The organism is Peribacillus sp. NPDC096447 (assembly GCF_044762725.1).
Lineage (GTDB): Bacteria > Bacillota > Bacilli > Bacillales > DSM-1321 > Peribacillus.
In genome coordinates this window covers 1-57,671 of the sequence record NZ_JBIWEV010000008.1, presented here as the reverse complement: position 1 = coordinate 57,671, position 57,671 = coordinate 1, and the positions used below count along the sequence as shown (strand labels likewise).

Below are 57,671 nucleotides of genomic sequence, written 5' to 3'. Positions count from 1 at the left end.
GATCATCCCACTTTTCGCAGTCAGTGTTCAGTCGACGGATTTCTTGGTCAAAATTATATTTCATCGAGTATCTCTCCTTCTCATGTTTGCTTGTGTACCTTGCCTCTTTTATATATGCAATTGTCATGCCAACCCATTTCTCTTATAAAATCTCCTTATTTTTATAGAATTCCTTGGTTGAATCCCCTAATACCGCGGTCATTTTTTAAAAACCCTCTCATCATAAGTATTTACACATTTGCAATCATGGTAAAATTTTCGCATGGATGATAAAATTCAAAGATTTCATTTAGCACCTCTAGTGGGTGGCAACTTCTTCTGTTTACTCCATTCTTCATAACCGCCTGCAAGGCTTTGTACTTCTTTAAAACCATGAACTTGTAGTAGGCTTGCAGCGATGGCGGATCTTCCGCCAGTTTTGCAATAAACCAAAATTGGTTTACCATGCGGAATTTTGTGTACCTGTTCCTGCAAATGACCAAGCATCACATGCTTCGCCTGCGGAATATGGCCTTTCTCCCATTCGCCCGTGCTTCGGACATCAAGCACATATATGCTTTCTGTTTGAATTGCGTCATCTATCATGTCCATTGTCACTTCTTCATATTTCATAACACGTGAACCAGATTCGCCAGCCTGCTCAATGATATATGGTTCCATTGTTGCAATGACGCGATCCAATCCAATGGACTGGAGATCATTTATCATATCTGCCACATCAGCATTGCATGCTAGAAGATATATATGCTGGTCATAATCCAACAACCATCCCGCCCAAGTTACAAATGATTTGTTATAAGGGATATTAATTACCCCTCGTATATGCTTGGTGGCAAATTCACTGGCTGGACGCGTATCAATGACAATTCCCTGTTCCGTCCATTCCTGCACAATATCTATTGAAACCTCCATATGATGTGGTGTTGCCATCCTTCGAATTTGCTGCGCTCTCTCTTTATTCAACCGCTTCATCATTGAAAAATAAGGGGGGGCCTCCGGCTGTCCAGCCAACAGCGCTTCTATAAAGCGATCCTCATTATCATATTGCAATGCCCAATTTGTCCGTTTTTCATATCCGATGGTTGACGACGGGATTGCACCTAGCGCTTTTCCACAGGCACTGCCCGCTCCATGCCCTGGCCATACTTGCAGATAGTCTGGAAAGTTTTTAAACTGTTGCAATGACCGAAACATCATGCGTGCCATTTTTTCTGAGGAACCATGTACCCCTACGGCTTTTTCTAATAAGTCGGGACGCCCCACATCACCCACAAATACAAAATCTCCGGTAAATATGCCGAGCGGATCCTTGGTAGATGCACCCCCATCTGTTACGAGCAGCGATATATGTTCAGGTGTGTGTCCTGGTGTATGTACCACCTCAAAATTCATATTTCCAATAGAAAATACATCTCCATTTCTTAGAAAGCAGTGTTCATACCCGGTTGCGTACTCATATTTCCAGTCCGCCCCTCCTTCATCAGACAAATACAATGTGGCCCCAAGCCTTGAAGCTAGCTCCTGTGAACCAGATAAAAAATCCGCGTGGATGTGCGTTTCCGTTACACCCACGATCCGCACACCATGTGCTCTAGCCGTTTTAATATAAGGTTCTATATTACGTGACGGATCAACAATGATCGCTTCGCCAGTAGCCTGACATCCCACAAGGTATGAAGCTTGAGCCAGTTTCTCATCATAAAAATACTTGAGTAGCATAAATCATCCTCCTTTTAAGGGTCTTACTTACTTTTGTTTTGTTATGCCTATCAGAAATGTTATTACATCATACCTTTAAGCATCCCGTTCCAATACATAACGGGAAGCAAGTTTTTCTTCAATACATACATACTGAACCTCTCACGGGATTGATCGATAGGAAAAGTTTCTTGCGGCTTTAAATCATAATTGAATTCAGCCAGTATAAGCCGCCCGTATCCAGTAACAAGTGGACATGATGTATAGCCGTCATATTTATGAACCATTTGTTTGGCACGCATCCGATGAAGTAAATTTTGCACAAGCACGGGCGCTTGTTTGCGAATTGCAGCCCCTGTTTTTGACGTAGGCAAGTTTGTGCAATCCCCTATGCCAAATATATTGTCAAAGTGTTCATGCTGCAGCGTATATTTATCTACATTCAGCCAACCATTACTAGCTGCGAGCGAACTATTCTTGATAATATCCGGGGCGCTCATCGGTGGTACCACATGAATCATGTCATATTGCATATCCACACGCTCTTTTGTGTTCAGATTTTCAAATGTCGCTCGTTTCTTGTCACCATCAATTTCAATGAGATGATGCATAAAACATGTCTCGATTTCTTTTCGTTCAATTATTTTATTTAGTGCCTGTTCATATTTTTTCACATTGAATATGGATGGGCTACCTGAAACAAAAATAACCGAAGATTGCGGGCGAACTCCTGATTTTCTGAAATAATCTTCTGCCAAATACATAATCTTTTGAGGAGCTCCACCGCATTTTACCGGCGTGTTCGGATTGGTAAAAATGGAAGTCCCTCCCTTAAAGTTTCTGATCGCCTCCCAAGTGCTATCAACATAATCATAAGAGTAATTACTACATACCCCATTCTTTCCAATACTCTCTTTTAACCCCTTGATTTCATGCCAGTTAATTTGAATCCCGGCAGCGACAACTAGATATTCGTAGTGCAGTTTCTTTCCGGATGCTGTTACAACAGCATTTTCATCCGGCTGAAATGTGGTAACCGCATCCTGTACCCACACGGCTCCGCTCGGAATAACGGATGCTTCCTCCCTTTGTGTCACAGTTTTGTCAGCTTCGCCAGCTCCCACAAGTGTCCATAATGGCTGATAATAATGTTTCGTCGCAGGGTCAATGATGGCAATGTTTCCGCTCAGAGTGCGAGATTCACGCAGAAGACGGGCTGCAACCGTAATTCCGGCACTGCCCCCTCCTACAATCAAAATTTTGTAATGTGTCTCATTCTTCATATTTGCCATTCTAATCTCCTCATCTCAATTTTATAAAGTAGCTCACCTATCTAACACACCAGCATTAATGATTTGCATGTAAATGGAGACCAACATAACAACACCGGAAAATACATAATGGAGCGTACGCTTCTGTTTGCTTAAGAGCACTGCCAGCCAAGTTCCGACTGTTCCGCCGACAACTCCCCCTCCAACAAATGCGAGCATAATCCCCTAAAGCAAAAAAGTTATATTAAAAGTTATATATTCTTCTCTTCTAGCCCTAAACGCTGTAAAGTTCCTATGCAAAAAATAAGTTGATAAAACCGATGATTTTGAATATATTGCCAATAAATATTGAGTAACTACTAAATATTTATTGGCTTCAGATTGATGCGGGTCTCTGATTAACGTTACAAAGCAGAGCAGCTCTAATTGAGTTTCAGTATTGGATTTGTATGGAGGCGGCACCGAATCTTTTTGGATAGGCGCCCTCCCAATTAAATACTAGTAAATGATTATCTTTTTAATTTTCCACTTTCTTCTACGATTTGATTGAGAAACTGTTCAACCTCTTCCTGGCTTTTTCCGATTTTACTAACAAAGCGATTAAGTTCCTTCCCTTCTTGAAAAGCAATAAAGCTTGGGATTCCATACACATCTAGCTTCTCTAATAGTTCCGGAAAATGGTCTCGATTTACTGCGATCATATCTATTTTTTCTTTATACGCTTCTTCTACAATTGGCATGAATAAATTGGTATTCTGACAGTCTGGGCACCATTCAACATAAAATTTGGCAACAACTGGTTTTGTTGATAAAATTGCCTCGTCAAACTCTTGCTTAGTTTTGATCTCTTTCATAATTACAATCCTCCCTATATTTTGTTCTCAATGTTATACTGATTGTCTCTCCATTACTTGATCCTCTTGCATCAAGATATCTTTCGCAATCCAGAGCAGCCATACAACCACTTCCTGCAGCAGTAATTGCTTGGCCGTATTTATGATCTTGAACATCCCCGCAGGTAAAATACACCAGGAATATTTGTTTGTACCAGGATTCACGATGATATATTCCGTATCGTCCGTAAATTGATCCAGATCCGCCGGGCAAACCAAGTACGAATCCGACAATAGTTCCTGAAACAATGGAGAGGAGCACTTGAATAGTCGTCATTCTCTCTCCTGAGACTCTTACCAACCAAGCTGAATAGTTGGCTATTCAGCTCTCCCTCCTTTCTTGATTTACTCTTATTTATATAAGCAAAAATCATGCCAACTAATTTCCCCTGTAAAACCGCTTGTTTTACACCCCCCACACTTTATAAATTCTCAATTTTGCCACCATTCCTCTTAAAAAGACTTTCTCATCAAGCTTGAAGCCTTCTTAGGAATAGGAACTATTTTTGCACCTGTAATAAAATCAACTTGTATAAAATGGTTCTTTAACATATCGGTTAACAAGAATTTTTATTTTCGCTTCGGTTAACAGAAATAGGATACATAAACAATGTTAATGTGTTACTTCTGATGAAAGAAAAAAATCGCCTTCAATTTATTTAGGCGATTTAACGTTACTGGTATTATAGAATTTAAAACTGGATGTATATACTGCCGTCCTTCAGTTCAGTCCTAAGCCAGGCTCAAAAGAGAGCTTGAAAGGGTCTTACATGAACAGAATTTGCGGCTAACTCTGACGGAAGATTTATTACCGACCTTTACTTCATTTTTTGTTATTTTTCAGCGCAGTTCTTACGCTTCCATACACTACATTTTGTCTTCAAAAAGCATTATTGGGCACCTGCTTTTTGCGTATCACTTGTTAAACCAAATCGCTTACGGAGCTGACGATATGACTAGCCCTCATCCAACTTCAAACAATTGACTTCTCGCATTAATTCTTTGCCCCTTTTTTTGCCATAGAAAAATCCCCTACCAAATAAACTGTTAAGAACATTTTATCATGCTCTCTTTTTTCTCAGTCTACCTGTAGGGGATAATAATTTCCTTTTTTTCTTATTTTAAGTCTTCAATCGAATCAATATCGACGTAATCCGGTACGACCAGACCATTCTTTGTTCCTTTTAAGTTTGGTCCAAGGTTAACCATATCATCTTTATACTTATTATAGTATTCAAGATGTGTCCCCGGTAGCCATGCAGCCACCATTGCGTCTGCACTTCCGTTTGCAACGCCGGCAAACATTGGTCCGACTTCAACTTGACTTAATGTCACGTCATAACCATTTTGCTCCAGAACCTTGCCAATCACATTCGTGCTGGCAATTTCAGTGTCCCATGCAACATAAACCAGTTTGATTTTTTCACCATTTCCTGATTCAGCACCTTTGGTCCATTCGGATACTTTGTCCTGGTTTTCCTTTATCCATTTTTCCGAAGCTTCTGCAGGAGACATCCCTTCAGAAATTTCGACCATTACCTCTTCCATATCTTTTGTTTCCCAGTTGAATTGATCTAGAATTTTATATGCACCTGGTACATCCTGTTCAAGTCCTTTTCTGGCAAGCGAATTGATATTTTCAGCCCCGCCGAAGGACTCATTAGGATCTTCGAGATATTTCAAGTCATATTTCGAGAACATCCAATGCGGCGACCATCCAGTAACAATGATCGGTTCTTTTTTATCAATCGCTTTTTTCAATTCAGCAACCATTGCCGCCGAAGACCCTTCAACCAACTTCCAATCATCCAGCTTATAATCATCTATAGCCGTATTAGTCAACTTCATCAATCCTGCTCCAGGTTCAATTCCGATGATTTCATAATTTGCTTTGGCAGCAAAACTATTTTTATCCCCGTTCACAGCCGTATCTTTTGTAAATGCACTGAATAGTGCAGTACCCACAACTAGTAAGGCAAGTATTGTAAAAATGATTTTCCTGCTAACGATATGTTCGTAAGCTGGTTTACGAAGGTTTTGCGTAATACGATCGAGAATGATTGCAATGATTACGATGGATAATCCTGCTTCAAATCCTTGTCCCACATTAATTTGGCTGACAGCCCTGTAGACATCCGCCCCAAGTCCGGGTGCTCCAACCAATGAGGCTGTAACAACCATGGATAGTGCCAGCATGATGCTTTGGTTGACTCCTGCCATAATCGTTGGAGTAGCCAATGGTATTTGTACCTTGAATAACTTTTGGCTGCTGGTTGAACCAAAGGCATCCGATGCTTCGATCAGATCATTAGGCACTTCTTGAATCCCAAGATTGGTCATACGGATTGTCGGTGCGATTGCGAAAATGAATGACGCAATGATCCCCGGCACTACCCCTATTCCAAAGAATAAGATCGAAGGAATCAAATAAACGAATGCAGGCATTGTTTGCATGAAGTCCAAGATCGGGGTAACGATCTTACGCACCGTGTTATTTTGGGCACACCATATTCCGATCGGTATCCCGATCACTATCGTTAAGACTCCTGACAATATAACGATTGCCAGTGTTTGGATGCTTGATTCCCAATAACCAAGATTATCGATCAATAGTAAGCTGATGAATGTAAATATCCCCAAGGGCCACCTGCTTGTATAGGTAACCAGAAGGGTTAGGACTATAATTAACACGATGGAAGGTCCAGCACTCATTACATCGACCAGGATATCCAGTAGTCCCTCGATCACATTCGTAATAAGTGTAAATAATCCAGCAAATACAATGGTAATCCAATCCACTAAAGAATCAACCCATGCTCCTAGTGGGATTTTCGGCATATTCATTGAATTATTCACTCTCCATTTCATTCAAGGAATCTTTATTTCCGGCCAAAGCACCGATAACGGCACCGCGAAGAAGAATTCCTTTAATTCTGTTCTGATCATCGATGACTGAGATTGGCAAGCTTGAAGTCGCCATCACATCCATGAGGTTTCCAAGTAATTCATCCTCTTTTACAGTTGGGATATCGGTTGTCATCACTTCAGAGATCGATTGGTTATTGCTCATTGCCTGACGTGCCTGTTCAGCAGTCACGGCCCCCAATAACTTCTGCTTCCTATCCACAACGAAAATGCTGGAATACCCTTGTTTGCGCATGATTTCCAAGGCAACCCTCGGGCCTCTGTCCACCGCGATCTTCTCTGGGCGTATCATCACATGAGACGCTGTCAATACTTTTGATAGATCAACATCTTCCACAAACTTCTCTACGAATTCATTGGCTGGATTCATCATGATTTGTTCAGGGGTACCCAATTGAATTACACTTCCATCTTTCATAAGGGCAATTCTATCCCCGATTCTTAATGCTTCATCAAGATCATGGGTAATGAAAATGATCGTTTTTTTGTACTGATCTTGGATTTGAATCAGTTCATCCTGCATATCCTTACGAATTAATGGATCGAGGGCACTGAAGGCTTCATCCATCAGTAGAATATCCGTATCACTGGCGAGTGCCCGGGCTAACCCAACCCTTTGCTGCATACCGCCGCTAAGCTGTGATGGCATCTGATTTTCGTAGCCTTTCAATCCAACGGCCTCAAGAGCCTTCATCGCATTTTCATGACGTTTTGCCGGATCCACTTTTTGAATTTCGAGCCCGAATTCAGCGTTTTCCAATATCGTTTTATGCGGAAATAAAGCAAAGTTCTGAAAGACCATGCTTATTTTCTTTTGTCTGACTTCCCTTAACCGGGCCGCGTTCATCTTCACGATATCTTCATCATCAATTAAGATTTCACCCAAAGTGGGATCGATCAAACGATTGAACATGCGGATCAAAGTGGATTTCCCGCTTCCTGATAGGCCCATGATGACAAAAATCTCGCCGGGATAAATCTCGAAATTAACATTATTCACTCCGACCGTTTGTCCCGTTTCTTTCAAGATTTCTTTTTTCGTTTTGCCTTGCTTCAATAAGTCTGTTGCTGCTTTTGGAGATTTGCCAAAAATTTTCGAGACATTTCTGACTTCTACATACGGCTTCATCAAGTCACCTCATTCTAATAGTTGCCCATATGATATTCAGTTTTGCTGAATTCCCCCGTTTTATGCGAGTGATGATTATTAATGCACAAGTACCTTGAAATAACCGAAAATCTACCCCAATACTTTTTCTTCAAAAAAAGCGAAAGTGACACTTATTCAGTGGCACAGGGCATAACGTGCATAGAAAAATAATCTATATTTATTATTCCCAAGAAGTAATTCTTTACTTGGATTATATTATGTGTGATTAATTGAGCATTTCAGATAGGGAAAAAGAGGTGCAATCACAACTGAGGAAACAAGCAGGCACAACATATACCAACTGTAATATAAACGATTTCCACTTAGAGTTTTGTCCAGATGGACTTACGACTACCCTCTAAAGTACTTCATTTCCTTAACCAGGTGGAATGATACTTGCAGTGCAGTATAACACCAAAACGCATAGAAATATGATTATGGGATTCCCAATGTGTCTAATTTGAGCTTGCAGGGAAAAGAGGTGCAATACAACTGAGGAAACTAACAGGCACAGCATATACCAACTGAAATATAATGGTTTTTTTATTTTAGAGTTTTGTTCAGTCCCAGCACACGGAATGAACCTGTATCTCTAAAGTACTTAATTACCTTAACAAAGAATGAATATAAGTTCAAATGATGTGGAACGGAATTCTTGCCTAAAAAGCCCATTTACGCCACCGATTCTAAAGGTTCCGAAAGACTCTAAAAACCTTGATGTACCAACACTTTGGCTCCCTATAATCATAAACGCCCATCATCCGCCACAAATTTTTTCAGTTTTTTTTAATTTCAAAATGATCCATAAAACGGAAAAAGCGATTTTCAGTCAAAAATAACGGGCAATCTATACTTTTTTTATAGGTTATGTTTTATGCAGACATCCATGGAAATGTGTCACATATACAGAAAAAAACCTTGAAACAACTATTTCATTTCAAGGTCTATCGATACATATTAATTGGCATTCCTATGTTCATCAAAATCAATTTTGCAATCCTTTAGCGGAACTACTTTGGTTTTCTTAATGAACTTATATCCAAGCCACATTACCAGAAAGAATGGGATGCCAAGATAGGCAGCGAACACACTGGCCCAGTTAATTTCATCGCCGATAAAGGCCTGATAGTTTTGCGCAGCTAAAACGAAAAAACAAAGAGCGAAGGAAAATATCGGTCCGAAAGGAAACCATTTTGACTTATAGGGAAGATCGTCCAGTGAATACCCTTGAGCAATATAAGCTTTTCTAAACCGGTAATGGCTCGCCGCTATACCCAGCCAAAATATAAATCCAGTGACTCCAACCGCATTCATTAGCCAAATATAAATAACTCCATCACCGAAAACGGAAGCAAAAAAGGCCAGCATCCCTACAAGTGACGTGATTACCAGTCCCCAAATGGGAACGCCGCGCTTGTTAAGCTTCGCAAAAATACGCGGTGCCAGCCCTTCTTTTGCCATTGAGTACAACATTCGGCTCGTCACGTAAAGACTCGAATTTCCAGCGGATAATACGGCTGTCAAAATGATGGCATTCATCACGGAAGCAGCGAATGCCAGTCCCACTTTTTCAAACACCATCGTAAATGGGCTAACCATGATCGTGTGTCCTTGCAGACTGCCATTCGTATAAGGAACGATCAGTCCAATAACAAGTATGGCCAGGATGTAAAAGAGGAAGATTCTCCAAAAAATGCTGCGAACTGCACGAGGTACATTTTTTGCCGGGTCTTCACTTTCACCGGCTGCAACACCGACTATTTCTGTACCTTGAAAAGAAAATCCAGCAGCAATGAAAATACCCAATGTAGCCAAAAAGCCACCGGCAAACGGAGCGTCACCAACTGTGAAGTTTTTAAAACCAATCGCCTCACCGTTCATAATCCCGAATATCATCAATATTCCGACAACGATAAAAATGATGATGGTTGCCACTTTAATGAGGGAAAACCAATATTCCCCTTCGCCATACCCTTTAACGGATACGTAATTCAATAAGAATATCAAAACTAAAAACAAAGAACTCCATAAAAAAGACGAGCTGTCAGGAAACCAAAACTTCATTACCATCGTTGCGGCAGATAGTTCCGCGGCAAGTGTCATCGCCCAAGTGAACCAATAGTTCCAACCAAGCGCAAACCCTAATGCCGGGTCGATGAAACGCGTAGCATAGGTACTGAAAGCTCCGCTGACTGGCATAAATGATGCCAGTTCCCCGAGGCTTGTCATGATAAAATAAACCATTATACCTATTACTGCGTAAGCGACCAAAGCACCGCCAGGTCCTGCAGAGTGAATGGCCGGCCCGCTCCCGAGAAACAGCCCTGTACCAATTGCACCGCCTAGGGATATCATCGTAAGGTGGCGCGCTTTCAGCTTCCTTTGTAAAGTATTTGACGGCTGGTTTTTTTCATTTATGACAGGTGGTTGCAATTGCCGATTTTCCAAATTAGATTCCCCTCCAAAAATGCATTTTTAATCTAGCATGAATAGGTAAAGCCGATCATTCCATCAATAGTCATTTCCTGCATTTATTACTATATCAAGGTCATTTTCTCTAATGCTGAGACCTTTTTGGATTTCTGGGATCTATGTAGCATTTACATAACGATGTTAGGCTTAAAACCCAGGTCAAAGGGCTATAAGCCTAACGTTCATTCGGATATTCCGCACTTCATATTATGTTGTAGGTAAACTTCTATGAATAAATGAATTCCAATCGATTTGATGTAACCAGCTTGCCGTTGCTTCAATATCTTTAGAAAAGATACGATCTTGTGTAATGCTTGGAATGAGCTTTCTTGCTTCCGTATAAAACTCTTTTGTAAACGGAGCCATCTTTTCTGTTCCGCGGTATTCCACCGCCTGTAAGGCACAAATAAGCTCAATCGCCAAAACCCGGCGTACGTTCTGAATGATTTGATGTGCGTGTCGGGACCCAATCGTTCCCATGCTTACATGATCTTCCTGGTTTGCAGAAGATGGAATGGAATCAACACTTGCAGGATGTGCGAGTGTTTTATTCTCAGAAACTAGTGAAGCAGCACAATATTGCATGATCATCGCTCCCGACTGCAAGCCAGGTGACGGACTTAAGAATGGCGGTAAATCATTCAGCTGAGGATTGACGAGTCGCTCAATTCGGCGCTCTGAAATGTTCGCAAGCTCGGCTACAGCAATTTTCATGAAGTCCATCGCAAATGCAATCGGCTGGCCATGGAAGTTCCCCCCTGAAATAACCTTTTCCCCATCGTCAAAAATAAGCGGATTATCCGTCGCAGCATTCATTTCGATTTCCAGTTTTTCTTTTACATAATCAAGTGTTTGCCATGATGCCCCATGCACTTGCGGAATGCAGCGGAGCGAATAAGCATCCTGTACCCGCAGTTCTCCTTGCTTGGTGATGAGCTGGCTGCCGCTGATCATGCGACGAATCCGTTCCGCGACCTCTGTTTGCTGGCGGTAGCCTCGTGCTAGATGAACATCGGCATCAAAGGCATCTTCTATGCCGCGTAAACCTTCTAACGTCAGTGAAGCGATCGCTTCAGTTTGATGGGCCAGCTGTTCGGCTTCAATGTAATTGACGAGGCCCATCCCAGTCATGGCCTGTGTTCCGTTAATTAATGCAAGACCTTCTTTTGCTTTAAGTGTCAGAGGAAGAATCCCTTCTTTCGATAAAGCTACGATGGCCTCCATTCGCTCTCCTTTATAAAACACTTCCCCTTCTCCCATTAATACTAGCGCCAAATGGGAAAGCGGCGCCAAGTCCCCGCTTGCTCCAAGAGAACCTTGCTGAGGGATGACCGGATGGATATGGGCATTCAAAAGATCGATCAAACGTTCAATGACGACAGGACGCACGCCGGAAAACCCTTTTAATAGCGCATTGGCACGGAGAAGGACCATAGCTCTCGAAACGACCTCAGGAAACGGCTCCCCGACTCCGCAAGCATGGGAATGAATCAAATTCCACTGTAGCTGCTCTGCGTCCTCTGCATCAATCAATACATCGCTGAATTTTCCAAAACCTGTTGTGATGCCATAGATGACTTTCTTTTGTTTCACAATATTTTCAACCGCTTCCCGGCTCTTTTCAACTTTCTTGACACTCTCGGCAGAAGCCGTGACAAATGCCTCCCCATACAACACTTTTTTCGCTTCTTCAATCGTTAAAGTTTGACCCGTTAACATAATCATTTCCTGCACCCCTATTCTTTTTTTAAACACACAAAAGGAGGCCATATTGACAGACTTATCCAGTCTTTCAATACAGCCCCCTATTTCACTAAAATAACTATAGGCTTTTAATTATTTAAATGTGGTTAATTCCCAAGCCAACGGCTTCATGTTCAAATCCCCGAACCGGTGCTCCAATCGTTCCATACACGGCGACAGCAATCCATTCACCTTCGTCCCCGCTTTTAAACGGCCTGCCCCGAACGATTGCAAACCGAAGGCCCGCAGTCCTCAAAAGGCCGCCAAGCTCGACTTGGCCGCGTGTCACTCCTTGGAGTGCTTCGATGATCGCATGATACAACGCATGCATTTCACGATACATATCGGGATTAACTAATCCAAGTCTTTTCGCTGATGTCTCAATGGCCGCAACTATTTTCTGCAGCTCCATTGAACCGACTTTACCTTTTCCATAAAGCCAATCCATCCGCTTTAGATCATTTGTCAATATGACTTCTTCCTCTTCGTCCGCAAACGCGTACATGATTGCATGGCGCCCGATTCTTCTGTCGAATTCCTTTGTCATGCAGGTACCTCTTTTACAATTTTCTAAATACACTAATAACTAAGTATCATTGTAAGCGGATACAAGCTGTTCGGTCAATATATTTTTTAAAATAGTTCTTTTAGGGGATTAATCATCACTCCCGAAAGCCGCTTTCTGTCCGTACAGTTCTCCATCAATATTCTTTGAAAACTGCAAAAAAGCCCATCTCATAAACGTCCTGAAAATGGGCGAAACTTTTTACACTTCTTCATATTGATTAAATGTTTTTCACGAGTAAATAGATAAAATACGGCGCTCCTAAAATCGAAACGATAATCCCCACTGGCAATTCCATTGGGGTCATGATGACCCTACCTAAAGTATCGGCAGATAACAGCAATAAGGAACCTAGGATTGCAGTAAGTGGCAGTAGTTTTGCATGTCTTGCCCCCACTAATCTCCTGGCTATATTCGATGCATTCAGGCCTAAAAACGTAATGCCTCCGCTCCACCAAAACGCATACACCTGCCAATGCGACTGAAATCAGCAATAAAAGCCTGCGTACCTTTTCTATCTGTACACCATCTCCAATGGCAATCGAGTCACCCAAGCGCAAAACATCCAATACTTTAGATTTATAAATCCGCTAAAGGTATCAATACGACCAACCAAGGTAATAACGCCCATACAAAAGTCCAATTCGTCCCCCAGATCGTCCCGGATAACCAGATTAATGCCTTCATGAAATTGTTCGGTTCCATTTTCATCTGAAAGATGACCAGGCCAGCACCGAATGCTGCATTAATTCCTATGCCTACCAATAAAAGGCCTCCCGACATTAATGGGAGGCCTTAAACTTTATGGGAAAATATACATTCACTCATTCGTTTCCAATGCTTCATAAATAGCAGTTACAACACTTCCATAGCTTCCTGTTTTGAAAAGGTCGCCAAAGAACTGATTGGAATTGGCTACAGGGTTAACGAGCGGAGAGTGTTTTTTATTTGTAAGCAAAACAATCCCTAAATCCATTTCCGGATCAATGATCGTGACCGTACCAGTCCATCCAGTATGACCGTAGGCACTGTCGCTTGCATGAGGACTGAACATCCACTCCATGCTTGCATCGCCATTTCGTCTCCACCCAAGCCCATATGTAGGATTCATCTCGGAAGGTGCGACGAATTCATCGATGGTTTCTTGATCAAACAAAGTATGTTTACCGTATCCCCCGCCATTAAGCATCACCTGCAGAAGGACAGCCATATCTTCCGTATTGGAGAAAAGACCGGCATGCCCTGAAACGCCTCCCATCGAATAAAAGGCTTTTTCATCATGTACTTCCCCTTGAAGTGTGTATGTGCGAATGTTAGGGAAGTCTATCACGCCATCCCGGGTGTTGCCAAGCAATTCAGTTGCGGCAAAATCCTTTGGCTTAAAGCCCTTTTGAAGAGGGTTGAACTTTGTATTTTTCAAACCAAGCGGCTTGTACAATTCATTTTCAACATAGGCATCAAGCTGCTGACCCGTTATTTCTTCAACAATGGCACCAAGCAGCATATAATCGACATCACTGTATACATTCTGTGTTCCAGGTTCATATGTGAGCGGTGTTTTGGAAATGAACTCGATGGTCTTGTCCCGCTCCTGGGAATAAAGTTCTTTCGAAACCTTTGGATTATGGTATTGCGGATCGGGTCTAAAACCTGCTGTATGATGAAGAACATCTATGATCCTCAGGTTATCCTTTCCTTTGATCACATCCTCCTCCGTGTCTTTGAATTCAGGAATGTATTGCCGGACTCTTGCCTGGATATTCAGCTTGCCTTCGCTGACTAATTTCTGAATGGCAAAATTGGTTGCATACATCTTCGTGTTTGAAGCAAGGTCAAACAACGTGTCGCTTTCCATTTTTCGAAACTTCTTTAGAGGTGTATGTTCATCATATTTCTGTTTGTACCCGTAGCTTTCATTTTTAACGATTTTTCCATCCTTTATGACAATCAGGGCTGCACCAGGAAAACCGGCTGCCACTTCCATTTCAATAAGCTGATCCACCTTTTCCAGCTTTTCAGACGAAAAGCCCGCTTCTTCCGGTTTTTTTGCTTTCTTTAATATTGGATACTGGCTGGCAGTCTCCTTACTCACAGCGGCTTCATGATTTGAATTTTCATTAGCAAAAGACACGGATGGTGCTAATAAGGAAAGTACCAGAATTGAACTCAGTGTGCAGCTTGTCCATATATTCATCATTTTCCACCCCTTTGAAATCACTTTAGAAAATAAAGAACAACTTTACCGAAAGATAATAATCTCATTCATTCCGTTCTTTTTTCACAAGGCATCACAATCCGATAAAGCGCTAATCGTGTATGTTCCGGTTGCGATTGGGCTATCTTATTCTCAAGTTGATAAATGCGGATATTTCCCAAAAGCGGATAATATTTACAAATAATTCTCAATTTTCAGTATATGTTATTTCGAGCATCATTTCAATTTGATATTGATATTTTTAAAATTATATTTCAAATCGTGAGCATAAGTCATCCTCAGTTCAAAGAAGAAAAACCAATGTTTATTAAAGCTCACTATAATCAATGAATCATTCGGATAAGTCGATGATATCAAAATCACTTTCCCGCTTAGCTAATGCAAAGTATAAATGATGGCAAATACGGCTAATGGCTTTTTAACTTCATTGCATAAGAAACATAGAAGATATAAATACTATTTGAGAAATAAAGGAATTTTGGCTGCTAACTGAGACAAGTATAGGGTGATGAAAATGTGGAAAACGATTGTTTCCTACCTTCCAGAATGGCAGGTTTTTATACAAGCTTTCATTGTGTTTGTTATTCCGTATTTAATCTCCAAATTGTTTAATCGGCTTCGCAACTCAAAGGATGAGTGATGAAAATGAAAGAGTGGATATCAAAGATCGGTAAAAAAGGAAAAGGTACCGATAAAGACAAACAACAAGCAAATACCTCCCAAGATACAACGTATCAGTTTACAGATAATTTTAATTTAAATCTAGAAATGGTTAGGCAAGAAATTGGCCATAATTGGGATGTTCATTTTCGGGAATTTAATCTAGGGCGTACCGGTATACGGTCAGTTATCATTTTTGTGGATGGACTATCGGATAAAGATCTTATTGATAAACATATTATGCCATCATTGATGGTTGATTTTTCAGCAGAATATAAACAGGACCTTCCCTACCTCAAAGGAAGCATTTCAAAAGAATTTATAAAAAATGAAGTGTTATCCATTAGTGAAATTGAAGCTGTTCGTTCCATTAAAGAGTTAGCATCTAAAGTGCTCACAGGTTCTACCGCCCTTTTAATTGATGGATCATTGGATTCGCTGATCCTTGGAACTACAAAACTTAAAACAAGGACGATTGAAGAGCCGGTATCAGAGGCATTAGTCAGAGGTCCACGGGTCGGTTTCACTGAATCATTGAGTGACAATACCTCTTTTTTAAGAGGTAGCGGTGAAAATGAGAATTTATCGTTAGTAAAATTCCAAGTAGGAAAGCGTTCGAAAAAAGACTTGGTAGTCGCATACATAAAAGATATTGTTGATCCCGAATTAGTTCAAGAGGTGGAAAATCGAATTAAGAGAATTGATATTGATAGTGTGCCGGAATCGGGTTATGTAGAGCAACTTATCGAAGATAATTACCTAAGTCCTTTTCCACAGGTACAGAATACAGAGCGCCCTGATCGCGTGATCGCTGCGTTGATGGAAGGCCGAGTGGCCATCTTATTAGACGGGACGCCATTCGCTTTGATCGTTCCAGTTACATTAAGCATGATGTTGCAGTCACCGGAAGATTATTATGAAAGGTGGATTCCTGGCACATTCATACGTATGCTTCGTTACCTCGCAGCTATTCTGGCTCTCTTTACACCGTCTTTGTATATAGCTTTCATCTCATTTCATTCAGGGTTGATTCCGACCAAACTGGCCATCTCCATTATAGGAACCAGGTCCGGGGTTCCGTTTCCGGCACTTATCGAAGCATTATTCATGGAAATAGCCATCGAAATTTTGCGGGAAGCAGGACTGAGATTGCCTAAGCCAATCGGTCCCGCAATGGGTATCGTCGGCGGTTTAATCATTGGGGAAGCTGCTGTACAGGCAGGGATTGTTAGCCCTGTTTTGGTGATTGTAGTAGCCTTAACCGCCATTTCATCATTTTCCATTCCGCACTATAGTATTGGGATTACATTACGGATTCTGCGTTTTCCAGCTATGATTTGTGCTGCCACATTTGGATTATACGGGGTCATTCTCTTTTTTCTTTTAATGGCCAGCCATTTAGTTAAATTAAAAAGCTTTGGTGTACCCTATTTGAGTCCAGCCGTTCCTTATCGCTTAAGTGAATGGAAAGACCTGATGGTCCGCATGCCGCTTATGATGATGAAACGCCGTCCAAAGATGATGCATACAAAAAACCCCATGCGTAAAGGATAACCTATCGGTGAAAGGGTGGTTAAAGAATGATTCTTAGTCCGAAAGACAAAATTACAACTCCTCAAGCAGCTGTCATTGTCATCAACTTCATACTTGGTACAGGATTACTCACCCTACCCAGATCATCTGCGGAAAAGGTACAAACACCAGATGTATGGTTAAGCGTTATTTTAGGCGGAGTTATCGCGATAATCGCGGGGGTGATCATGGTCAAATTAAGCCAACGGTTTCCCGAAAAAACCTTTTATCAATACATCAATGATATTGTTGGAAAATGGGTGGGTGGGTTACTCAGTTTAGTTATAATCTGTTATTTCCTTACGACATCCGGATTTCAGCTCCGTTCTATGGCCGAGGTTATAAGGTATTTACTTCTTGAAGGTACGCCTAACTGGGCAATTATGATGATTTTCATGTGGGTGGGCCTCTATCTGATCATCGGCGGCATTAACCCGATTGCCCGTCTTTTTGAAATTATATTACCTTTGACAGTTATCCTTTTTTTGGTTGTTGCTTTCATGAGCTTTAAAATATTCGAGATCGATAATCTGCGTCCGGTATTAGGAGAAGGAGTTATCCCTGTACTTAAAGGAGTAAAAACAACGGCTCTCGCTTTTACAGGGTCTGAAATCATGTTAGTGCTTATTCCGTTTATGAACTCGCCAAAAAAAGCAGTAAAAGCCGTTCTTGTTGGAGTTTCCATTCCATTGATTTTTTACGTGATAACGGTCGTTATGGTTATCGGGGCATTATCTATTGATGGAGTGGTCACGAGAACATGGCCGACACTTGATCTTATCCGAAGTTTTGAAATCGCCGGGTTGATCTTTGAACGGTTTGAATCTTTATTGCTCGTAGTTTGGATCATGCAAATATTTGCCACGTTTTCAATCACCTACTATGCAGCTGCTTTAGGGCTGGCACAACTTTCGAAAAAGAGCATTCACCCATTCATGTTTGGCTTGCTTCCAATTCTCTACATCATTGCCATGCTTCCAAAAAATATCAATGACCTATTTAAGCAAGGAGATTTCGTCGGCAATATTGCATTGTTTTTATTTGGTTTACTCCCGCTTCTTCTGCTTATTATCTCAAGAGTAAAGGGAGGAAAATATGAAACAAACACATAAAAATATACGGCCTCTCTTCGTTTCCCTCTCCGTTCTTTTGTTCTTATCCCTTACAGGATGCTGGAGCAGTCATGAAATTGAAGAGCAAAGTTTAGGTATAGCTATGGCATTCGATAAAGGCAAGAAGTCCTTCATTGAGAAAGAGTTATATGAACAAGGGGAGGGATATTTGAGAAAAGACCTGATTACTTCAACCTATCAACTTATCACTCCACAAGTAGCAAGTTCAACAACGAAACAAGCCGGGCCACAACAAAAATCTTATCTGAATATTACTGAAACGGGAGATTCTATCCTTCAGATGACTCGTGAATTATCATTGAGAAGCGAACAACCTTTAACTGCTCACCATATGAAAGTGATTGTTATCAGTGATAAGCTTGCAAAATCACAGGGTTTGGAAAAATTACTTGATCTTAATTTTCGGGATAATGACTTTAGACCAAGCTGTATTGTGCTCATCAGTAATGGAAGAGCAAGCAATACACTGGAAACAAAGAAAGCAGGAGAAATTCCAGCGTTTCGTCTGGTTGGCATTGTAGAAAATGCCTTTCGAACAACGAGAATTTTACCTCCTATGTCACTTATTAAAATAGAGAGCAAGCTCAATTCAGAATCAAGTTTTCTTTTGCAAAATGTACTATCAGTGAAAGGGGAAGTCAAATTTGCCGGAGCTGCCGTAATCAAAGGAAAGACACACAAAATGACTGGTACTTTGAATGAAGAGGAACTGGAGGGCGTAACTTGGATAACAGGCAAGGGAAAAGGCGGTGTGGTAAAAAGCTTTGATAAAGAAACCGGCCAACTGATCGTGTATGAGATAGATTCCATGAAAAGCACTATCATACCACGAGTTAAAGGAGACAGCATCTCTTTTGATGTAAACATAGAATCAGTGGGAAGACTGTCTGAAAACTGGGTAGTTCCAGGAGATACTTTTAAAAATGAATTTCTCAAAAAAGCAGAAAAATCTTCTGAAAAAGAAGTGAAACGCCTGGTGGGGAATGTTTTAGAAAAAATGCAAAAAGAATACAAAGTGGACGTCGCTGGTTTTGGAAATCGCTTGAGAATTGAGCACCCCAAAGTATGGAATAAGGTCAAAAAGGATTGGGACCAAACATTTAGTGAAACTCCGATCAACTACGATGTAAAAATAACTATTAATGATTATGGAACATCAGGAGGATCAAAGAAGTGAATCCTCAGGATAAACACCTAGAGCCCCCAGGCATTAAAAGCTGAAAATGAAAACTTTTTCTTAAACATATAAAATGCCACGGGAAGCTATTAAACGTCAAATGCGATGAGCATGAAAAGGCCTCCCACAGTAAACTGCGGGAGGCCTTTTGATTTTCCATCGAAAGATCAGCTTAATTCCACTTTAGTAATTTCACTTAAATAATCCCCACTTATAATCGAGCCTTCATCTGCAACAACATATTCGATAACAGTCGGGCTTATGGTCCGAATATAAACAAAAGCTGAATCATCCACATGCTCAATCCGAAGCTTTTTCCTCTGTGCCTGCTTAATATCAAGCTGATTGGTACTAGCTTCCGGCAGGCTTGTGTAATAAATTTCAAAATCTTCTTCTGATGCATCAATGAAAAGATGCCAAATGTTATATTCTTCTTCTTGATCAATCATTGTTTTTAATTTCCCTTTTCTCCCGATGCCAAGAAAATACTTGAACTTTGATTCCCCATTCACCATATCGCGGTCCATAACTTTTATACTTCCGCCTTTTCTGCTTTGTACAAGCCCAAAGGCAACGCCTGTTTTTCCTGTAGGGGCGGTTATTATATCCCGGTTAACCACCACTCTGTTTCTCTCTTCTTGCTTTAAATAAGCGCCTTCTGTCCCCAGTGGTGGGAGAATCTCAAAAAGATCACCAGACACTTCTCCCCAGTTTTGAGTGTTCTGCACTTCCCTTTCAATCCATTTATTAAATAGATTCATGACGACCGGGGATTTACTTGAATTACCCGCAAGCAATATATTCACTTTATTAATTTTGCTGTGTTCTGACCGGGCAAAAGCGCGCCGTAATGACTCAAAGAAATTTTTAATGCCTTTGTCGATTCTTTCCTCAATCTGTTGTTCCATTTCATCTTGATCGATCAAAAGTTCCACATTGAGTTTAGCGTGGCCGGCTTTGTCAAACAAATCTGCCCGGATCATGCCTTTTCCAAACTGTTCTTCATACCGTTCATGTCTTTCCCAAAGCGGCCTTAATTTTTCCACCAATTGTTTCGTATTTAAATAGGCTTCTTGTGATTCATTAATCAGTGTTTCACTTCCGGGAAACTTCACACATTCCGCTGGGAGGGTAAAAGGAATGTTTAGCTCACGCATTGTTCTTTGGTTGTTTTTAAACACTTGGAATGCCAAAAGATCCAGCATGTTCTCACCGCCTAAATACCGGTCCCCGCCCGCTGCAAAATGCTCAATGACATAATCATATCTACTTTCTTTCAAGCCCGCTTCACGCCAAATCCCAAAATCAAAATCTGTCGTTCCTCCACCAAAATCAAACACACCATAGTACGTTTTTTCATCCTCTTCCGGTTCAAACCCGTATTCCTGTAACGCACAAACGGCATAGGCTGCAGGTTCACTCGCCCCAGCGGTGACACGAAACTTTTTCATTAATTCTTCATCCTGCTGAATCGGCATAGGAAGCGTCTTTTTTAACCCACGTTCAAAACACTTTAGAATTTTTTCCCTTACCTCTTTTTCATACGTCACCGGGAAAGAAAGGGTGTAATCGAGGTAAATCCCATTGTTCTGGTTATTGATATACAAACCCAGGTAGTAGGCGTATAACTCGATTGGGTTGATTTCCTGATCGGTTAAATCCAAAAAGGAACGCAGTACAACGGCATATCCCCTCTTGTCTTTTAATCGGAGTTCGTTATTCTTTTCTCCAGCCCACTGCTTTAGATTATTCAATATGGAATAATAATGGTCACTCTTTCCATTCATCAAGTTGTTAAGGGCATTGTGGGAAACCGTCACATCCTGCCACCTTGTATCTGGTCTTCCTTCTTTTTCTTGATAAAGCTCCAGGAAATGTTCTAAATCAATAAATTCAATCACGGTTGGATTTTCATAATGCCAGTCTTGTACTTCCGTGTTATGGTAGCCAACCCCAATACGCATGGGAAGAGTAAAGTCACTTTCTTCTTGATGAACAACCACCGTACTTTTCGTTCCAAAATCAATGCCAACTATGCCGTCCTCCCTTATATCCATTTTAGGGTTTCTGGCCATTATTTCTTCGTTCAGTTTTATCGTTAAAGGTTTTTCATCAGAGGTGACAGGCCATAAATCCCAATGTCCCCGGTTTGGATCTGTTAACATCTTTTCATCATATGTATCAATATCGGCTCTTACTTTTTCAGAGTTTAAAAGCTTCTCATAAAACGTGTTGGAATCAATAGCGATCGATGGCAATTCTTTAAGAAAACTTTCATGATCTAATTCCTTTAATTGATACAATTCCAGCAAATAATCATACTCCTTCTGGCGTTCTGCGCTTAATCCGCTTGGAACTAACCGGTTTTCCAGCCAGAGATGGAGAGCCTTTCGGTCATTGATTTCAAAAGCATTTTCCCCATTTAAACGGAAAACGGGAATGAAAAATCCTTTTCCCAGCAAATTATTTTTTTGATTTACTACATCGTAGCTTTGAATGTCGTACCCATTGGATTTAAACGCTATCGATTTAGAAGAGTTAGTTTGATTGGCAAATATCCTTGAAATGGAAGGATTTTTACTCGCGGAATAATCGTCTAAAGTTAGTATTCTCTTATATACAGGGTGATCGGTTGTATTGAAACTTTTCGCAGCCTCTTCCCGTGTCATGACATCACCTTTAAAACCGGAAACGTCCAGATGCTTTTTGTAGTCAAAATCCTCGTCCATTAATTCATAGTATTTTCTATAAGGAAATACCGCTGCGATGTTATGATCATATATAATATTCCCATTATTCATGTAAACCCATCTGGAACGGAGCATTTTTTTAATGTCTTGAAAGAAGCTCGCTTCATCCTTGAAGAAGGTTTCTTCTGCACTCTGATATAAATGGCTGATTAACGATCTCACTTCTTTATAAGTCATTGAAATGGCAGAGACCGGAACGGTTTGGGAATCAGATGAGAATAGAACCTGCTCTTCGTTCTTATTCATTAAGTATATGGAACTGTCTATGTTATTTTTTTCAGCTAAACTTGTTACGTTCTCAATCGGCTCTTTATCTTCCATCGTTTCTTGTTTTTCAACTTCTTTTAATAATTCTTCAGAAATTGCATCACCAGAATCCAAATAACATATCAGGTCACCAATCTTGACTATAGTGTCCTCCGCTACGTTCAATTCTTTAAGGGTACCTTCTTTTTCTGAAAAGAGGTCAAATTCGATGCCCTCACAGCTGAATTTGGCTAAGCTTTCGCCCACCGTAATATAATCGCCTGGCTGTTTATACCATTGCACAAGAAGGACTTTTTCAATGCCTTCTTCAATCTCTGGGATAATAATCGATGTCATTGTATTTCTCCTTTACTATCATTCTCTTTTTCGCCTGCTAGATTCTCACAACGGATTTTTTAATGGTTTTACCATTAATGCTTATATATCCTGGCAGCAGGACGTCCATGATGTTCCCGGATATTTTGCTATTGAGGGCCCTTATGTACAAGTCCTCCCTGAAGACCTCATTCATTTTCACTTCCTGTATTTTATATAAAGGGGTATCGTATGTTTTACTGTACTCTTGAAAGAAATACAGAAAAAGGGCGAGCAAAGTCTCTCTTTCCTGCTCCCGTCCTTCCATAATCTCGTTTTTGATAAAATCCCACAAAGATGAAATGTTTTCATATTGCACGCCACAGACTATAAATTCCTGCACGGAACCGCCCTTGAAGATTCCTTTCAAGGAACTTTTAGTGGTTTCGGATAATTGTTGAACAGCTTCGTAAAGTTTTTCTGCTTCCCGATAGTCCGCTCTTCTCTTTTGCAATTCATTATAATAGGATTCCATTTTCTCATTCAGATGGTGGACCATTATTTGGTACTCACTAATTTCTGCTTTTTTCGAGGCAAGCTCTTGTTGAAGTTTTGCTATTTCATTTTCTTTTTCTTTCAGCAGCTCCTTATGCTCCCCCAATTGACTATACGAGCCCGCTTCTGCTATTGCTTGTATCTTTTCAATGACTCTTTCGTCCTGTAGGGAAACCATTAATGCCTCAATAAAACCATCATCCCATTCCTTATTCATCTTTACACTCCTTTCAAAAGTGTTAACCAACCATACTCGCTCTGTATATGCATGAAAAGGTTTGCCCTTTTTTTCCATAGAAAAATCCCCTCCCAGATAGACTGTTAGGAGAATACAACCATAACTTATATTCCAAGATATCAGTAGTGAGATTACTTATTTCTTATCAAAAATACGTATATAACGTATTAAAGATGTATGAATAATATGATGCTTACTTTCACTTTTCACTATAAAATACTCACAGTGTTCCATCCTTTTTAAGACTTCTTGTAAGACATCCTCTTTTTTACTACTCAATCCTTTTTTTATTTTCTCCCACTTAACATCAGCGTCAAGAGTATAACAAACATAGAATTCCTTTAACAGGTTAATCTTCCCCTTAAATGCTTAGTTTCTTTAACTGTTTTTATTATTTATATCTAATCCGAATTCATATTTTTCCTCAATCCGATATACTACCTTATGAGTACCACTTAATAAGATTCGGTATGATCATGTTGTTTAAGTGGGTTGAAATGACTAGGGTTAAACCCCCGGATTACTTGATAAGAAAAGGCCTCCCCTCAGTAAACTGTGGGGAGGCCTTCAACTTTTAAGATGTTCACATGTTAGGTGAGCACCGATGATTACATATGCTCCCCATTCATCTTTCAATAAAAACCCGAACAAAAAAGCCCTTCTCGTTTGAGATGGCCTTTCATTATGCTGTTCCAGGACACTCGCTTAACTATTAAATCGCATTTCTTGATGCTAGTGGAATCTTGATGGTTCGCATGCATGTTTGTATGGGAGTTTAAACAAATTATCCATAACAGCATTAACACAATCTTCACAATAATAATTGACGAACTCTCTACCTTGTTCAAAAATTGGTGTCATCGTATCTATGTCAGCCCATTTAAAACAGTAAATACACATTTGCCTCATGATATATCACTCCTTTTTCACGCGGAAATAATGGAAATACCCAAAAGAAGAATATGTGCCACTTGCCGACATTATTCAAGAAACGTTTGTGAACCCTGACTGTAAAATCAAGGTAGAGAATGAATTAAATGCTATAAACCGATATCATTTATATACCACTTAACCTGAGTATTAAACCTCCCCCAAAAATATTATTCGTTGCCCGTCAATCTTTTCCAACAAGACTTTTTCTATTTTGAAGTTCACCCATGGTTCGAAATAACGCAATCAATCATTTTGCCCTGACTAAAAATTCCTTTACCACTACCTGCACTTTTACATAAGAAAAAAGAGCTGCCAAAGCAACTCTTTATTGAAGTAAAGTACCTGTTTCAACTTCATGAACGGTATGACTATTTCTTTTGTCACTTTCCATCACTGCCAGTTTGTATGGAAGACCCCTGCCAAATCACGTCGTTCATAGGTATGCGCACCAAAATAATCACGTTGTGCTTGCAAAAGGTTAGCATTTGAGATGCCTGTTCGATAACTATCGTAATAAGTAAGTGAAGAGCCTAAACATGGAAACGAGGTGCCAGAATTTATTCCCTCACAGACAACCTTTCGCAATCCCACCTGGTAATCTGCAACCTTTTCAGCGAAATATGGTGAAATCAATAAATTGGCCAGATTCGGCTGCTCTTGATAGGCTTCGCTAATGACGTTTAAAAATTCTGCCCGAATGATGCAGCCGCCGCGGAAAATAAGCGCAATATCCTTTAAAGGCAAATCCCAGCCGTTAAGTTCAGAACTCATTTTATATTGAGTGAAACCTTGCGCGTATGCACAAACCTTGCCCATATATAATGCTTGCCTAATATAGTCAATCCACTCATTTTTATCTAATTTTTGCTGAACGTTCTCAGGCCCTGTTAGAATGTTTTCTGCATGAACCCGTTCTTCTTTTAAAGCGGAAATGTAGCGAGCAAACAAAGACTCTGTAATAATCGATGCTGGTATCCCGTTATCAATTGCTTGCATGCTGGTCCATTTTCCTGTGCCTTTTTGTCCTGCTTTATCAAGAATCACATCGATCAAGGGTAAGCCCGTTACTTCATCTTTCTTCCTTAAAATTTCCGCTGTGATTTCGATTAAATAACTTTTCAGTTCGCCTTGATTCCATGTTTCGAAGATGTCAGCAATTTCATTAACTTCTAAATGCAATTTTTCTCTTAAAAACGTATAAGCTTCGGCGATTAATTGCATATCCGCATACTCAATCCCGTTATGTACCATTTTTACAAAATGACCTGCTCCTTTTGGACCGATATAGGTACAGCAAGGATCATCATTTACTTTGGCTGCGATTTTTGTCAGGATTGGAGCTACTTTTTCATAGGCGTCCTTATCTCCGCCTGGCATGATTGAAGGTCCTTTTAACGCCCCGACTTCTCCTCCGGAAATACCAATTCCTACATAACTGAATCCTTTAGATTTCAATTCATCATATCTGCGTTCAGTATCCTCGTAATGGGAGTTACCGCCGTCCATGATAATATCGCCTGATTCAAGATGAGGAAGTAATGAAGTGATCACCGAGTCGATCGGTTTACCCGCAGTCACCATTAGAAAAATCTTTCTTGGAGTTTCCAGTGACTTAACAAATTCTTGGATTTCGTAATACGGATGGATCGACTGACCGTCCAATTCAGCAACAAGCTGATCCGTTAAATCTCTTGTGTAGTTATAGACAGCCACTTGTTCCCCTTTACTAGCCATATTTAACGCGATATTACTGCCCATTACCCCTAAACCAATGACACCAATTGTATTTAACATTTATTTCTGCTCCTTCTATGTAAGAATAATAGGCAGTAAATCCCTGCCATAAGTGGGGGATTTACTGCCGGGGAAAGCCTATACAAATAAGCTTAGTAATAGAATGAATCCTAATCCAGCTACTGAAATGATCGTCTCAAGCAAAGTCCACGTTGCAAATGTTTCTTTCATGCTTAAACCAAAATACTCTTTAAACATCCAGAAACCAGCATCGTTAACGTGTGAAGCGATTAAACTTCCCGCTCCGGTAGCAAGTACGACTAGAGCAAGGTTAACGTCCGTCTGACCTAACATCGGAATAACTAAACCAGCTGTCGTTAAGGCTGCAACGGTAGCAGATCCCAATGAAATACGCAGGATTGCCGCGATGATCCAGGCAAGCAAGATTGGTGATAATGATGTTCCTTTGAATAATTCAGCAACATAGTCACCTACACCGCCGTCAATCAATACTTGTTTGAAGGCTCCGCCGCCCCCAATGATCAAGAGCATCATTCCGATATGCAGAATCGCCGAAGTACAAGATTCCATAATATCTTTCATTGGAATCTTTCTTGCCAATCCCATTGAATAGACCGCAAATAATAAGGAAAGCAACATGGAAGTACCTGCTTCCCCAATGAAACGGATAGCTGCCAGTAAACCATTATCTTCAAATCCCATTGTTTTTTGCATCAAAGTGATAATTGTAGCAATTGACATTAATATAACCGGAAGTAAAGCAGTAAATACACTGATTCCAAATCCAGGTGTATCTTCAAGTTTAAACGATTTTTGTTCTCCTAAAGAGGCAATGCTGCCTGTTTTCGTAAATGATTCAGGTACTAATCTTTTAGCTATCTTCGTAAATACTGGTCCAGCTAAAATAACGGTTGGAACCGCAATGATGAAGCCGTAAAGTAAAACCTGACCAATGTCTGCGCCATATTCACCAGCGATAACGGTCGGTCCTGGGTGCGGCGGCAAGAAACCGTGTGTTACGGATAATGCCGCTACCATTGGAATACCAAGATATAATATCGAAACTTTTAATTCTCTTGAAATCGCAAATACGATTGGAATCAATAATACTAAGCCCACTTCAAAAAATAATGCGACACCGATAATAAATGATGCTGCTACAACTGCCCATTGAATATTCTTTTCACCGAATTTTTTAACAAGGGTCATGGCAATGCGTTGCGCTCCGCCTGAATCTGCGATCAACTTACCCAACATCGCTCCAAGTCCAAAGATTAACGCTAAGTGGCCAAGTGTTCCGCCTAATCCAGCTTCAATGGTTTTGACAATTCCGTCAAGTGGCATCCCAAGTGCTAAAGCCACGCCAAATGATACAATGATCAAGGAAATAAAGGTGTTTAATTTTAAACCCATTATTAAAATTAATAAAGCGACAATTCCTAAAGCGACAATAACTAATGGCATTGTAATCCCCCCATGTCTTTACTTTGCAGCATTTATTAAGTTTCTTTGATAATCCGCAATCTGTGTATATTCGTTTTCCAATACCCTTGATAGGTTAATGAAAATCGGCAGTAGCTGCCTATATTCTTTTACAGAATCAGCTTTCGGTGTGTGCTTGTGGGTATTGCCTATCATTTCAGAAACCACTTCGAAGGAATCAATTTCCCCAGTGGCATATAACCCTAATATACAAGCACCCAGGCACGAACTTTCGTAGCTTTCTGGAACCACGACTTCCGATTCGAAGATATCGGACATCATTTGCCGCCAAACAGCCGACCTTGCGAAGCCTCCCGTAGCTTGAATTCGGGTCACGGGACCGTCCATGCATTCGGTTAAGGCTAAAAATACTGTGTATAAATTGTAAATGACACCCTCCAGAGCCGCTCGAATCATATGTTCTTTCTTATGCGACAGTGTTAATCCGAAAAATGAACCCCGTACGTCCGGATTCCATAATGGTGCACGTTCACCTGCAAGATATGGATGGAATAACAATCCATCAGCGCCTGGTCTTACACGTTCGGCAATCTTGGTCAAGACTTCATAAGCGTCGATTCCGAGTCGTTTAGCCGTTTCTACCTCGGATGAAGCAAATTCATCGCGAATCCAGCGAAGGACCATCCCGCCATTGTTTACCGGCCCGCCAATCACCCAATGCTTTTCCGTTAAGGCATAGCAAAAGATTCTTCCTTTTTCGTCTGTTTTAGGCTCGTCTATAATCGTCCGAATCGCACCGCTTGTCCCAATCGTGACAGCGATTTCACCTTTCCGGATAGCGTTTACACCTAGATTTGAAAGGACACCATCACTTGCCCCAATGACAAAAGAAGTTTCTGGGTCAATCCCGATCTGTTTGGCCAATTCCGGGTCACAGTTGTTAAAGATTTTTGTAGTTGGTACGAGTTCAGATAATTGATCACGGGTTATTCCAGCAATTCTTAGGGCGTCCTCATCCCAATCCAAGTTTTTGAGATTCAACATGCCCATCGATGAAGCAAGGGAATAATCGACAACATATTGATCAAAGAACTTTTTAAAGATATATTCTTTAATCCCGATATACTTTTTAACATTGGTTGCAATCTCCGGGCGATCATTCACGATCCAGGCGATTTTGGATAAAGGTGACATCGGGTGAATCGGTGTTCCGGTTCGTTTGTAAACTTCATGCCCATCTAATTCATCCTTTATTTTATGGGCCCAAGCTTCACTGCGATTATCTGCCCAAGTGATGCAAGCGGTTAGCGGCTGGTCATTTTCATCCATAGCTATAACACTATGCATCGCACTGCTAAATGAAATGAATGATGGTTTTTTATCTGGATGCTGCTTCGTTATATTTGAAAAGGCTTTCAGAACAGCCTGGAAAATCTCCTCAGGGTCTTGTTCCGCCGTTGTCATATCCGGTGTGTAAAGAGGATAGCCAATATTCTCTTGCTGGATGACATCGCCTTTTTCCGTGAATAATACAGCTTTTGTACTTGTTGTACCGATGTCTACACCTAACATATACCTAGTCATTTTCTTTTTCGACTCCTTTTGAAAGCATCTGTTGGGCCATCCATAAGTCTTCAACCTTCTCTTGAACATCATCAAAGTTTACATGTAACGACTTAATCATGAGGTCTCGATCTTTTGTTCTGATCGCATCAATATAAAGTTGATGATTATTTGTGATCCGTGTAAAGTCTTCATACTTTTCTTTAAAACGAGAACGCATGGATAGAAGAATCAAACTTTCCATCACAGGTTTTAAATTATCCCAGATCATCAGGATGTAAGAATGATTGATGGACCGAATGATCGTTTCATGGAATAGGACATCCTGGTAGGAAAACTCATCAGCATCTTGGTATTTTATGGAGATTTTCATCATCTCTAATATTTTACTAAGCTCCATTACTAATTCATTCGTGTTCATCCTCACTAGACGTTCAAATACAAACGTCTCGATAAGTATACGTACATCATAAATTTCTGCATACTTTTTTTCTGTTAAACCAATGACAACCGCACCCATTCTTTCTAATCGGATGATATTTTCAGAGGCCAATATTTTTAACGCTTCACGAATGGGAGAGCGGCTTACACTGAAATCAGCAGCTAATTTATTTTCTGATAGGATGGCACCGCTTTCAATCATCCCCGAAATAATACGCATTCTAAGCTCGGATGTAACACGATCACCAGCTGAAGCTTTTGAAAGCCATTTTACAGGATAAAGAAATTCCTTTGATTCAGCCATATATTCACCTTCTAATAGAGTTCAAGTACACTTGTATACAAGTATTATAATAAAAATAATTAATAATGCAAGTTTTTTGAATTCAACAAGATTCTCGTTAATATAGTCAAAGTTTATTGGGAGTTTAGAAGGTTCAGGAGGAAAAAAATGAATAGAAACATAGAATGGTAATATTTTGTTCACTTTGGGATTAACTGATACTCCGAAATCGCAAAAGCAATTCGCTTCTGTTCTTTAACAACCTGGCCCAATTGTTGAACAAAGTTCAAACAGCACTCTTGAACTATCCTGCCCCGATAGTTCATTAAGGTTATTTTTTCACTTTGCTAAGAATCGCACTTTCAAAAGGCCGCCAATTGGCGGTCCTTTAGATTTTAAACTAACTCTAAGATTTCTTTGAAATTATTCACTACAAAATCAGCTTGTTTTAATTCATCTTCTTGAGCAAAGTCAAAGTTCACACCAACGGCAATAAGTTCATTATCCTTAGCAGCAGATATATCTGAAGAACGGTCTCCGACAACGTAACCATTTCCAATTTGATTTTTATTTTTCACCATTTGCACTAAATCTGATTTATGCCCAGATCTAATTAGTTGGATACTATATGTATTTTGAATAAATCTATCCAAATTATAAGTTTCTACAATTGCTTGTAAATATTCTATCTGTCCATTACTGGCAATAAATAAGGGATACTTTTTACTTAACTCATTTAATGTTCTCTCCACATCAGCATATAATGCACCTTTTTGTGCTTGGATTAGTTCTATAAGCTTTTTATGAAAAATCTCATTGCTCTTTACTCGTATTTCTAGTGAGTGGTTTGGGCAAAGTGTTTTCCATACAACTGGCAGAGGCACACCCATAATTTCCCTATACTGTTCAATCGGTGTTTTAGTATCCCATAAATTTTCTTTTCGTAGTACATCAAATGTTTCTTCTAGGGCAGGCTCTAAAATTAAATTTGTTTGAAATAAGGTTCCATCCATATCAAAAATAATTGCTTTACTCATTCAATTCCCCCTCTCTCTATCTCTCATTATAACATTCTATAATTTTTAAAAAGCACTACCTTAAAGACAGCGCTAATCTTCAGCTAACTCACCCGTTAGCTTAACAGATATGTATAAGTTTTTATCTGTTCACTCACTCGAATACAGGGCGCATTGAGATTTGTTTCTTATTAATAAAAATAAATATTGGTAATTTTAACGTTTAATTTACAACCTATTAAAATTACATTAATATACTCCCCCTATAATTCTCCTTGTAAGGATACGACAACAATTGGAGGTAACAACATTGTTCAAAAAGAAGTTAAAGAAAAAGTTATTACCAGTAGCTGTTCTTTCAACAGTTGCCTTTAGTGGTTTAATTGGTGATTTCTCGCATGTAAGTGCAGAGGATTCTGTGAATAAGAAAGCAACGAATAATGGGGAAATCAAAAACGTCATTGTTTTAATCGGTGATGGCATGGGAGTTTCTTATACTTCTGCACATCGTTATTTAAAAGACGATCCATCAACAAAAGTTGTAGAATCAACAACATTTGATCAATACCTTGTTGGACAACAAACAACTTATCCGGAAGACCCTGAACAAAACGTAACGGACTCTGCTTCTGCAGCAACTGCCATGTCTGCAGGTATTAAAACATATAATAGCGCGATTGCAGTTGACAATGATGGTTCAGAAGCAAAAACGGTTCTTGAAGCTGCTAGAGAAAAAGGAAAAGCAACAGGTCTTGTTGCAACTTCTGAAATTACACATGCAACACCTGCTTCTTTCGGATCACATGATCACAGCCGTAAAAACATGAACTCAATTGCTGATGATTATTTTGATGAAATGGTGAATGGCCAACATAAAATCGACGTTCTTCTTGGTGGCGGTAAGAGCAACTTCGAACGTAAAGACCGCAATCTAACAGAAGAATTCAAAAAAGCTGGATACAGCTATGTGGAAAACCGTGAAGACATGTTAAAAGATACAAACGGCAAAGTTCTTGGTCTATTTGCTGATGGCGGGCTTCCAAAGAAAATTGACCGTACAGAAGAAGTTCCTTCATTAAAAGAAATGACAAACACTGCTCTTTCAAAATTAAACAAAGATAAAGACGGCTTCTTCCTAATGGTAGAAGGAAGCCAGATAGATTGGGCAGGACATGACAATGATATTGTTGGCGCTATGAGTGAAATGGATGACTTTGAACAAGCATATAAAGCAGCAATTGAGTTTGCAAAAAAAGACAAGCATACATTAGTAGTAGCAACAGCGGACCACTCAACTGGCGGATACTCGATTGGTGCGGACGGAATTTACAACTGGTTTAGCGAACCAATCAAAGCCGCAAAGCGGACACCTGATTTCATGGCTGAAGAAATTGCTAACGGCGCAGGTGTTGCAGCAACATTGAAAAAGTATATTGATCAAAATATTCTAGCATTAACAGAAAAAGAAATTCAATCAGTTGAAGACGCAGCTAAAACAAAAAAAGTTCTTGATATCGATAATGCGATTGAGAACATTTTCAATAAGCGTTCTCACACTGGGTGGACAACAGGCGGACATACAGGTGAAGATGTTCCTGTGTATGCATTCGGACCATCAAGTGAAAAATTTGCTGGACAAATCGACAACACTGAAATTGCAAAAAATGTTTTTGATGTCCTAGATTACGATATTAAAATTCAAGATAAGTAAGAAATAAATGGGTAAGCTAAAAATATCCCGTTGCTATAGCAAGCAACGGGAACTTTTTTTAATATAGAATCATACGGAGGAATCATCATGAAAAAGACTCTTTCTATATTATTTTTAATCATGCTGCTTGTTGGCTGTTCATCAAATGCCAGTCCTGAAAACGATGAAAAAAATTCAGGGAACGAAAACCAAAAAGAAAATAACATCAATGAAAAAAATGATGAAACGAAACAGCAAAAGAATCAAAGCAAAATTGACGAGTACCAGCCTAATCCTCAAGTAACAGATGACCATTCATTGCAAAAGGTTGGTCAAACATATGCAGACCCAAAAGGGGAAGCCACTTTAAAAGAGATTAAAAATGTTAATAAAACGTATGAACTTGGATCGATAGAATTAACAGTAAGAGAGATGAAATTGATTCACTTAAGACCTGATTATGGTATGATCGATTATTTTCACGTATTAACACATGATGAGGAGTTCGATTTTGTTAAAGTTTTCGTTGAGATCAAAAACAAATCTTCAGAGAAAGTGAATTTCGCACCAATCGCATTAATTGAAACGAACACAGGCGAAACTTTTGATTGGCAGAAAGATATTTACCTTGAAGAATTAAACGGTGAAATTGAAGGAAACGGTACAAAATTTGGAAACCTTGGTTTTATTGTAAATGCTACAGGTGATGATCACGGGCATAAAGAGGGGCAAAATGAGTCCGGCCACAAGGAAGCAAAGGACATTAAGTGGATTGAAATAACAACAAGTGATGTATTTGATAAAGACCAGAAAAAAATTAGCAAAGCGCAAAAAATTAGAATTGAGTTTTAATCCTATGTAAATAAAGATTTCCCGAAATGGATCTTAAAGTTATTCACTCTTAAAGGCACCCTCCAAAAACCCCTTGACGGCCAAGGGGTTTTCTCTATAGCTGTAAAATAAAGTTTAATCAAATTAATGCTATTAGAAAAGATTAATCAAAACATGCCCTTAGACTACTTTGAGAGGAGTTAGAACCCCATTGATGTAATAATTCCATTTTAATCTTATAAAACGATAGAAAGGATTACATTACAATGTAAAGTTGATGGACAAAATATATATAAACTTGATTTCCTTATTCAACTAAACTGCCCCGAAAGTTGCATAAGAAAAAGCTGCCTTAAAGACAGCTCCGAACTTACCTGCCTCTTTAGTTCATTAAGCAAAAAGGTCACCAAATGGCAGCCCCGGAAAACTGCAGTAATAATATACGTGCAAAATAGCACTTAAAATAAGTGCAAATTATCACCTAATGTAACACAATTCCGTTAAGTTATGATACCAACTTAGTCAAAATAAAAACACCCCATTTCTGGGGTGGACATCTCTTGGTCATATGTTCTTTAGTTCTTTAACGAGTTTCTTCTATTTTACTCATTCTCCTATTTTAAGGTAACTACCAGAACGGTCGTTTTACCGGCTACAGATTGTCCACTATAGTGATACTCTAAATTTGTCACAATGTCTCCATTGGTAATGATCATCGGTGTAATAGTACTTGATGCTTTTTCCTTTACCAGTTCAAGGCTGTAGGTGACCAAAATGTCTCCTGCTTTAACCTGGTTACCTTCTGCCACACAAACGGAAAACCCTTCTCCTTTCATGTTAACCGTGTCCAATCCAATATGAATCAATATTTCCAGCCCTTCTGCCGTTTCCAATGCAATGGCATGCTTCGTCGGGAAGACATTGATGACTTTTGCATCAGCCGGCGCCACTACCTTCCCTTCGATAGGAAAGAAAGCAATACCATCTCCCATCATTTTCTGTGAAAAAACTGGATCCGGTACATCTTCAAGCTTTAAAATTTCTCCTTCAATTGGCGATACTAATTTTATTTCCGAAATTTTTGTTTTTTTTCCAAATAAGTTTTTTAACAAGGTAATACCTCCAATTATTTTTAATATTCTGGCTGAACAGCAAATTTCTTAAGCAATCACTTTTTTGGTTTGTTCTTTTAGCTGGTCTGATTTCGGTCCAAAAATTGCCTAGATGTTATTTCCTATCTCCAAAACGCCCGCAGCTCCAAGGCCTTTTAATCGGTCCTTATCAACTTAGCAAGCCAATCGGTCGGTACTTTTCCGTTTAGGGCAGGCGCCATTATTGATCGATTTGCTGCAGTTGATAAATCGCTTCTTTGGCCGGAATGGAAGAGATTGCTCCTTTTCCAGTCGTAGTAAGAGCGCCACTAGCGTTTGCAAAGCTTAGGATTTCTTGGTGATGAAGTTCAAGAACTTCTTCCAGATTTCCTTGCCGAACGTCTTTTTCTAATAACTGATACAGCAAGCCTCCGATAAATGCATCCCCAGCCCCTGTTGTATCCTGTACGCCAACGCGATACCCGGTTGATTCGTATTTTTTACCTCTTACATATAATTCGGCACCTTTAGCTCCTTTTGTATAAATTACTGCTTTAACAGCACCAGTAAATAACGAAGAAACTGCTTTTTCTTTGTCAGTAATCCCGGTAATAAACTCAAGCTCTTCATCAGAAATTTTCACAATATGAACCATTGGAACAAACTCTAAAATCGTTTTCCGGCATTCTTCAGGATCAGTCCAAAGCGGAAGGCGGACATTTGGGTCAAAGCTGATGATTCCGCCTTTTGCTTTTACAGAAGTAATGGCTTTCACATGCGCATGCTTCATAGGACTTTCCACTAAATCGACTGAACAGAAGTGGAGGAGGTCGCCGTTTGCAAACCAGCTATCGTTAATTTCAGTCTCATGAAGCAGCAAATCTGCAGAAGGATTGCGGTAGAAAGAGAAATCACGTTCACCATTTTCAAGCAAAGATACAAAAGCAAGGCCTGTGTTGGCTTCATTCGTTCTCGTAATTTTATCTATTTTCACGCCGGCTTGCTGCAATTGTTCTAAAAGAAAGTCCCCAAATGAATCCATTCCGAGCTTAGTAATTATCGATGCATTGCCGCCATTTCTGGCAACTGATACAGCAACATTCGCTGGAGCGCCTCCTGGAGCACGCTCGAATTCCATTACATCTTTTAGTGCGATTCCTTTTTGAAGGGGGATAAAATCAATTAATACTTCACCGATTGCATATAAATTTCTCATACCTTACCTCTCGCTTTCATACATAACTCCATTTTTTTGCTTGAAAAGTGGTGCTTCCAGATAATGCAAAGAAACGAATTTCATTTCTGTTTTCACGAGGGAAAATCCGGCTCGTGAATACTTCTTCACCGTCATTGATGAAAATCTCAACAGAAGAGGTATCTACAAATAAATGAAACTTAATTTTTTTGGTATTCACAAAGCATTTTCGGATTGTTCCATAAGCTTCTCCAACGGTCTCACCTGAAGAAGAGCGGTCAAGAATGACTTTTTTCTCTACAGTATCATATTTAATGACCGTTTTTTCATCATCACCGGCCCTGAATTCAATACCAAATTCAACGGCATCGTTGTTTTCAAATTCACATACCATTTCATAGGATACTCCTTTGAATTCTTCATACATGTTCTTGGTGTTCTTCAAAACACCTTTTACTTCAGTTTCCTGCCTGCGTAGCGCTTGAAGTTCCTGCACTGGCCGCTGAATCAGTTTGCCGTTTCGAACAGATAATTCTCTTGGCAGTGTTAAACAATGCGCCCAGCCATTTTTGTCTGTGGGTAAGTCGATTTCAGGCAAGCCCATCCATCCGACAAGGATACGCCTTCCGTCAGGATTAACCATTGTTTGCGGCGCATAAAAATCAAAGCCTCTGTCAAGCTCCTGAAAAGAGCCATGTGATAATGAGTGGGTTATTGTATCTAGCTTGCTGCCAATAACATAACCGGATTGATAAATATTGTGGTAAAGGTCTCCCTTGGGCTCCAAACCTTGTGGAGAAAACATCAGTACACCATAGTTTTGCAGTTCAAAATAATCTGGACATTCCCACATATATCCAAAAGTTCCAAGGTCAGTTTGTAACTCTCCTTCAAATGTCCAGTTTACTAGATTAGAGGAACGATATAGGACGACACATCCTGTTTTGTCTTTCCGCTGTGCACCGATTACTGCATAAAAGGTATCATTTTCTCTCCAAACTTTCGGGTCGCGGAAATGATTAGTATATCCTTCTGGTACGTCCCGAATGAATGGATGGGTCAATTTTTCAATTTGTCCCGTTTTCTCCATGATGGCGATACATTGATAGGGATGTCTTTGCCAATTCTCATCACGGGTGTTGCCGGTATAAAATAAATATAGTTTTCCTTCATATTCAATAGCACTTCCGGAATAGGCTCCATGGCTGTCATAATAATCATCCGGTGCGATCCCGATGCCGGCATTTTCCCAAGAAACAAGATCTTTTGATTTCGTATGATACCAATACTTCAACCCATGTACAGGACCAAGTGGAAACCATTGGTAGAATAAATGGTACTCGCCATGATAAAAAGAGAAGCCATTAGGGTCATTAAGTAGGCCGGATAAAGGCTGTATATGAAAGGTTTGTCGCCATGTGCATTCATTTACTCTTGTTTGCAAATTTTGCAGCTCTACCTGATTAACATCTTCAACGCGGCGATAACGCTGTTCTTTTGTCCATCCCATGTGATCAGACTCCTTTAAAAAATCAGAGGACTGTTCCTTGTTTCGAACAGCCCTTTTCATATTAATTAGGCTGCTTCTTTTCGAGAAAGGGCAGCAACTTTTTTATCTGTCCGATTTGCTAAACTGAATGTTGCGATAAAGGCAACAGCAAAGGAAATGGCCATACCAATTATATAAAAGATAATTGTATCTGTTTTTATTGAAATAATCCCTGGTAGACCTGCAGCGCCAAGTGCAATCGCCTTTACTTTGAAGAAGGTGACGAAAGCAGAAGCCACTCCTGAACCTATAATTGCTCCAATAAATGGATACTTCAGTTTTAAGTTAACACCGAACATTGCAGGTTCTGAAATCCCTAAAAGAGCCGAAATACCCGCTGCAGATGCCGTACCTTTTGTTTTTTTATCTTTCGTAATGAAAGTAACTGCAAGGGTTGCTGCACCTTGAGCAATATTGGACATTGCTGCAATTACGAAAATAAATGAGCCCCCAGTTTTTGAAATATCAGAAAGTAATTGTGTTTCTACAGCAATAAAGCTATGATGCATACCTGTGATAACGATTGGTGCGTAAAGAAGTCCAAATATAGCTCCTCCGATAAAACCAGTTCCATCATATAAGAAGATGAGACCGTCTGTTAATAAGTTCCCTGTAGCACGAGTAATCGGTCCTACTACTGTGAACGTTAAGATACCAGTAATAAAAATTGTCAATAATGGTGTTAGAATATTGTCTAGTGCGGAAGGAATGACTTTTCGCAAATACGTTTCTATTTTTGCTAAAATAAAGGAAGCAACAAGTACTGGCAACACAGTGCCTTGATATCCGATTTTTTCAATTTCAAATCCGAGAATATTCCAGACCTGAATTTCACCGCTTACTAAGGCTCCTCCGTATCCCCAACCATTCAATAAGTCAGGGTGAACCATTAACATTCCAAGTGTAGCACCCAGATAAGGATTTCCGCCAAACCGCTGTGTGGCAGAGAAACCGATTAAGATTGGAAGGAATACAAATGCTGCGTTGGCAAATGTATTAATTAGAGCTGCTAAATCTGCGAATCCCGGGTTAGCTTCGACAATGGATTGCCCTGCGATAAATAAGTCAGGTGCTGTGAGCAAGTTGTTAATCCCCATCAATAGACCGCCGGCAACAATTGCAGGAATAATAGGAACAAAAATATCAGAAAGCATTTTTACAAAGCGCTGAAGCGGATTCATTTTCTTCGAACCAGCATCTTTTACATCTTTCGTCGACATTTCAGTAAGTCCAGTTAGCTTTGAAAACTCTTTGTATACTTCATTAACAGTTCCCGCACCGATAATAATCTGGTATTGTCCTCCAGTTGAATATGTTCCCTTTACTGCATCCATCTCATCTAGTTTTGCTTGATCGACTTTATCTTCATCATGTAAAGCTAAGCGGAGCCGAGTCGCACAGTGTGCTGCAGCTGCCACATTTTCTTTCCCGCCGATTGCCTCCAATATTTCCTGGGATACTTCTTTATAATTCATAATGATCCTCCTTTTAAACGTTTATAAACGCTGATTTGGAACCGGTTCCGTTTGAATTCAAAAAAATATATGAATATATTAAGCGACGGAACCGGTTCCAGCATAAACCAAAAAAATATAATATCAACAAGTTGATTCACAGAAACCGGTTACATTTTAGAAGGGAAATATTTGGTAACCGATTTCATTTTGATTATAATCGGTGTAGTAAACGATTGTCAACGCTTTCTCTTTCAATAATTTTATATTTTGATAGAGATAATTTTGGTAATTCTTCCCCGTTAACAAGCTTTACGATACTTTTAGCTGCCATTTGTCCTGCTTCTTTGTAGTAAAATTTCGCTGTAGTTATGCCTGGGTGTATCATCTCTGTTACTTCATAACCTCCAAATCCAGTGATCGACAAGTCTTCTGGGATTTTTAAACCTCTTAAATAAGCTGCTTTCAAAGCACCAATCGCTATATTATCAGTTGCACATACGATAATAGAGGGAGTGAATTCGTCAATAATAGAGGGGACATTGATTAATGCATCTGTTATGCTGAAGCTTGTTTCATAATACCTTACTTCACAGTCTGATTTTTCATCTATCGCCCGCTGAAATCCTTTTTTTCGCATGACTCCTACAGCAATATCTTTTCCTGTTACGCCCAAAAAAGCAATCTTACGGTGACCTTTTTCCAGCACATGTTTTCCGAGATCATATGCTGCTTCATAATCATTGTGTATGATGCTGTGAATTGTTTCATGCTGCTGACCAACCAGTAAAACGGGCAAGTGCAGCTCTTTGAAGGCCTCTAAATGGGCGTCTGTAACTTGGGATGGAAGCAAAATCATTCCCGCAACCTTTTGCTTAGCCAGTGTGTAAATATTTTCAATTTCCCGATCTAAATCCTGACCGGTATTTGAGATCAGCATTTGATAATTTAGTTCTCTTAATTGTTCATCAATGCCAATTAACGTATGAGAAGAAGCATACGAATCAAGTCTCGGTACAATGGTACCGATTATATTAGTTTTCTTTGCTTTTAAACTTTGAGCGAAGGCATTAGGAGCATAGCTGGTTTCATTTATCACACGTTCGATTTTATTTTTCGTTGCCTCACTAACAGAACCATTATTTAGATAACGTGAAACTGTACTCTTAGCAACTCCGGCAAGCTTCGCGATATCAGTAATTGTAACCAAAGCATTCATCTCCGTCTTTATATGGATTTATTTATTATACACCAATATGTTTAGTAAATTAAGAGGTGAAAATAGTTGATTATTTAAACAGGAAATTTTACAACGTTATCATTGCAAATTTAAATGAAAACGCATTCACGTCCAAATAGGAGGTGAAAAATATGGAAATTAGTAAAGAGGTTACATTTATACAATGATAAATAGAACTAACCATTAAGAGAGAAAAAATCTGGCGAATGGGGCGTTCTCCCTTCCTTGACCCGAAGAATCTTGTTTTGTTTGCCTTTAAGCTTTAAGGTCCAGAATCTGCTTCGTGGTGAGCTTGAGTAGGTCCCCCACACGTAGGCCGGTCTCACAGCATACAACAAACAGGATGTAATCGCGCTCCGAACAATGGCGCTTCAGCGCCCATTTCATATCTTCTAACTGCTGCTGATCCCGGATCGGCTGCACATTTTTTTGTTGTGTCATCATCATCGCCCTCCCCTTCTTCAAACCCTTATGTACCAATGATTTGAATGTACGATAATTTCACAAAATCATACATTTCTAACTTTAAGGCATTCATTTTAACTTATGAAAACATAGATTTTTCGTTTTTCCTAGATATATGGAAGGATTTAACCAGGCTAATGATTAATTAAGAAATACATAGCTATTAAAGATAGGATTATGGGAACCTTTCCCCCACTTTCCCGACCACAAAAACCCTTAACTTCATCCTCTTTATGGATGAAGCTAAAGGTATACATATATATAACAACTATTTTAAAACTGAGATGGAATCAACATTCACCTCCGTAGAAGTTTTACGGGCAACAGGATCTGCCTGACCAGTCCATTCAATAGATAATACGTGCTTACCTGCAGTTAGTCCTGTTTTACTGAAGATTTCTTCTTTATACTTAGGAGTAGTAGCATGCAAGCTATAATTTGCTGATTTTCCGTCCAATGTCACTTTTACAATTCCTTGTTTGTCATTTTTTATAGCTTTATAGGATATTCCTGTACCATTAAACACAATTTTCACAGTTGAACCGGTTTGGTTTGTACTTGTGTATGAGCTTGCCGACGCACTTCCATCGGATATTTTATTCCATGTTCCTTTATATCCAAAATATTTACTTGTATTTTCATATGTTCCTGCTCCAATGCCTTCTGTAACAGAAAGAGTGTATTTTCCAGCTCCACTAAAAGCGTGGGCATTCAAATAATATGTGCCTGTTTTAGGAGCTGTAAAAGTAAAGGACTCCTTGGATGAATTTGTAATTTCTGAATGTGCTACAATGCCGTTGCTCGAATTTACAGTCTTTGTAGTGTCGTTATACAAATATAAATCAAAGTCCGTCCCGGAATCACCAGTTAGTGTAGCCTTCACCTTTTCCCCTTTTAATAGTTTAATAGAATAAACATCATTTTTATCTTTACTTGCATCAAGTGAAGTACTGATACTCCCCACCTTCCAAGTAATACCAGGGATATCAGAATCTACCTCGAAATTAACAGCTTTCCCTGCATTCACAAGTCCTCCCGTACCAACTTTTCCCGTTAATGAAGACAGCTTTGTAGTGGTTCTCAAGATGGCATCCTTGATTTGAACGGGAGTATATGATGAACGTGCGCTTTTTACTAACGCTGCTACTCCTGTAACATGCGGGGTAGCCATGGATGTTCCATCAAGATATTCATAAGCCTTAGAATAGTCGCCTTCCACACTTGGGGTTGTACTTAAAATACTTTCACCAGGAGCAGCGACATCTACACTTTTTGCACCGTAGTTAGAAAAATCCGAAAGATTTCCTGTATTGTTAATAGAGGCTACAGAAAGAATGTTAGGCAAATCATAAGCAGCAGGATACATTGGACTTGTATCCGAGTTCTCTGCAAAGTTACCTGCCGCAGCTATAAATAAGGTACCTGAGTTTTTAATAGCATCCTTTAATGCTTGTGAATTTTCTCCTCCACCCCATGAGTTATTCAAAATCTTTACACCTTTTACCTTAGCATATTCAATGGCAGCGATCGCGTCAGATTCGTACCCTCCATATGGTCCGATAAACTTGAGAGGCATAATTTTTACATTTGGAGCAATACCGGTAACTCCAATTTTATTTGCTTTTGCAGCTATTGTTCCTGCAACATGAGTTCCGTGGAAGTCTTCCTCTCCTCGAATGAACAATCTATTATTTTTATCATAAAAATTCCAGCCGTTTACATCGTCTATATATCCATTTTTATCATTATCGATTCCATCGTTAGGAATTTCTTCAGTGTTTACCCAAATTTTATCTTTTAATTCTGGGTGATTAATTTCGATTCCTGTATCAATCACTCCAATAACAAGAGAGGAACTGCCCTTTGTATTAGCCCATGCTGCTTCCGTATTTATATCAATACCTTTTTTACCAACTTGCCCTAATATTTCCTGTCCAGTATTTTTAAGTCCCCATAGTTCGCTATATAGGGGATCTGTAACTGCTGTCGGTTGATATACATAGTTTGGCTCTACATACTCAACATTAGAAGAAGCGTTAAGTTCTTTTAACACATCTGCCATCTTTTTATTTTTGGAAAATTTCATTACATGTGTTCCTTCTTTATTCAATTCTTTTGCATTTGTTAAACCTAAAGTAGTGCTCAGGGATCCTAGACTTTTTATGGAGTAATTCTTTTTAAATTTTACGATAACCTCATTTTCTTTATACTTCTTTGGTTTGTTATTATTAAAATAAGTAAGGATTTCCTTTTTTTTAACTTCGCTACTATCGACTTTTATTATCTCCTCTTGTATGTTTCCTTCTACCTTTTTCTCCTGTTTAACAACTTGAGGAGTATTCGTAGAAGTGGCAGCAAATGTTGTTGTCCCCCCAAATAATAATCCTACAGCTCCGCATATACCTATTATCTTTTTTGGTATTCTCATTTTCTAATCTCCCTCAGCTTTTTAGTTTTCATGATAATAATTTGGTAAGAACAAAAATCTCCAATATCCATTTTTTTGGATATGTAATTCTCTCGCCAAAAAAGGATTAAATTCAGTATTTTTTCAGTTTGAAAAATAAATAATAACTAAATTTTTCCTAAATTGGTGTTTTATAACAACTCGATCACTAGTTTAATAGATGTGAATGAAATATTCAAGTGTTTATTTAGAAAAAAATGTATATTAATAAAGTGAATGAATAAATAGAAAGGGCATGTTTTGAAAAAAGATGAATCAAAACATGCCCTAATACTATTTAATTGGATTATTCTTTTATAAAAAAGATTGGTCATTTTTGTGTTCCTTCATCAACTAACGCACCCGTTAGTTCTATAAAGCATAAAGGTTACCGCAGCACCCCCTTTTATTGAGGTAAAGCGCATGTTAGTTTAATATCTATCTCCAAGTAACTTGTTTAACACAGAACTTCAAAGCAATCCTTCAGGCACTGCTACGTAAAAAGTATACCTGTGTAAGTGTTGTGGAGGTTTTTCTTATCACTTAATGGATGGGTCTCTTTATTTAATAATTTTATTTGTGCCCCAGCTACAAAAGTAGAATTTATCTTTACTTTATTTATCCGTAAATAGTAGGAACACATATTCATCTATACAAGTGAATACAATGTAAAAATCTATTCACTGGGGGAGAAGAGTTGCCTAATAACATAAATTATCAATTAACGACTCAACAAATGATTAGCATTATTAGAAATGGTCTTAAAAAGTCCCATGTTCCCAAACGTATCACTATTGTTGGCGCAGGACTAGCAGGACTGGTTGCGGCTTCTCTATTGCAGGAGGCCGGGCACAACGTCACAATCCTTGAAGCAAACAACAGGGTAGGCGGACGTGCCTATACCATACGCTCCCCCTTTAGTAATGGGCTTTATTTTAACCCAGGCCCAATGCGTATTCCTGATGTTCATATTTTGACCTTAGAGTATATTAAAAAATTCGGGCTAACCCTAAACATGTTTATTAACCGAACTCCAATGGATATTCTTTATCTCAATGGAATCAAAACACGTCTTAACATTTTTGAACGTTCTCCTGGTATTCTAAACTTTCCCGTTGCCCCAAATGAAAGTGGTAAAAGCGCAGAGGAGCTGTTGAAATTAGCTACACAGCCAATTCTCGATTTTATTAAACAAGACCCAACGAGAAATTGGTATCTCGTAGAAAAAGAATTTAAAAACTACTCACTTGGTACTTTCTTAAACTCTTACCATTATCAATATGGAACGACTTTTTCAGATGGCGCGGTTGATATGATCGGTGTACTCCTTGACTTAGAAGCATATATGGGGATGTCATTTATTGAAGTTTTGCGAGAAGAGGCGTCCTTCAGAGCAAATCGTTTCTATGAGATAACCGGTGGTATGGACCTGCTGCCAAGGGCATTTCTCCCGCAATTAAAAGAAGTTATTATGTTCAATCAAAGGATGACGAAAATTCTCCAACATAACAACAGAGTAACAATCCATTCCACCCATCAGGATACCTTAGAGGATTCCACCATAACTGGTGATCTTGCCATCATAACCATCCCCTTTTCAGTGTTACGATTTGTGAAAGTTGAACCATACCATTCTTTTTCCTATTATAAACGGAGAGCGATTCGTGAACTGAACTATATGAGCGCAACAAAAATCGGTATCGAGTTTAAAAGCAGGTTTTGGGAAAGACACCATCAATATGGTGGTAAATCCATAACTGACCTTCCGATTCGATTCACTTATTACCCAAGTCAAGGGATTGGTACAAAAGGACCTGCTGTGGTTTTGGCAAGCTATACATGGGCGGATGAGGCTTTAATATGGAACGGTCTATCAAACGAAGATCGCATTCAATATGCTTTAAAGAACTTAGCTGAAATTTACGGAGACCAAGTCTATTTTGAGTTTGTATCAGGAACTTCCTTTAGTTGGGTCGATAATGAATATTCTTCTGGAGCTTTCACTGCTTTTGAACCGGGTCAGGAAACCGAGTTGCATCCTTATATCCCTATACCTGAAGGAAGAGTACACTTTGCCGGTGAACATACTTCGCTTACCCACGCTTGGATGCAAGGGGCGATTGAATCTGGAATACGGGTTGCATATGAAGTGAATGACTTGCCAAAATAAACAGGAAAAATAGATAATTTAGGACTTATAGAAATTTCTTATACAACTAAACTGCCCCGATAGTTCCATAAGAAAAAGAGCTGCCAAAGCAACTCTCTTATAGAAGTAAAGCACCCGTTACTTTAAGTACGTTCTTCACAAACTGATATTGCTTAACAAAACTGGCCTGCAGCAGAACCTCGAAAAGGCGATTTCTAATTGAAGGATTACACCCAATATATATAGAAACCGACTAAATTAATATCTATTTGATTTATTTATTGGAATGAGAGGAAAGACCCCGACCTATAAGGTTTGCAGAAACAGGCTTTTTCCCTAATTCCCTTGCCCAAATTGATAATTGCCCTATATGGTGAATTTCGTGAGCAATAGTATGTCGCATTATTTCACCCCAAGTATCCGTCACAATTCTTCCATCTTGCAAGGTATCATAAAATAATTGATTTTCCATACTAGCATCCCAGTTGTTCACAAAGTTTTCCACTTCTAAATGAAATTCAGCGTCCAATTTTCGAACTTTGTTCAAGCTTTTATAACTATCGAAACTCTCCTGAAAGTCAGTTTTACCTTGTAAGAGACGTATCCAGCTCCATTCGACATCAACAATATGGAAAAGTGTATGCAATATACTACCCATTCCACCCGTTCGGTTCCGCAAAAGTTCTTCTTCACTTAACTCTTCACACCAACAATACCAGTCTTCTCTTACCATCCAGTTATATCTAAAAAAAGTTTGCAAAAATGCCCCTCCCCATTTAGAAAATAATTTAACTGTTAAAATACTATTAGAGAAATTCCAAACATTGTTAAATATTACTATTTATACAAACATAGGTTGAATTCCTTTTTCAACGATCCCTGCCCCTTTAGTTCTATAAGAAAAAGCTGCCTAAAAGACAGCTCTGATCATCAGCTAACGCACCCGTTAGTTCATTAAGAAAAAAGAGTTGCAGCAGCAACCTACCTTATTTGCACCTAGTTAAAGATTGATATACTTAATGATGAATGATTCCTGCCAATGTCAAAGATGGGACTTAGACTTCCATACCATGCCTATCCAAATTACCAGTTGAATTACCCATACAAAAAAATTCACAGACAAAAAGACTTCTATACACAGTATGAAGTCTTTTTGGAAAGAGAAGAGTATTACGGTTTTAAAACGACTTTTATACATTCATCCTCACGATTATTAAAAATTCGATAACCATGACTTGCTTCTTCAAGGGACATTTTGTGTGTGATAATATCTCTTGGGTCAAATTCGTTATTTGTTATTTTTTTAAACAATTCTGGCATAAAATGAATGACTGGAGCCTGCCCCATTCTAAGATTAATATTTCTAACCCAAAATGCACCTAATGGAAATAGATTATAGTTACCTCCGTAAACACCAGTCATTTGCACTGTCCCATACTTTCGGACAGCCTTAGTAGAAATTTGAATAGGTCCAAGGGTTCCGCCCTGCAGTTTGAATTTTTGTTCCAGAAACTCTAGGGGTGATTTCTTACCATCCATACCTACACAATCGATGACGACATCTGCCCCACCATGTGTGATCTCTTTTAAATGTTCCCCCATATCAGGGTATTTTGTGAACTCAAATACCTCAACATTGTTCATCTTTTTCGCATGATTGATTCGGTAATCCAAGTAATCAACTGCTATTACACGCTTTGCACCTTCCATCCAGGCAAATTTTTGTACCATCAACCCAACAGGTCCGCATCCAAGAACAATAACTGTATCGCCTGATTTTACACCTGCATTTTTTACACTCCAATAAGCTGTTGGCAGAACATCCGATAAAAAGAGCAGTGACTCATCCTCCAATTCGCATGACTCGGGGATAACAAAGGGAGTGAAGTTTCCAAAAGGGACTTTTAAATATTCAGCCTGACCACCTGGATGGTTACCGAACTTCTCAGTATAACCAAAGTATCCGCCAGAATCATAATGAGGGTTTGAGTTATCGCATTGGCTTTCCATTTCATGTTGGCAATAAAAGCAATGTCCGCATGAAACATTAAAGGGAACGACAACACGGTCTCCCTTTTTTACTTTTGTTACTTCAGGTCCAACTTCTTCTACAATACCCAGTGGTTCGTGGCCAATAATATATCCTGGGGGTAATGGCATGTTACCTTGATATAAATGCAAATCAGATCCACAAATAGCAGTAGAAGTAATCTTAACTATAATATCGTCTTTTTTTTCTAATTTTGCATCCTCTACTTGGTTAACCTGTACATGATTTGGTCCTTGATAAGTTACAGCCTTCATAAATGTAGGGCCCTCCTAAATTCTAATACTGTTAACACTCTTAACTATGGTCAACAAAGAAAGTAAATAATATACTTATTGACTCTTAGCGTAATGTTTTATGTAAGTTAAAGAAGCCGCACCGTTTTGATTACGAAGTAATGGTGCTAGCTTTCGAATTAGTTATTGTAAGTGTATATAGCGTGAATTAATTCGGGGAAATAATTTACTAGTAACAGACCATTTCATAACCCTTACTGAACTAAACTAACCTGCCCCGTTAGTTCCATAAGACTTATTGTAGAGCTGACATATACTGTGCATAAAAAAAGACGGTTTTACCGTCTAATAGATTGCACTAGTTTTCTAAGCAAAAACAAAACTAATATTGCGAAAAGAGAAGATAGAATTAATCCTGGAATATTTATAGTAGTTAACAATTTCACACCGCCCAATTAATATCATTAACTAAATTTTAGGTGTTGTTACAAAAATAGTCAATAATCAAGGTTCGAATAAGCTATGCTTCTAGAACTATCCTGCCCCGTTAGTTTAAGTGCACTCTTTCACAATCTTACAATAAATATGAATAGCTGTCCTAAAAGACAGCTATTCATATTTATTAGTTTGAAATAATTGGTACAAGTATTAAAAATTTACGGTAACAGAAAATAGTTAAAGTTAATGATACTATACTCCATTGATAAAATTATGTTCCATAATGGTTCCATATGCGGTTGTTGTAATACCTTCAGCGATTTTTATCCCTAAAAAATTTCAGGGTCACCCATTCCTCACAATGGACATTTAGATATAGTCAGTCATTCACATTTATCCTTCGTGTCCCTCTAGTGGTACTTCCCACAGTACTCGGGGGATTTTTCGTGTATAAAAGGTTTTTGAAAATTACTCTAGTTTCGTGTGATAATAATTTAAGATGTCAAAATGAAACTATTGCAAATGTCCTGTATCAAACCTAAAAAGTTGATACGGGGTCATTTTTCTTGTATTCTGTCAACTTTAGAACTAAATGAACCGGTTAGCTGGGGATATTAGTTAAAGCCGATCTTTTTATATTACATGGCGTTTTCCTTTTTAACAGTGGTAGCATCTTGAGAGTGCTCCCAACATTCAAGATTTTCAAGACCTTTAATGCTGTCTTTATAAAAAACTGGATCTTGACCAGCCTTTTTCTGTTTCATATAATCACTTAATGCTGCAAAAGCTACTTTTGATAATAAGAGAACGGCAATTAAGTTTACGATAACCATCAAGCCCATAAATAAATCTGCTAAATCCCATACAAGCTCGACCTTTGCAACCGAACCGAATACAATCATGGCGAACGCGCCTATTCGATATAGAATCAACCACACTTTACTTTTGTGTAAAAATCGAATATTTGTTTCCCCATAATAATAGTTACCAATTAACGAACCGAATGCAAATAGGAAAACAAAGATAGCAAGACAACCTGATGCCCAGGAACCGATGTGTTCACTTAATGAAGTTTGTGTGAGTGCAATGCCAGTTAGCCCTGGTTGTTTATAAGCATCAGAAAGTAAAATAATAAATGCTGTGCTTGTACAGATGATCAGTGTATCCGTCAATACGCCAAATGCCTGAATAAGTCCTTGTTTCACCGGATGACTTGTTTTAGCAGTTGCGGCAACGTTTGGCGCACTCCCCATACCCGCTTCATTCGAGAATAAACCACGTTTAACCCCATTCATGAACGCAGCTCCGATTGAACCGCCTGCTAGTTGTTCAAAGCCAAACGCGTTATTAATAATAAGAGAAAGAATTTCCGGCATTTTGGTAATGTTCATAGCTATGACAAATATTGCCATCCCTAGGTATAACACACCTAGAAACATAACCTTGTATTCAGAAATTTTTGCAATACGCTTCACACCGCCAAAGATAATCGCAGCGAAAGCAAGTGTCATGAGAATCCCTACAGTTAAACGATCTGTACCAAATGAGTTCTCAAAAGCAATTGTAACGGTATTTGATTGTACAGAATTGAATACAAGACCGAAAGAAAGCGTAATCAAAATGGAGAATATTACTCCCATCCAACGTTTGTTTAATCCTTTTTCCATATAATAGGATGGACCGCCTCGGAAACCAGTTTTATCTTTTACTTTATACACTTGCGCTAACGTACTTTCAATAAAGCTGGTTGCTGAGCTAATAATAGCAATAATCCACATCCAGAATATCGCTCCAGGACCGCCTAATGCAATCGCAATCGCAATTCCTGTGATATTACCTGTTCCAACGCGAGCGGCCATACCAATACAGAAAGCTTGAAATGGGGAAACGCTGTCTTTAGAACTAGTTCTCCCTTCCATTAAAACACGGACCATTTCCTTTAGCATTCGAACCTGTACAAATTTTAATTTAAATGTGAAATAAATCCCACTAGAAACAAGCATAATAACTAATAATTTTGACCAAAGGAATTCATTTGTTACGCCAACTACATCATGTAATAATTGTTGCATTCTATCACCTCTTATAAAATTTACTAGCTTAGAAGATACCTAGTTTTTCAACTTCATCAACTGATGAATTCCACCAGTCGTAAACAACATTATTTTTTTCTATAATGGCTCCTCTATCTCTTTTTTACAATTTTTAAAAGAAAGTATTCAATTCGCGACTGTTCATTCAATTCGCGTACTTTCCATGTAATTATAGTAACATAAATAAAATAATTCAAGATAAAAAATATTCGTACACTTCATCCACTTTTTGAATCCAATAATGGTGTTTACTTCCTGAAACTGAGCTAAATGTTTTTATATACGTGAATCATTTAGTGAAATAATTTAAAATCTTTAATGGGGGAGCAATTGATTTTATCCCATGTCGGATAATATACTGCCTGTCCAGATTTAAATATACAGTATCCTTAAAAATATCACGCAAAAAAAGCGATCCATCAATTTAAGAATCGCATTTGGACTATTAACTATTTTTTATTCAACTAACCTGCCCCGATAGTTCAACAACAATAAAGTCGCCTGTTTGCAGTGCTAAACTTCAGTAATGGTCATACGGCAACACTACTTCACCAGCCGAAAATATTAGAAATTATTAATCTTAAAAGTAACAGCTAGTTAAAAGGTAAATTTCTATTATACTCACATTCCATTAGATGACTGGCGTGCAGTGGAAATTTTTGTCCTGATTTTTACGTCAAACACTTTCTGTTCAGCAACATAAAGAATCTCGTCTAATGACTTGCCTTCTTCCGGATAGTGGGCGTTGCCAATAGCAATCCCAATGCCAAAGGGATTTTGGCCTTATTAAATTGTTCTAGTATGTCGGATTCCAAATTGTCTATGAAAACTTCTGTATCTTTTTGGGTAAACCCTGAAGCGATAATGATAAATTCATTGCTGCCCTTTAACGGAATAACTAAGTAGCTTCTATTAGCTGGTTAATTGAAAAGAAAAAATTTTCATCTACTAATATTTTAGTTGGCTATAAAAGGGGTTTTCCTTATGTATTTATTATCACTAATCTGATTAATGATAAAATCTGCAATATCTATATTCGTAATTTTTATTCCCGGCATATCGGTTAGGCTTTCCTTTATATTACCAGCAGATGATCCTTCAACTACAAATGGTAAGCGTGCAAGTGTCCAATCAATATCACTGCATGCAAGAATCTCAAGTTCCACTTTTTTATCTGCCATCATCTTCGGAAATAAGAATCTAAATATCCCGGCTCCAATTTTATTTATTATGTTCTTATTATCTCCGTTAATATCAAGTGATCCTCCTGTAACACCAATATATCTTTTAATTTCTAATTCATTCATTGCAGTAAGGATGAATTTTGTTACAACACTGTAAATAGGGAAATCTTTTAAGGGTTGACCTAAAGTATTGATAACAATATGACAACCCTTAAGAAAAGACCGAATAGAATTTATATCTTGTGCGTCTCCTTTCACAATCTCAATTCGTTCATCAGTATTAGTTAATCTAGTAGGATCTCTAACAAGCATACGAACTTGATATCCATCTTCTAATGCCCTTTTTGCAATAAATCGTCCTACTTTTCCGTTTCCTCCAACGATGGCTAGCTTGTAAGAATGCTTCATTTTTCCTCCTCTTGAAAAATTATTTGAACGTCACAATTACTCTTATTTATTATAATATTACTTTAATATTATTCTTCTTGGGGTAACTTGTTCCATTCGTTTAAGTAGACTAATTTCAAAATCCCATATCAATATTAACATAAAAACCCAGTTTTGTTCAGGAGTCTAGTTCCATTAAGTGGCACAATTGTTGAATAAAGGTCAAAGAGCACTCTTCAACTATTCCCCCTTTAGTTCCATAAGAAAAAGCTGTCTTAAAGACAGCTCCGTTCTTCAGCTAACGCACCCGTTAGTTTAAGTACAATCATTCACAATCTCTATTAACTTCTCTAAAATTTTTAAGTTATGTACTAAAACTATACTTTGGCATCGCATAAAGTATAGAGGTTATTTCAAGTAAAATAAAACTGCCAAGTTGATTTTTAAAATCACTTATTTATTGAGTTCATTAGTTGGAAGAAGTATTCAGGTTTGTGAGTCTTATTTAGGTTATACCACGAGTGTAATGTATCTGGTGCAAATACATCTAATTTTTTCAGTACTTCCATCGCAAATTCCAAAGGAGCTACTCCTGATGCAGTAACCAAATTTTCACCAGTTACTACAGGTTCCATCTCATAAAAATTTTCTCCTTTATAATTAGGACAGACCATTTTAATATACTCTAAGCTATTGCTTGTATGCTTTCTAGAATCTAGATATCCCATATTCGCTAGTCCCTCAGTTGCACCACAAATAGCAGCAACAATAGTGCCAAGCTTTAAAGCCTCGCCAATTTTTTTCAAGATAGATAGATGAATCGCTTCTCCCCAAGTATTCCCTCCAGGTAGAATTACAAGATCTTTACTATCAAAGTTACATTCATCAAGGGAAATATCTGGTTTTATACTCAGTCCCCCCATCGTAGTAATAATTTCTTTATTCGCTCCTACTGTAATTACTTTTAAAGGTGCTAAATCCTTTTTGAAATATCTTCCTGAATTTAGTTCAGCAATTAAATATCCATATTCCCAGTCTGACATTGTATTAAATACATATAGATAAACTTTTTTTATTTTCATCCACTAACACTCCAATCATAATTTTCATAGTTTATTTTTTCCACATCAAAAGCTACTCCATCAAAAAGAACGTATGTTCCTTTTGATGCAATTATATACCACAATTAACCAATAGTCTATTTCTTATTGAACTATCCTGCCCCTTTAGTTCCACAAGAAAAAGGTTGCCGCAAACTAACGCACCCATTAGTTTCGATTCACATATTTCTTGTATATTCTGGAGTATCACAGAGTGGATATTCTTCATATTGATTTCCTTTCCTAGAATAAAGTAAATCCCAAGAACAAAAGTAATTATTAAAGTGACACAAATTACCCAATACATCAAAGGATATTGATATATTACTGTTGCTGTTGTAACTCCTGAATTCATATCTGTTGTTGTTATTTTTGTCTTAACAGGATCATAAAGCATGTCCACAATTAAGTATGTTAGTAAAGATGAAAGAGTAAGAAATACTCCTATCGCACGTTTCAGTATTTTCACCTCCTAAAACCGTTAACTGTATACAGTTTAACTAAAAACAAAATCCTTCTTCCACTAACCTGCCCCGTTAGTGCCATAAGAAAATGGAGCTGTTTCCAGCCCCATAAAGAAGTAAAGCATGCGTTAGTTGCATAAGTAAGAGGTTTGAAAAAATAACCTGTATATATTTGAACGATGAATAACTTACCTATTTTCTTGTGTTTGTTTGCACCATATACAGAAAATTGGGAAAAACGTAATCAAAAACGTAACTAAGTTTATAAATTCATCAAAAAATACGTTAGAAACATTGATATATCAACAATTTAATAGATTACAGTTTATTTAATTGGTGTATATTTTTCCAATTATTTTAAATTATTCTATATTAGTTCTTACGATGAATACAATGTTTCTTAACTATCGCAATTGACTAGAATTGATTTACAACCATTTAGAAACGTAACCAAAACCGTAACCATTTTTATAAAAAACTCGTCAAGTATTGAAAGTATGAATTAAAGCAGCCGTTTCTATATTGGAATGCGTTGCTTTATTTTTTAATGGGGCATATCAGAAATGTTTAGCTGTGGTAAGAAAACTACTAGCAATAAAAGCTATTAAGCTAAACGCTGGTAGCTTGCTACATTCCATCTATGCTTATTAATCAGCTTTGTGTGTTCAGAAAACCATTCTAAGCGATTTTCAAACTTCTAATGATGATTGATAAGCTAATTTTGTCTAAGGCTAACTCTAACTTATCATCTATCTATTCTTTTATATAAAGAATTCCATAATTGCGTAAACCTGTAAACCTTTTAACCTATAAACGTTGATATAGTAGGTTTTTTATAGGTTTACCTTTAAGTTATTAGAAGTAAATTCAGCGCATTGGTATTCCCTGACTTTCTTTGAATGTGGGGTGTTGAGTATGTATCTTGCTGAAAAGATCGAGACTTATCTTTTTATTCAGCTACCTAAGCCAAGTGCTTGAGATTACTGGTGTATTCAAAATAACGGCTGGTCTATTGATTCTGCTACTGAAATTTTTAGTGAGGAATGGATATCTGATGACGAGTTTTTTGTCACCGAATCTGAAATTTATGGGAATAATAAACTCTATCATCAATTGAAAAAAGAACTTCGAATAATAAAAAAACATAGGGAGATTTTAGTCTTCCTATGTTTTCATTCATATTATTTATCTGTTTGTTTTTGCTTCTTTTTCAAATACTCCGCACGTATTTTTTCAAGTTGCTGCTTTTTATCAAATTTGGCAGGCTTCTGTTTTTCATGAAACTTTGTCACAGCTACCTGACCTTTGGTATCTAATTGATATTTTCCCACTTTGTTCACCTACTTTTCTTGTCTTTAAAGAGAATCTATTCAACAAATATAATATACCTTATTTTACTGAAGTATACCTTATTACTTTATTAGTGTACTGCTAACTTTGCATATATCAGTAAAAACATTAAAAACTTAGTAAAATAATTCATCGCCAAATGGTATTCATTTCATTGCTATAATCAAAATAAAATGCCTTGACACTCTGCATAAGCCTCAATAATTCTATTTCTTGTTTGTTCAGCTCTCTTCTAAAGATCCAATTGTTCGGTAAATAAGGTTTAAACATTAAAACAATCTAAGGCTACTCCATCTTTTAAATGGTTCTTAATGCTAATAACCATTACGTTCTCGATGATTTCAAATTTAGGTTTCTGAGGGGAAATATTGTTTTTTTTGCAAAGCCTTTTTACTACTTGTTTAAAAAAATCTACATCCCCAATATCTTTCTCCAAAAAATCACCCCTTGTTATTAACTTTTCTACTTATATCCACCTCAATCCAAATATTACCTTATTCAACTATCCTGCCCCTTTAGTTGATTAAGGAAACTTTAATGATCAAGCAGTTATATGTAAAAACTTAGTTACCATTATGAGCGTTATCGGAAATAGTATGAGAAAGAGCCCTTAGTAAAGAGGCTCTCATATTTATAATCATTCACAGCTTAATGATGAAATACACGAATGCCTGAATGTGCCATAACCATTCCATATTCATTTGCTGCTTGTAAAACTTGATCGTCTCGTAAAGAATTACCTGTTTGAACAACATATTTAACTCCACTTTGAGCAGCACGATCAATATTATCACGGAACGGTAAAAAAGCATCGGAAGCATAGGAAACTTCTTTTAATCTTTTTAACCATTGTTGTTTTTCACTCTTACTTAGCCTGTCAGGGACTTCTTGAAAACATTGTTTCCATTGTTGGTTTTCAGCTTCAGTAATATCATCATTCAGCCATCCATCAATCGCGTTATTAACTTCTACACGAGATATTCCTTCTCTGAACTTCATATTAAGTGCCCTTGGGTGTTGTCGTAACCACCATTTATCTGCTTTTTCAGCTGCTAACCTTGTACAATGAATACGTGATTGCTGCCCAGCACCAATTCCAATAGTTTGACCATCTAAAGCGAAACAAACAGAGTTTGATTGTGTATATTTCAATGTAATAAGGGCAACAAGAAGATCTTGCTTGGCTCTATCAGGAATATCACATTGTGCCGTAACAATATTGTCAAAAACTTCTTTTCTGATCCGTACATCATTTCTTTCTTGTTCTAAGGTAATTCCAAATACCGTTCTTTTTTCAATTGGAGCAGGAGCATAGTGTGGATCAATTTCTAAGATTAAATACTTTCCTTTCTTTTTCTGTTTCAAAATCTCTAATGCCTCTTGACTGTAACTTGGTGCAACAATGATATCAGAAACCTCTGTTTTTAGAAGGTTAGCTACAGTTACATCAACTTCATCACTAAATGCAGCACAATCACCAAATGAAGATATCCTATCTGTTCCTCGTGCTCTTGCGTAAGCAACGGCTAATGGAGAAAGTTTTATATCTTCAATGAAATAAGATTTAGCAAGTAAATCATTCAGTGGAGAGTACACAGCTGCACCTGCTGGACTAACATGTTTAAAGGATGCTGACGCAGGTTGACCAGTTGCTTGTCGAAGCTCTAGAACCAGTTGAAAAGCGTTTAAAGCATCTAAAACATTAATATAACTGGCTTCTCCATTTAATATTTTAATAGGCATGTTTTCTGTAACATAAACTTTAGCTTTACCCTGATTTGGATTCATTCCGTATCGTAAACAAATCTCTTTCATTTAAAGATCCCCTTTCAAAAATAAAAAAGTATTTGAACATGAGTTCAAATACTTTGCCCAGGCGTACGGCCGTTATCTATGTGCTCCCTCATGGTCCTCCATGTTTACGCCAGTAACACATAGTCTGTTTTATAAGAAAATTTTACATAATATTAGTAATTTTTACAATATATTTAGCTGATTTTTCTTTTTTTAAGTTGTATATCATACCCCCCCCCTTGTAGGCCAAGGGGGGGGATCATCTTCGAAATTATCGTTTTTGCTGTAGCTTTTGAAACAAATATTGATCAAATTAATACAAGAAACCTTGAAAATAAATAAATAGTAAGGACATGTTTTGAAAAAAGATGAATCAAAACATGCCCTTATACTAATTAATTGGATTATTCATTTATAAAAAAGATTGATCATTTTTGTGTTCCTTAATCAACTAACGCACCCGTTAGTTTAAGTTTAATCATTCACAATCTCTATTAACTTCTCTAAAATTTTAAAGTTATGTACTAAAACTATACTTTGACATCACATAAAGTATGGAGATTATTACAAGTAAAATAAAACTGCCAAGTTGATTTTTAAACTCACTTATTTATTGAGTTCATTAGTTGGAAAAAGTATTCATGTTTGTGAGTCTTATTTAGGTTATACCACGAATGTAATGTATCTGGTGCAAATACATCTAATTTTTTCAGTACTTCCACCGCAAATTCCAAAGGAGCTACTCCTGATGCAGTAACCAAATTTTCACCAGTTACTACAGGTTCCATCTCATAAAAATTTTCTCCTTTATAATTAGGACAGACCATTTTAATATACTCTAAGCTATTGCTTGTATGCTTTCTAGAATCTAGATATCCCATATTCGCTAGTCCCTCAGTTGCACCACAAATAGCAGCAACAATAGTGCCAAGCTTTAAAGCCTCGCCAATTTTTTTCAAGATAGATAGATGAATCGCTTCTCCCCAAGTATTCCCTCCAGGTAGAATTACAAGATCTTTACTATCAAAGTTACATTCATCAAGGGAAATATCTGGTTTTATACTCAGTCCCCCCATCGTAGTAATAATTTCTTTATTCGCTCCTACTGTAATTACTTTTAAAGGTGCTAAATCCTTTTTGAAATATCTTCCTGAATTTAGTTCAGCAATTAAATATCCATATTCCCAGTCTGACATTGTATTAAATACATATAGATAAACTTTTTTTATTTTCATCCACTAACACTCCAATCATAATTTTCATAGTTTATTTTTTCCACATCAAAAGCTACTCCATCAAAAAGAACGTATGTTCCTTTTGATGCAATTATATACCACAATTAACCAATAGTCTATTTCTTATTGAACTATCCTGCCCCTTTCGTATTATAAGGTCAGCCAGATATTTCTGGTTGAACAATTTTTATATCGATATATGATAACGGTAGCTGGGGTAG

At 38.3% G+C, this 57,671-nt stretch carries 42 protein-coding genes, 2 pseudogenes and 1 riboswitch (1 of these 45 running past the window's edge); of the genes and pseudogenes, 6 read left to right on the top strand and 38 right to left on the bottom strand.

Annotated elements, in window-relative coordinates; all coding sequences use genetic code 11:
• The 15 genes and pseudogenes from ACIQZD_RS22965 to pbp4b all read right to left on the bottom strand — a co-directional run.
• Positions 1–64: the start of a MalY/PatB family protein gene (locus tag ACIQZD_RS22965; protein WP_350300992.1), read on the bottom strand. Its footprint begins 1,112 nt before the window's first position; only the first 64 of its 1,176 coding nucleotides appear in the window; the start codon lies at positions 62–64; its stop codon lies beyond the left edge, outside the window.
• Between the two features lie 221 nt (positions 65–285).
• The gene (locus ACIQZD_RS22960; RefSeq protein WP_402906699.1) at positions 286–1,719 is read right to left on the bottom strand and encodes an MBL fold metallo-hydrolase; all 1,434 of its coding nucleotides are present in this window, start codon (positions 1,717–1,719) and stop codon (positions 286–288) included.
• Positions 1,720–1,781: 62 nt separating this feature from the next.
• Positions 1,782–2,981 carry an FAD/NAD(P)-binding oxidoreductase gene (locus ACIQZD_RS22955; RefSeq protein WP_402906737.1) on the bottom strand — a complete coding sequence of 400 codons (1,200 nt, stop codon included), beginning with the start codon at positions 2,979–2,981 and terminating at the stop codon, positions 1,782–1,784.
• 42 nt (positions 2,982–3,023) lie between these two features.
• Complete coding sequence (locus ACIQZD_RS22950) at positions 3,024–3,188, bottom strand: hypothetical protein (protein ID WP_402906697.1); 165 nt, start codon at positions 3,186–3,188, stop codon at positions 3,024–3,026.
• Positions 3,189–3,478: 290 nt separating this feature from the next.
• Positions 3,479–3,823 carry a thioredoxin family protein gene (locus tag ACIQZD_RS22945; protein ID WP_096340872.1) on the bottom strand — a complete coding sequence of 115 codons (345 nt, stop codon included), beginning with the start codon at positions 3,821–3,823 and terminating at the stop codon, positions 3,479–3,481.
• Positions 3,804–4,051: pseudogene (locus tag ACIQZD_RS22940) on the bottom strand (NAD(P)/FAD-dependent oxidoreductase); the annotation flags it as partial. The pseudogene ACIQZD_RS22940 and the gene ACIQZD_RS22945, both read right to left, overlap by 20 nt.
• A gap of 927 nt (positions 4,052–4,978) precedes the next feature.
• On the bottom strand, positions 4,979–6,706 hold the full coding sequence (locus ACIQZD_RS22935) for a glycine betaine ABC transporter substrate-binding protein (protein WP_402906695.1): 1,728 nt from the start codon (positions 6,704–6,706) through the stop codon (positions 4,979–4,981).
• Positions 6,707–6,710: 4 nt separating this feature from the next.
• Positions 6,711–7,916, bottom strand: a complete 1,206-nt coding sequence (locus ACIQZD_RS22930) for a quaternary amine ABC transporter ATP-binding protein (RefSeq protein ID WP_101225643.1) — start codon at positions 7,914–7,916, stop codon at positions 6,711–6,713.
• Positions 7,917–8,894: 978 nt separating this feature from the next.
• Positions 8,895–10,292, bottom strand: coding sequence for an amino acid permease (locus ACIQZD_RS22925; protein ID WP_402906735.1), 1,398 nt, complete (start codon positions 10,290–10,292; stop codon positions 8,895–8,897).
• Positions 10,293–10,616: 324 nt separating this feature from the next.
• Positions 10,617–12,134, bottom strand: a complete 1,518-nt coding sequence (hutH, locus tag ACIQZD_RS22920; protein ID WP_402906692.1) for a histidine ammonia-lyase — start codon at positions 12,132–12,134, stop codon at positions 10,617–10,619.
• Positions 12,135–12,249: 115 nt separating this feature from the next.
• Positions 12,250–12,699, bottom strand: coding sequence for a histidine utilization transcription antiterminator HutP (gene hutP, locus ACIQZD_RS22915; protein WP_063235548.1), 450 nt, complete (start codon positions 12,697–12,699; stop codon positions 12,250–12,252).
• Between the two features lie 238 nt (positions 12,700–12,937).
• Positions 12,938–13,114 carry an iron chelate uptake ABC transporter family permease subunit gene (locus tag ACIQZD_RS22910; RefSeq protein ID WP_402906689.1) on the bottom strand — a complete coding sequence of 59 codons (177 nt, stop codon included), beginning with the start codon at positions 13,112–13,114 and terminating at the stop codon, positions 12,938–12,940.
• Complete coding sequence (locus ACIQZD_RS26235; RefSeq protein ID WP_483878409.1) at positions 13,032–13,271, bottom strand: hypothetical protein; 240 nt, start codon at positions 13,269–13,271, stop codon at positions 13,032–13,034. The genes ACIQZD_RS22910 and ACIQZD_RS26235 overlap by 83 nt, the downstream gene beginning before the upstream one ends.
• 25 nt (positions 13,272–13,296) lie before the next feature.
• A complete protein-coding gene (locus ACIQZD_RS22905; RefSeq protein ID WP_402906687.1) occupies positions 13,297–13,482 on the bottom strand; it encodes an iron chelate uptake ABC transporter family permease subunit in 186 nt (61 codons plus the stop codon).
• Between the two features lie 55 nt (positions 13,483–13,537).
• On the bottom strand, positions 13,538–14,911 hold the full coding sequence (gene pbp4b, locus ACIQZD_RS22900; protein WP_402906733.1) for a penicillin binding protein PBP4B: 1,374 nt from the start codon (positions 14,909–14,911) through the stop codon (positions 13,538–13,540).
• Positions 14,912–15,577: 666 nt separating this feature from the next.
• Here pbp4b and ACIQZD_RS22895 point away from each other — a divergent pair.
• From ACIQZD_RS22895 to ACIQZD_RS22885, 3 genes are read left to right on the top strand one after another with little or no spacing between them, the layout of a single operon-like run.
• Positions 15,578–17,146 (top strand): spore germination protein, encoded by a 1,569-nt coding sequence (locus tag ACIQZD_RS22895; RefSeq protein WP_402906685.1) that lies wholly within the window; start codon positions 15,578–15,580, stop codon positions 17,144–17,146.
• 26 nt (positions 17,147–17,172) lie between these two features.
• Positions 17,173–18,276, top strand: coding sequence for a spore germination protein (locus ACIQZD_RS22890; protein WP_402906683.1), 1,104 nt, complete (start codon positions 17,173–17,175; stop codon positions 18,274–18,276).
• Entirely contained in the window at positions 18,260–19,474 is a 1,215-nt protein-coding gene (locus ACIQZD_RS22885) for a Ger(x)C family spore germination protein (protein ID WP_402906681.1), read from the top strand. The genes ACIQZD_RS22890 and ACIQZD_RS22885 overlap by 17 nt, the downstream gene beginning before the upstream one ends.
• Positions 19,475–19,641: 167 nt before the next feature.
• Here ACIQZD_RS22885 and ACIQZD_RS22880 read toward each other — a convergent pair whose 3' ends face one another.
• From ACIQZD_RS22880 to ACIQZD_RS22850, 7 genes are all read right to left on the bottom strand, one after another.
• Positions 19,642–22,827 (bottom strand): biotin/lipoyl-containing protein, encoded by a 3,186-nt coding sequence (locus ACIQZD_RS22880; protein WP_402906679.1) that lies wholly within the window; start codon positions 22,825–22,827, stop codon positions 19,642–19,644.
• Positions 22,828–22,864: 37 nt separating this feature from the next.
• Positions 22,865–23,557 carry a hypothetical protein gene (locus tag ACIQZD_RS22875; protein ID WP_367233590.1) on the bottom strand — a complete coding sequence of 231 codons (693 nt, stop codon included), beginning with the start codon at positions 23,555–23,557 and terminating at the stop codon, positions 22,865–22,867.
• Between the two features lie 1,344 nt (positions 23,558–24,901).
• Positions 24,902–26,305, bottom strand: coding sequence for a decarboxylating NADP(+)-dependent phosphogluconate dehydrogenase (gnd, locus tag ACIQZD_RS22870; RefSeq protein WP_402906676.1), 1,404 nt, complete (start codon positions 26,303–26,305; stop codon positions 24,902–24,904).
• A 78-nt stretch (positions 26,306–26,383) separates the two neighbouring features.
• Positions 26,384–27,730 carry a GntP family permease gene (locus tag ACIQZD_RS22865; RefSeq protein ID WP_137020236.1) on the bottom strand — a complete coding sequence of 449 codons (1,347 nt, stop codon included), beginning with the start codon at positions 27,728–27,730 and terminating at the stop codon, positions 26,384–26,386.
• A gap of 18 nt (positions 27,731–27,748) precedes the next feature.
• Positions 27,749–29,293 carry a gluconokinase gene (gene gntK / locus ACIQZD_RS22860; RefSeq protein ID WP_402906673.1) on the bottom strand — a complete coding sequence of 515 codons (1,545 nt, stop codon included), beginning with the start codon at positions 29,291–29,293 and terminating at the stop codon, positions 27,749–27,751.
• Positions 29,286–30,017 carry a GntR family transcriptional regulator gene (locus ACIQZD_RS22855; protein ID WP_402906671.1) on the bottom strand — a complete coding sequence of 244 codons (732 nt, stop codon included), beginning with the start codon at positions 30,015–30,017 and terminating at the stop codon, positions 29,286–29,288. Before ACIQZD_RS22855 ends, gntK begins: the two co-directional genes overlap by 8 nt.
• Before the next feature lie 374 nt (positions 30,018–30,391).
• A complete protein-coding gene (locus ACIQZD_RS22850) occupies positions 30,392–31,033 on the bottom strand; it encodes an HAD hydrolase-like protein (RefSeq protein ID WP_402906669.1) in 642 nt (213 codons plus the stop codon).
• A 289-nt stretch (positions 31,034–31,322) separates the two neighbouring features.
• Between ACIQZD_RS22850 and ACIQZD_RS22845 the strand changes: the two genes are divergently transcribed.
• Both ACIQZD_RS22845 and ACIQZD_RS22840 read left to right on the top strand, forming a co-directional pair.
• Positions 31,323–32,723 carry an alkaline phosphatase family protein gene (locus ACIQZD_RS22845; protein ID WP_402906667.1) on the top strand — a complete coding sequence of 467 codons (1,401 nt, stop codon included), beginning with the start codon at positions 31,323–31,325 and terminating at the stop codon, positions 32,721–32,723.
• Positions 32,724–32,810: 87 nt separating this feature from the next.
• Positions 32,811–33,554, top strand: a complete 744-nt coding sequence (locus ACIQZD_RS22840; protein ID WP_402906665.1) for a hypothetical protein — start codon at positions 32,811–32,813, stop codon at positions 33,552–33,554.
• Positions 33,555–34,147: 593 nt separating this feature from the next.
• On the opposite strand, the gene ACIQZD_RS22835 is transcribed toward ACIQZD_RS22840, so the two are convergent.
• The 7 genes and pseudogenes from ACIQZD_RS22835 to ACIQZD_RS22805 form a co-directional block, all read right to left on the bottom strand.
• Positions 34,148–34,645, bottom strand: coding sequence for a PTS sugar transporter subunit IIA (locus tag ACIQZD_RS22835; protein ID WP_402906663.1), 498 nt, complete (start codon positions 34,643–34,645; stop codon positions 34,148–34,150).
• Between the two features lie 220 nt (positions 34,646–34,865).
• A complete protein-coding gene (locus tag ACIQZD_RS22830; protein ID WP_402906661.1) occupies positions 34,866–35,840 on the bottom strand; it encodes a carbohydrate kinase family protein in 975 nt (324 codons plus the stop codon).
• 16 nt (positions 35,841–35,856) lie between these two features.
• Positions 35,857–37,329, bottom strand: a complete 1,473-nt coding sequence (locus tag ACIQZD_RS22825) for a sucrose-6-phosphate hydrolase (protein ID WP_034314995.1) — start codon at positions 37,327–37,329, stop codon at positions 35,857–35,859.
• A gap of 65 nt (positions 37,330–37,394) precedes the next feature.
• Complete coding sequence (locus ACIQZD_RS22820; RefSeq protein ID WP_061462524.1) at positions 37,395–38,843, bottom strand: sucrose-specific PTS transporter subunit IIBC; 1,449 nt, start codon at positions 38,841–38,843, stop codon at positions 37,395–37,397.
• Between the two features lie 193 nt (positions 38,844–39,036).
• Positions 39,037–40,032, bottom strand: coding sequence for a LacI family DNA-binding transcriptional regulator (locus ACIQZD_RS22815; protein ID WP_402906657.1), 996 nt, complete (start codon positions 40,030–40,032; stop codon positions 39,037–39,039).
• A 303-nt stretch (positions 40,033–40,335) separates the two neighbouring features.
• Positions 40,336–40,503 (bottom strand): annotated as a pseudogene (locus ACIQZD_RS22810) (site-specific integrase); the annotation flags it as partial.
• A 292-nt stretch (positions 40,504–40,795) separates the two neighbouring features.
• Positions 40,796–42,955, bottom strand: a complete 2,160-nt coding sequence (locus ACIQZD_RS22805) for a S8 family serine peptidase (protein WP_402906655.1) — start codon at positions 42,953–42,955, stop codon at positions 40,796–40,798.
• Positions 42,956–43,709: 754 nt separating this feature from the next.
• Here ACIQZD_RS22805 and ACIQZD_RS22800 point away from each other — a divergent pair.
• Positions 43,710–45,143: a flavin monoamine oxidase family protein gene (locus ACIQZD_RS22800; RefSeq protein ID WP_402906731.1), complete on the top strand. Its 1,434-nt coding sequence runs from the start codon at positions 43,710–43,712 to the stop codon at positions 45,141–45,143.
• A gap of 253 nt (positions 45,144–45,396) precedes the next feature.
• On the opposite strand, the gene ACIQZD_RS22795 is transcribed toward ACIQZD_RS22800, so the two are convergent.
• The 9 genes from ACIQZD_RS22795 to ACIQZD_RS22755 form a co-directional block, all read right to left on the bottom strand.
• Positions 45,397–45,882, bottom strand: coding sequence for a DinB family protein (locus ACIQZD_RS22795; RefSeq protein ID WP_402906653.1), 486 nt, complete (start codon positions 45,880–45,882; stop codon positions 45,397–45,399).
• 410 nt (positions 45,883–46,292) lie between these two features.
• Positions 46,293–47,426 (bottom strand): zinc-dependent alcohol dehydrogenase, encoded by a 1,134-nt coding sequence (locus tag ACIQZD_RS22790; RefSeq protein ID WP_402906651.1) that lies wholly within the window; start codon positions 47,424–47,426, stop codon positions 46,293–46,295.
• Between the two features lie 1,055 nt (positions 47,427–48,481).
• The gene (locus ACIQZD_RS22785; RefSeq protein WP_402906649.1) at positions 48,482–49,915 is read right to left on the bottom strand and encodes an alanine/glycine:cation symporter family protein; all 1,434 of its coding nucleotides are present in this window, start codon (positions 49,913–49,915) and stop codon (positions 48,482–48,484) included.
• A 977-nt stretch (positions 49,916–50,892) separates the two neighbouring features.
• Positions 50,893–51,528 carry an NAD(P)-dependent oxidoreductase gene (locus ACIQZD_RS22780; RefSeq protein WP_402906647.1) on the bottom strand — a complete coding sequence of 212 codons (636 nt, stop codon included), beginning with the start codon at positions 51,526–51,528 and terminating at the stop codon, positions 50,893–50,895.
• Positions 51,529–51,956: 428 nt separating this feature from the next.
• Positions 51,957–52,589 (bottom strand): type 1 glutamine amidotransferase family protein, encoded by a 633-nt coding sequence (locus tag ACIQZD_RS22775; protein ID WP_402906645.1) that lies wholly within the window; start codon positions 52,587–52,589, stop codon positions 51,957–51,959.
• A 1,663-nt stretch (positions 52,590–54,252) separates the two neighbouring features.
• Positions 54,253–54,402 carry a hypothetical protein gene (locus ACIQZD_RS22770; protein WP_246941941.1) on the bottom strand — a complete coding sequence of 50 codons (150 nt, stop codon included), beginning with the start codon at positions 54,400–54,402 and terminating at the stop codon, positions 54,253–54,255.
• A gap of 281 nt (positions 54,403–54,683) precedes the next feature.
• Entirely contained in the window at positions 54,684–54,857 is a 174-nt protein-coding gene (locus ACIQZD_RS22765) for a hypothetical protein (RefSeq protein WP_402906642.1), read from the bottom strand.
• A 212-nt stretch (positions 54,858–55,069) separates the two neighbouring features.
• Positions 55,070–56,236 (bottom strand): phosphoribosylaminoimidazolecarboxamide formyltransferase, encoded by a 1,167-nt coding sequence (locus ACIQZD_RS22760; protein WP_402906640.1) that lies wholly within the window; start codon positions 56,234–56,236, stop codon positions 55,070–55,072.
• A gap of 48 nt (positions 56,237–56,284) precedes the next feature.
• Positions 56,285–56,363, bottom strand: a riboswitch (ZMP/ZTP riboswitch).
• Between the two features lie 454 nt (positions 56,364–56,817).
• Positions 56,818–57,450, bottom strand: a complete 633-nt coding sequence (locus ACIQZD_RS22755; RefSeq protein WP_402906638.1) for a type 1 glutamine amidotransferase family protein — start codon at positions 57,448–57,450, stop codon at positions 56,818–56,820.
• Positions 57,451–57,671: the final 221 nt, after the last annotated feature.

Excerpts from the sequence above, each read along its gene's own strand:
- ACIQZD_RS22960 (WP_402906699.1), bottom strand. The coding sequence starts at position 1,719 with ATGCTACTCAAGTATTTTTATGATGAGAAACTGGCTCAAGCTTCATAC.
- ACIQZD_RS22955 (WP_402906737.1), bottom strand. The coding sequence starts at position 2,981 with ATGAAGAATGAGACACATTACAAAATTTTGATTGTAGGAGGGGGCAGT.
- ACIQZD_RS22950 (WP_402906697.1), bottom strand. The coding sequence starts at position 3,188 with ATGCTCGCATTTGTTGGAGGGGGAGTTGTCGGCGGAACAGTCGGAACT.
- ACIQZD_RS22945 (WP_096340872.1), bottom strand. The coding sequence starts at position 3,823 with ATGAAAGAGATCAAAACTAAGCAAGAGTTTGACGAGGCAATTTTATCA.
- ACIQZD_RS22935 (WP_402906695.1), bottom strand. The coding sequence starts at position 6,706 with ATGAATATGCCGAAAATCCCACTAGGAGCATGGGTTGATTCTTTAGTG.
- ACIQZD_RS22930 (WP_101225643.1), bottom strand. The coding sequence starts at position 7,916 with ATGAAGCCGTATGTAGAAGTCAGAAATGTCTCGAAAATTTTTGGCAAA.
- ACIQZD_RS22925 (WP_402906735.1), bottom strand. The coding sequence starts at position 10,292 with ATGATATCCCTAGGCGGTGCAATTGGTACAGGGCTGTTTCTCGGGAGC.
- hutH (WP_402906692.1), bottom strand. The coding sequence starts at position 12,134 with ATGATTATGTTAACGGGTCAAACTTTAACGATTGAAGAAGCGAAAAAA.
- hutP (WP_063235548.1), bottom strand. The coding sequence starts at position 12,699 with ATGACAAAGGAATTCGACAGAAGAATCGGGCGCCATGCAATCATGTAC.
- pbp4b (WP_402906733.1), bottom strand. The coding sequence starts at position 14,911 with ATGAATATATGGACAAGCTGCACACTGAGTTCAATTCTGGTACTTTCC.
- ACIQZD_RS22895 (WP_402906685.1), top strand. The coding sequence starts at position 15,578 with ATGAAAGAGTGGATATCAAAGATCGGTAAAAAAGGAAAAGGTACCGAT.
- ACIQZD_RS22890 (WP_402906683.1), top strand. The coding sequence starts at position 17,173 with ATGATTCTTAGTCCGAAAGACAAAATTACAACTCCTCAAGCAGCTGTC.
- ACIQZD_RS22885 (WP_402906681.1), top strand. The coding sequence starts at position 18,260 with ATGAAACAAACACATAAAAATATACGGCCTCTCTTCGTTTCCCTCTCC.
- ACIQZD_RS22880 (WP_402906679.1), bottom strand. The coding sequence starts at position 22,827 with ATGACATCGATTATTATCCCAGAGATTGAAGAAGGCATTGAAAAAGTC.
- ACIQZD_RS22875 (WP_367233590.1), bottom strand. The coding sequence starts at position 23,557 with ATGAATAAGGAATGGGATGATGGTTTTATTGAGGCATTAATGGTTTCC.
- gnd (WP_402906676.1), bottom strand. The coding sequence starts at position 26,305 with ATGTTAAATACAATTGGTGTCATTGGTTTAGGGGTAATGGGCAGTAAT.
- ACIQZD_RS22865 (WP_137020236.1), bottom strand. The coding sequence starts at position 27,730 with ATGCCATTAGTTATTGTCGCTTTAGGAATTGTCGCTTTATTAATTTTA.
- gntK (WP_402906673.1), bottom strand. The coding sequence starts at position 29,293 with ATGACTAGGTATATGTTAGGTGTAGACATCGGTACAACAAGTACAAAA.
- ACIQZD_RS22855 (WP_402906671.1), bottom strand. The coding sequence starts at position 30,017 with ATGGCTGAATCAAAGGAATTTCTTTATCCTGTAAAATGGCTTTCAAAA.
- ACIQZD_RS22850 (WP_402906669.1), bottom strand. The coding sequence starts at position 31,033 with ATGAGTAAAGCAATTATTTTTGATATGGATGGAACCTTATTTCAAACA.
- ACIQZD_RS22840 (WP_402906665.1), top strand. The coding sequence starts at position 32,811 with ATGAAAAAGACTCTTTCTATATTATTTTTAATCATGCTGCTTGTTGGC.
- ACIQZD_RS22830 (WP_402906661.1), bottom strand. The coding sequence starts at position 35,840 with ATGAGAAATTTATATGCAATCGGTGAAGTATTAATTGATTTTATCCCC.
- ACIQZD_RS22825 (WP_034314995.1), bottom strand. The coding sequence starts at position 37,329 with ATGGGATGGACAAAAGAACAGCGTTATCGCCGCGTTGAAGATGTTAAT.
- ACIQZD_RS22820 (WP_061462524.1), bottom strand. The coding sequence starts at position 38,843 with ATGAATTATAAAGAAGTATCCCAGGAAATATTGGAGGCAATCGGCGGG.
- ACIQZD_RS22805 (WP_402906655.1), bottom strand. The coding sequence starts at position 42,955 with ATGAGAATACCAAAAAAGATAATAGGTATATGCGGAGCTGTAGGATTA.
- ACIQZD_RS22800 (WP_402906731.1), top strand. The coding sequence starts at position 43,710 with ATGATTAGCATTATTAGAAATGGTCTTAAAAAGTCCCATGTTCCCAAA.
- ACIQZD_RS22790 (WP_402906651.1), bottom strand. The coding sequence starts at position 47,426 with ATGAAGGCTGTAACTTATCAAGGACCAAATCATGTACAGGTTAACCAA.
- ACIQZD_RS22785 (WP_402906649.1), bottom strand. The coding sequence starts at position 49,915 with ATGCAACAATTATTACATGATGTAGTTGGCGTAACAAATGAATTCCTT.
- ACIQZD_RS22780 (WP_402906647.1), bottom strand. The coding sequence starts at position 51,528 with ATGAAGCATTCTTACAAGCTAGCCATCGTTGGAGGAAACGGAAAAGTA.
- ACIQZD_RS22775 (WP_402906645.1), bottom strand. The coding sequence starts at position 52,589 with ATGAAAATAAAAAAAGTTTATCTATATGTATTTAATACAATGTCAGAC.
- ACIQZD_RS22760 (WP_402906640.1), bottom strand. The coding sequence starts at position 56,236 with ATGAAAGAGATTTGTTTACGATACGGAATGAATCCAAATCAGGGTAAA.
- ACIQZD_RS22755 (WP_402906638.1), bottom strand. The coding sequence starts at position 57,450 with ATGAAAATAAAAAAAGTTTATCTATATGTATTTAATACAATGTCAGAC.